The following is a 53,692-nucleotide window of genomic DNA, read 5'->3' as shown; positions in this document are numbered from 1 at the left end:
TCCAGCGGCTGAAGGGTTTGAGCCGCTACGCTATTGGCGTGGGCCGACCTGGCCAATCATGAATTATCTTGTCGGCTCAGGGATGGAAGAGCGGGGCCACTACGACCTTGCCGAGCGGATCAAGTCCGATACTGCGCGCCTGATGGAGCAGAACGGCTTTGCCGAATACTACAACCCTGTTGATGGAGCCCCGGCGGGCGGCGCGACCTTCACCTGGACGGCTGCGGTCTGGCTCGGCTGGGCCGGCAATTACTCCCAAACACACAAAGGAGCAGCCTGATGTCCTCGATCACGTTGAAGGCCGTCGAGAAATGGTACGGCGCAGTTCAGGTTATCAAAGGTGTGGATCTGGAGATCGAAGAAGGCGAGTTTGTGATTTTCGTCGGCCCGTCAGGCTGCGGAAAGTCTACCCTTCTGCGTATGATCGCCGGACTGGAAGAGACCTCGCGCGGTCAGATCATGATTGGTCAGCGTGATGCAACCGCCGAGCCACCCAGCAAGCGCGGACTGGCCATGGTGTTCCAATCCTATGCGCTCTATCCCCACATGTCAGTCCGGGATAACGTCGGGTTTCCACTGAAATCCGCCGGGCTGCCGAAGGCGGAAATTGATGCGAAGGTCGAAGAGGCGGCACAGGTCCTGAAGCTGGGTGAATACCTGGATCGTCGTCCGAAAGACCTTTCGGGGGGGCAACGACAGCGGGTCGCGATCGGGCGGTCGATTGTCCGTGATCCCACGGCATTCCTGTTTGACGAGCCACTTTCAAACCTCGACGCGGCATTACGGGTCGAGATGCGCTACGAAATCGCAAAGCTGCACCAGACGCTCAAATCGACGATGATTTACGTCACCCACGACCAGGTTGAGGCCATGACACTGGCCGACCGGATTGTCGTCCTCGAGTTTGGCAAGATCGCACAGGTCGGAACGCCACGCGAGCTCTATGAGCGCCCCGCAAACTTGTTTGTTGCGCAGTTCATCGGATCACCGCGTATGAACGTTGTCCCTTTTGGAACGGTCAAACTCGACAAAGCACCCAGCGGTGTCGTCTCAGCAGGGATGCGGCCAGAGCACATTGATGTGGTGGAAAGCGGCGGTGGGCACCTACAAGGTACCGTCGACGTTCTCGAGTATCTTGGCGCAGATACCTATTTGATCCTGTCCTGCGGAGATGCAGGACAGGTGACTGTGCGTGTAAACGGCACAACCGAGCTGGTGCCGGGCGACACCGTCGGGCTTCAAGTGCAAGACGGGATGTTCCACTTTTTCAATGGAAACGGGTTGGCGATTTCGGATTGATTGGTGGTTGACAACTGTGCCGAAGGTTCGTGAGCCGGCAGTCATTGGCGGTGCAGCCGTTCAAATGATTTGATAGTTTTTGGGAATCCGGTGGAATGGTTGTTTGGGGCTTTTTCGGATGGCTATCGACCAGGATGAAGATAGGCCGCACCATCCTTCAATCGCGGTCGTCTCCATCCCCCAGCATGTCTTTTTTGAGAAGGCGCAGTGCAAGTGTCTGCTCCGCAACGACCTCTTTGAGGTCCGTTGCTTCACGGCGCAGCTCTTTGACACGCAGGAGCTGCGCTCGCAACCGGCGCCTGTTCTTGCTTAGCTCGGGCTGGATTGAACACGATGACATTACTTCGCGCAGATGAAGATGCACCCTAGTCCCGTTGGTCATAAGCGGATCCCTTTTTGAGGCGGAATCGCGAGACCATGTCTGCCAGTTTTTGAGCATCCTGGTTCAACGCGTGGCTACCGGCCGTGGCTTCTTCGACCATTGCCGCGTTTTGCTGGGTCACCTGGTCAAGCTGGCTCATCCCAATATTGATCTCACCGAGGCCGGTCGATTGTTCTTGGGCACCCGCGGCGATACCGGACATCAGGCTGGAAATCTGCGAGATACGATCAACGATTTTTGTCAGCACTTCTCCGGCATGCCCAACCAGGCTGACGCCGTTCTGTACCCGTTCGGAACTGCCGCCGATCAGGCCCTTGATCTGCTTGGCCGCATCCGATGACCGTTGCGCCAGGGCGCGAACCTCTGACGCCACAACAGCAAAACCTCTGCCAGCTTCGCCGGCTCTCGCGGCCTCTACGCCAGCATTCAGGGCCAAGAGATTGGTCTGGAAGGCAATATCGTCGATCACGCCGATAATCTTTTTGATCTCGTCTAATGATTTTTCGATCTCGTTTATGGCAGAGACGGCATTTCGGACAACCGGACCGCTTTCATCGGCTTCTCCTTGTGCGATGACGACAATCCCTTCGATTTCCTTAGCGCTTGATGCAGCCGATTTCACACTCGCGGTCAACTCGCCAAGCGCGGCTGCGGTCTGTTCCAGTGTTGCAGCCTGAATTTCGGTGCGGCGTGACAGATCATCAGACGAACTGCTCATATCTTTCAGCCCGTCAAGGATCTGCCCAGTATTGAATGCGACCGCGCCAATCGTCGTGTTTAGGTTGTCGAGTGTTCAGTTGTGGTCCTGCCGCAGCTGATCATAGTCGGCGTGAAAAGTGGTCGTGATCTTGCTCGTCAGGTCGCCGTCGGCCAGTTTCGTCTGGGCTGTACTCAATCGCTCCACCACGCGCTGTTGTTCGGTCTGTAGTGCTCTTTGTGCCTGTTCGGTTTGCTCGGCCACAAGTAGTTTGTCGCGAAATGCAACAAGAGTGTTCGCCAGTTCACCAATCTCGTCACCGCGTTCGGTATCTTCGATCTCATGGTCAAAGTTCTGTGCCGATACAGTCTGCATTCCACTACCAAGCCGCGCCAGCGGCTTTGTGACGGTATTGGCCGTCAGCCATCCCAGAAAGATGGAAATTACGCTGGCAATACCGGCAACCACAGCCATCTGATTGCGGACGGCGACCATAGGCTTCATGATTTCGCCAACATCAAATTCACCGACCAGCACCCATGAATGGCGAAGAACGTCAACTTGGACAGATTTCGCAACCACGGTATGGCCGTTGATACCTGTCGTCTCGGGAAAGAAATCCTGCCCGCCCGAGAGTGCGGCACCAACTTGATCCAACCGATCAATGGGATCCAGGGTCAAAAAGCCCCCTTCAAATCGTGAACTGTTTCGCAACTGATAATCCGGACCAATGGCGTAAAGCTCTCCGGTCTCGGCCATTCGCAACGGATTGTTGAGAATTTCATAGATTTTGTCTGAAGGCACCTGAATGGCAAACACACCGAGCAGCGTCGCCGCGTCGTCATAGATCGGCGTTGCTACGAATGCGGCCGGCGCGCCGTTGCTCGGCGCGTAGGGCTGGTAATCAACGGAATGAATCGTCTTTGGGGCTGCCTATATCGCAGCAGCAAACGCCTGACCCAGGCCAGAACCGCTGTACCGCCCCGTTCGCAGATTTGTGGCATAGTCAGCTTCCTTGTAAACCGAGTAAACAAGATCGCCCTCGGGATTGAATAGGAAGATATCATAATAGCCTTCGCCATCCTTGATCTGACGAAAGAACGGGTGATAATTTGCATGTTGAAAATTATAATGTACGTTTTCCTGCGCCCGATCCAACCTGTCCCGTTCACCAACCGGGTTGGGATTGTCGGAGATATAGGCCCGCTGATGCTGACGTTCCGGATCATCTGTCAACAACGCGAATGACGTATTGAAGGCATTTGCAGCGGCGATCACAGTTGGATTCGCCCCGAAGTTAGCAACGTCTCCAGAAAGGTTCTCAGACCAGTTTTGCTGCGCGCGCCGCCGCTCATCGGTCAGAATGGTGAGCGATTTTTGCGACTCCTGCAGGATATTCTGCTTGAAGGCAAAGTAGCCCAGACCGCCAATTGATGCGGCGACAATCAAGCACAGCGATACGATAATTGTTGGCAGTTTCACTGAAATCCTGATGGAATTGAGAATGTGCGTCCTGGCCTCGCTGAAAAATATTGTGACCTGCTTATAAGGCGGCAAAATTAAAATCAGCTTAAGCAAGATCCGGACCGATCTCACTCTGGTCGAAAATATTTATACCTGCCAAAAACACACAGACCAACGATCATCGAATGGAAGCTGATGCTTGGCATAGGGTCGACCGGAGCCGGAAAAAATGCAATGGCGGAGAGACAGTCCGGGAAAGTGGCCCCCACGGTCTTTCTTTTTGCCTCACCAAAGGTCAGGACGGATCAGATTAAATATTGCGTTTTCAGAGGGCTACGCCTAGCTGGCGGGTAAGCCGTTGGTTTTGTTCGAATGATGGTTTTTCGACCTAATGGCGAGAAAAGTGGCCCTCAAAATGGCCCTCACAGTGCTGCGGACGAACACGGAAACGAACAAAATGATCACCAAAGACCTCCAATTGAAAGCCCTGCCGAAAGGCGTTCACAAGATCAGCATCGGGCTGCGTTACAAATCGAACGGCGATGGGACTGGCAGCTTTCAAGGGCGCTACAAGATCGGCGGCAAGCTGATCCAGATGTCGCTGGGCGTGTATCCAACCGTCAGACTGTCAGAGGCCAATCAGGCGCATGCGGAGAACCGCAACAATGCGAAAATGGGCATCAACCCAAAACAGCAGAAAGAGGAAACCATCGCAGCCAACCTATCCAGCGGGACGACCTTCGCGGATATCCTGCCCTTGGCCTATGCCGATATTCAGCGCGGATGGAAGAATGGCGGCAAGGGGTACGGGTTCATGACCAAGATGGACGCAATCGTCATCCCGGCCATCGGGACAATGGAGATATCCGAAATCCGCCCCAAGCACCTCGCAGACATGGCGCGACCGCTTTGGCATGACAAATACCCGACCATCGACAAGGCGCTGTTGTTCACTGGTCAGGTGCTGCAATGGGCCGAACAGAATGACTATGAGGCGGATGGCGGTGCAGCGCAGCGCGCGCGTAAGATTTTGAAGAAATCGACCTATGAACAGGAAAACCAACGGTCGATCCCGTTTGCGGATTTGCCAGCCTTCTACGCGACCCTTGGGGATAACCCTTCTGACCTCGCGTTCCGGTTTCTGATCCTGACAGTCGTGCGCCCCGGCAACGCTGCTATGGCGCGCTATGACCAGTTAGAGGGCGATATCTGGCATCTGCGCCCTGATGACATGAAACGGCGGGCCGACCATTGGGTGCCGCTGTCAGACGCCGCACTGGACGTTCTGGCCAAGGCCGATGCTCACGCGACCCGACACGCCGAAATCACGGGCAAGGAAAAGCACTTTCTGTTCCCAAGCGCCGATAGCTGGCAGACGGGCCATGTCTCGATGAACAACTGGACCCAATCCATGCGGCGGGCCAATATTTTCGGATCGGCGCACGGGATGCGGGCAACGTTCAAGATGTGGGCCGAACTGACGACCGGATACGACAATCTATTGATTGAGGAGGTTTTGCATCACGCGGTCAGGGGCGCGGTCGAACAGGCTTACATTCGCGGCCATTTGGCCGAACTGCGCCGCCCTCTGATGCAGGATTGGGCCGATTTCGTGACCGGAAAAACCGACGCCAAGGTGCTGTCACCAGAGGATTTGAAGCGCCTGCGCTGATCACATCCGTGTAACATTTGAAAATTTTGTCTGCACCAATCGCGCTCGTCTGAGTTCAACCTTTTCCAAACGTGTTTTTGACCAATTGGGCCGCCCTTGCGCGGCCTTTTTTCATGGCGTTTTTCGGAGTCACACCAACCCGAAAGGACGCGCAAAATGTCAGAACAGTATCTCAACGTGGAACAATTGCGGGCGAAGCTGGGCAACCGTTCCTTGAGTTCAATCAACCGCGATATTGCCAACGGAACGCTGCCCGCTCCGATCATTCTGGGCCGCAAGCGGTACTGGCCTCTGAGCGCCGTTGACGCGCGCATGGCTGAGAAATTCGAAATGGCCCAATCCGACGCTGAATAAGAAAAAGCCCCGGCGCGTCACATTCGCCGGGGCCTTCAATTGTGTTCGAGGTCCAACCCGAACCGCGTTTCCCCACCCGTTAAATGAGAAAAGCATGTCACCCTCGGCTACAGAAAACCACGTCAACAGACAAGTGTTCACGGACCCGCCCGTGGCCATGATGAACCGCCTCGACCGTGCCGGGTTTCAACTTCTGGCAGTGGGTCGCCCGGATGATCCCAAAGCAGCGGCCTATCCCTTCAAGGATAAGTCACTGACCCTGAAACGGGCGATTTCCGTCTGTCACAAAAACAGGTCCGGCGCATATGGCGTCCGCTTGGACAAGCATGTTGTCATCGACCTCGATGAATATGACCCAGATCAGATCGGGTTTGTCGCCGAACGCTTTGGCCAGCCAAGCGTGCAGGTCGCTACAGGGCGCGGCGTTCATGCCTATTATCGCAGGCCCTATGCCTTTGATGCTACCGGCACCAAGAACGTTCTCAATGACGCCGGGGTGCGGGCTGACGTAAAGTCGGGACGCAATCAATATGTGATCGGCCCCCAAAGCTGTCGAATGGATGGCGTCAACTACCATCCCTTGTCTGGTGATCTCGCAAACGACAACGCGCTGCCGCTGATCGCAGATGAGGGTCACGACACTGAAAAAATCCAGAAGGGTGATCGTCATCAAGCCATGGTTCGGTGCGCCGTGCAGGAAGTCGGGTGTTGTTCATCGTACCCAGAATTGGCGGACAACCTGATCATGCGCGCAAAATTGGAGTTTGAAGACCCTCAGTCATTTGCCAGTGGGGAGATTGAGCAGATCGCATTGTGGGCTTGGGGGAAGCATTGCCGGGGCGAGATAAGCCTTGGCACCAAAGGCCATTTCAACGTGCAGCGCTGCAACTTCATCAAGATCGGGTGTGACCCGGATGCGGTGCAGCTTTATTGCACCCTGCTATCCGCACACGCCAACCGGGGCACGTTCCTGTTGAATTACGACGCCATGCGGAAGGCTGGCCTTATCACGTTCAGTCGTCAGAGGTTCAGGACCGCGCGCGACCGCCTGCAAAATCTGGGCCTTCTTTACCGATATTCATGGCCAAATCCCGCAATGAAAATCGCTGCAAACTGGTCCCTTTACCCCCGGGGAGGGGCGCTAACAGACTTATATTAGGGGACCGATTTGGACACTATCTTGAAAACAAAGGAAAAAAGGGCGCATTTCATGACCGATGACCACTCAAATCTACCGGACGTTCTGCTACCCGATGCATTGCGCCTGGTCACGCTGAAATGCGGACGCGGCGAATGCGCGGTTATTTTGGTTGATGCCACGCGGTCCAATCAAGATTGGCTGAATATGGCAGTGGTGATTGACGATGAAACCTGATCCGCTCGAAACCCTTTTCCGGGAAATGGAACGCACGGGCGAGGTCCGAATAAGCCCGGACGGGACACGGACGCTCGTTTCGCGCCAGACCCCCAAAAAAACGGCCCCTGAGCGCGTCCAAGGGGTTTCTCGGGCTAACACGCCACCCGCACGGGAATGGCTCTGAAAACGCAGGAAAACAGCCTGAATGATTTGGGGAATGATCCTCGCCAACACGAAAGGAAAGAACAATGAACTTTGATAAGACCGACCTGACCCGCCTGTCACCGCCAGTGGGTGCTTATCGCGCACGTCCCTTCCAGAGCATCGAACTGGAACAGCACCCTGACGGGGATCGCATCTGGGCAACAGCTATGTCGATCAAACAGGAAATTCTGGGTGATTTCGACTACCAGCCGGAAGACCTGAGCAATGAGAGTTAAGATTGGCGCGCATGATTTGTCGCAAGCATTGCGCCGGATCGGCACTGTCAGTGATCACGTTTTGATTGATGCCGGTCAGTCTGTTCTTTTGAAGGCCAGCGATGATTTTGTGGAAGCCCATGTCCGGGCTTATGGCGACGTTCGGGCTACTGGTTGCGCATATGTAAATCGTGATCGCCTATGCCGCATCATCGCTGGTTGCCATGGTACAGTCATAATGGGAATGACTGATGACCGGCTAAGCATTTCGGCGTCTTCGGTTTCCGCCGCGCTGCCAGTGAGGGACCGTCTTCTGTATCACAGCTATGGCGTTGCAGGCGAAAAGACTGATACTGGTCTAACCTTCAAGCAAATCCGAGACTTGCACCGGTTCGCACCGCATATTGAAGGTTGGGATAATGTGTCTGTGCGTGACGGCGCAGCCTACATCCGATTTAGCGGCGGACTGTTCGCGGATTGTCAGGGCGGTTTTGCTGGTGGTGGTGCAATCCCCTTAACGGCTGTAAGGCGACTGACTGACTTCGACCCGAATGCAACCCTGTCCATTAGCGAAAGTGCATGGCAGTTCACAGGTCCGGATTGCGCGGCATCGGGCATGACCATCCTTGGAAAAGTTGAGGACTGGCGGCGCATCCACGTTGCTGGCAATTGGGTGATGGAATTTGAACAAGCGAGGTTCTTGCGGGCCTTGAAGGTCGTTTCTGGTGCAGGTGGCGAGCGATGCGCGCTCATTTCGCGTGATGGTCGATTGTTCTTGACCGCACTGGCAGAGCCGGGCGTAGAGTACACTGCGGAAACCGAAATCGACGCTCATGTTCGGCGCGGTGGGTTTCAGGTTTTTTCGCCGGGTGCGTTGGCCAAAGCGATGAACTTCTTAGGTGATTGCGTAATCCACATTCGAGACACTGTGGGAGGTCTACAGTGCAACGCTGTGGGCACTAAGCGTGTCGCCTTTCTTACAAATCAGCGGCACCATCAACACAGCGTGGAGGTTGCAGCGTAGGGCACGCGGCGGCCCACAACAACGAAGTCACTTCGCATTTGGGTGAGAAATTCCAACAAATTTCGCCAAGGACCGCGAAGGATGCGTAAAATCCGATAATCGGCCTTTTGACGGGTCGGGATTTATCTGACCAGTGGGTGAGCCAAGCAACAATCTTGGCCACTCATGCCCACCACTAAAACCGAAATCGCCCTGACATGGACCGCCCTTGGCGCGGGTCCGATGGCCATTGCCTGCAATCGCGGGCGAACGTGGTTCTGGCAAGGGGATGAGGCCCCGACCGATCAGCGGTGTGGATATCTGCTATCGGCGCAGGGCCAGCAACGGATCGTCTCATTTTCCCAGCCCGATCTGGTCTGGGCGCGGGCGTCGGATCATCCGGTTTCGGCCATCGTCATCACCGGGACGCTATCCCCCGCCGCCACGCCATCGACGCAGGTTTATTCCCGCTATTCCGACTTGCCCGATCCGACCACGCTACAGGCTGGCACCTTCGCGTTGGTCACCGCCGATCCGATTGACAGCCTCAACGGGATGCACGTGGCCCTTGGCGCTGCGCCGGGGCAGCCCGCAACCTTCTGGGCGGCGGCGTCATGATGCGCAAGGAAACCATCCCCATGGGCGTCTGGACCAACCTCGCCACGGGCCCGCACAGTATTTTCTGGGCGCTGGGGCGGTTGCGGATCAATATCGGGGATGCGCAGCCAAGCGATGATCACACAAGCCTTCTGATCACCGCCAACGGGCAGCCCCGATCCTTCACCTATTCAGGGTCGGAGGCGATTTGGGTCATGCCGATTGAGCGCCCGGTGGAGGTTCACGCGGTCCAAATCGCGGCGTCGGATTTGTTCTTGGTCGATGCCGCAGGGAACGTGCTGATCGACGGGGGTGAGACCTCATGATCTGGCCGTTCAGTCGCAAAGTTGCACCGGAAAAAAAGGACTTTGCCAAAGGCGTTTTTGACATGCTTTGGCCGTCTGCCCAAACCGTCACGGGCGAGGTGATCACGCCGGAGCGGGCCTTGCGGCAGCCAACCGCGTTGGCTTGCACCCGGATCATCACCGAAACCGTCGCGCAACTGCCCTTGCATGTCTACACGCGGACCACCTCAGGGGCCGTTGAGCGCGACCGCACGTCGCCGCTGCACCGCATGTTTGCCAAGCGTCCAAATGACTGGACCACGGCTTACGATTTCAAGCTGCACATGCAGGCCGATGTGATCCTGCACGGTAGCGCCTATGCGCTGATCATGCGGGACGGGACGCAATCGCCACGCTATCTGCGCCAAATCCCGGCGCGGGCGATGACGGTCACCTATGACCCGATGACCGACGAACCATCCTATCGCGTGGCCCTCAACGGCGGCGGATCAAAGGTCTACGGCTACCGCGATATCCTGCACCTCAAGGCCCTGCACGGCCTGTCCGTGATCAGCCAATGCCGCGAGGCCATTGCGATGGCCTTGGCGCAGGAAAAGGAACTCAACACCGCGCTTGCCAAGGGTCAGCGTCCGTCCGGTGTTCTCGCCTTTGAGAACGCGATGACCGACGCGGCCATTGAGCGCGCAGCCGCGCAGTGGAAAACGCTCGGGGCGGAAAAAGGGACAGCCATCATCGACGGTGCGGCTCGATATTTGCCGGTCGCCGTAACCAATGTCGATGCGCAGTTTCTCGAACAGCGCCGCCACCAGATCGCCGAGATTGCCCGTGCATTCCGGGTGCCGCTGCACATGCTGCAGGAACTCGAACGGGTCACGCACCAGAACGCCGAACAACTGGGGCGGCAATTCCTGCAATTTACCATGCTGCCACACCTCACCATGTGGACGCACGAAATCAATCTCAAGCTGATGCCTGCAGACGGGTCAGCATATGCCGAGTTCCTGACCGACGATCTGGCCCGCGCCGATCTTGCCGCCAGGATGGAGGCGTTCGCCAAGGCCGTCACGACCGGCATTCTTTCACCAAACGAGGTTCGCCAGATGGAAAACCGCGCCCCGTATGCGGGCGGGGACACCTTCTTGCGGCCTTTGAACATGGAGGGCGCAGACAGTGAAACGCGCTGACTTTGAGGTCAAATTCACCAACGCAGATACGGGCCTGATCAAAGGGTTCGCATCGACATATGGCGGTGAGCCTGACGCGGCGGGCGATGTGATCGCGCCGGGGGCCCTCACCAACTCATTGGCCCAGATCAAAACCGAAGGCCGCACCCTGAAAATCCTGCGCGCCCATGATCCGAACAAGCCCATCGGGCGATGGCTGACGCTGACCGACACGCCCACCGGGCTGATGGTGGAGGGCAAACTGACCCTCGATAACACCGATGGGGCCGACGCCTACGCGCTGATCAAGGACGGCACGCTTGATGCCCTGTCGATTGGCTACGCGGTCAAGGATTTCGATCCCCGTCCCGGCGGTGGCCGCACCCTGACCGAAATCGAACTTGTCGAAATTTCCGTGGTGACTTTCGGCGCGAATGCCCGCGCCAAGATCACTGACGTTAAGGGGGTCGATCCTGATCCCGCAACCGAGGCCCCCAAGGCCGCAAAAGAGGAGGCCGACAAAATGGCTGACGAAGCAGCGACCGAACTGGCCGCACAACTGAAAAAGGCAGAGGATCGTATCGGCGATCTGGAAGCGAAGGCCGCGAATATCAACGCCGCCCCGAAAGTCGCCAACACCAACCGTCCGATTGAAAGCAAGGCGTTTGAAACCGTCCTGCGCCACGGACCAAACAACATGCCCGCCGACGAGTTCAAGGCGCTGCAAAACGCCAATGACACGGCTGGCGGTTTTCTGGTGCCGGAGGATTTCCGCGCCGAACTGGTCAAGACGGTGACGGAGTTTTCCCCGATGCGGACCCTTGCCCGGATCACCGGCACCGGGCGCGATGAACTGACCATGCCAAAGCGCACCGGGAAGGTTGCGGGCGGGTGGACGGCGGAACTGGCCGATCAGCCCGAAAGCGAACCGACCTATGGCCAGATCAAAATCCCGGTTCATGAAATGGGCGTGTTCTGCACCATCTCGAACGCCAATCTTGAGGACAGCGCCTTTGATATGCAGGCGGAACTGACCTTGGAATTTGGCGAGGCGTTCGGCACGCTCGAAAGCGATGCCTTCATTCGTGGCGATGGCGCTGGCAAACCCCGGGGCATCCTTGATAGCGCGGATATCCAGACCGACACGACCGCCGCTGCCGGGGTGATTGATGCGGATGATCTGATCACCACCTTCTACCGCCTCAAATCGCCCTATCGGCGCGTCAGTGCTTGGATGATGAACGCCGCCACGCTGGCAGAGGTGCGCAAGCTGAAAACCGCATCTGGCGATTACATCTGGCGCGAAAGCATCGCCGATGGCCAGCCGCCAACCATCCTTGGCCGTCCGGTTTATGAGGCGGTCGATTGCCCCGATCCGGTGTCAAACAGCAAGGCCATCATCTTTGGGGATTTCGGCACCGCTTATCGGATCGTGTCGCGCCTGGATATCGCGGTGCTGCGTGATCCGTATTCGCTGGCCGGGAAGTCCGCCGTGAAGTTCCATGCACGCCAACGCGTCGGTGGTGATGTGGTCCAGCCAGAGGCCGCACGCACAATCCAAGTCGCCTAAGCGCCCGTCTGATCAGTCAAACGAGGGGACGGGTTAACGCCTGTCCCTTTACTGCACTCTAGACAGAATACTGCATGACCGGAAATTGACCGTGGCGTTCGAGACTACAACTCGCCGCTGGCATTGAAATCACCCAGATAGAGGGTCAGTAGAGAGCGAACTCTCAATGTAGCACGCACCATCGTCAGCAATGCGCAGGAAGCGGGCTTTGCAAAGCTGCAATGCTTGTGGCGGTCTTGCCTGGGCGCGGCCCATTGCCGACCTTGAGCGCACGTCTCGTTTGCTGCGGTCGCAACCCGCTCTTCGGACATTCGCCCCAAGTACACTTGTTTGTGACCTAGGCGGGCAGTTAGTCTTCCCAGTCCTCATCAAGATTCATGCCGCCAATATCTCCGGCACCATAGAACGCCTGCCGGTGAAGATGGATGTTAACCCTCGCCGCGACGTTTTTTTGCGGCGTGTCGATTCCTAGTTCTTCGTTGATGGCGGTGGACTCAATCATCTCCTCGCCCCAAATGCCAAGATTGCCCTGCCAATGAGGACTTGCAATGATCGCGGCAGCAGCCTGCTGGAAGTCCCATTCATCTTCCTTGTTGCGCGCGATGTACCATGCTTGTTCGGTGGGGTAGTCTATTCGATCAATCGGACGCATACCAAACCCACCCGGCTCGCGTGGGCGGGTACTACCCCAATCCCCATAAACGATACTCGCCCTGTTTGAATTGCGCTGAATCTGTTGAACCAGTTGGTGGTTGGTGAACTCCACGGGCGATATCCCATTGTCAAAGGGGGTGAACATCTTCGGCATAGAAGTGCATGACAAGACTGTCGGCACCGCTGCATCAATCGCTGCAAGGTGACCGCTAATGACCCCGTCAAACCAAACAGCAAGACTTAGCGGGTCCCGTGTCCATCCGCCCTCAAGGATGATGGCGTAATCAGCCGCGCCCGAAGCCGCAAATGCTGCCACAATCTCCTCAACATTTGGGGGAAAGCGGTTCATATAGAGCCTGAGGCAGTAACTCCGACTGGCTTCTTGAAAGCGGTCAATTTGAGTTCGAATTTCTCGTTCGCTCTGCCCCCGCGTCTGCACACAGGGCATGACGTGTTCGTGGCCACTGACGAAGTCGCACCACTTCTCATAAGCGTTTGCAGGATTGAGTAGCTCGACCAGCGTTTGCTGCGGGGCACTCTCTAGATTTGTGAACTCATAGTCGCGATCAATGTCCAGAAAGAAGCTTTGGCCACGAAATGCTTTCTCAACACGCTCGACTGCCTTATCGAGTGAAGCGGAATTGGCCCATGGCGCAAGCAGAATGCAAGGGGTCATATTTTCCTTGGTAGCCCGAGGAAGAAACTGAAGCCCATTCATCTCGCTTGCGCGGATGGCCAAGGTCGGAACGTAGCGTTTGTTCTCTAGGACCATTTTCCTGTCTACGCGGCCACGAAATTCGAAAGTCTGATTTCCATTGCGGCTTTAGATACCTCGAAACGGTTGGCAAGTGCCTCAATAGATGCCTCAGTGATACGTCCGCCAAAGCCCTCCTGCAGCTCACGTTCTACCAGTTCCATAGGCATCACGATGTCTGCCGCAAGACGGTTCGCCTCGAATTCGATCCGCTCAGGTTCGCCGGAACGATAAAGCACTGTGTCAGTGATACCATTCGGTGAGGCGTCGATAACATCCCGATGAAGTAGGAAGTGGGCCAATTCATGTCCGATTGTAAAACGCTGACGCTCCCGCGCCTCATTGCGGTTAACCCGAATTACATATCCGCCGTCTTCGCGGGATATCTGTCCAGAAACGCCAGCCCCTAAACTCGAAACCTTGATTCTTACCCCCAATGCAGTTGCCAGTTGGCCAAGCTTAACAGGGTGTTCCGTCAGAAATCTATTGAGGGCGTCGCGGTGCTCTGGCGCCACTCGGTTCATTTCATTCGATGCCATTTCTCATCCTCCTATCGGTCTCCTGAATCATCAGGGTCAAACTGTTCTTCAAGTTCCGCTACCGTCGGGCCTTGCTTGCTACGGACAAAGCTTGCGACCCGATCATTTAAGGCTTCCTCTGAGAGAGCCTGATCTACGGCTCCATTCACGAGCGATAGAGCTTCTGACTTTGCAGTCTCTGCCTGCTGCTTGGCAGCCTCGACCGTGCTTTCAGCTCGCTCTCGTATTTCCTGTATGGTGTAGGCTGCGACCACACCGATACCGATAGCCACGGCAGCAAGAACGACTGTAACTGCGGTCAACATTACGCCGATGAACGAAAGGTAAGTAGGAAGCGTGAAGGTTGGCTCCTGTTGCACTCCTGGAACGCCATCAGCGAAGTCCATGACCCCAAGGTGGAACAGCAAGAAAACTACTATGGCTCCACCGAAAAGACCGCCGATCCCGAATACCCACTTCACGCGAATGTCCGCCCGTTTTCGACCGCGTTTGTTGCTGTCATGTATGTTCTTCTTATGTTCTCGTCAAGCCTGTAGGGGCACATTGGCAGAGAATAGGGTGATTTGCCTACCCCCCAAACTTTAACTCACTCTGTAATCGCTAACCGTAGCCGGGTTGCACATTTATCTCGGTCAGAAGACTCGGGCGTTTCATTTGCCGCTCGCTCAACTGGAAGGTCCGCTTATCCCCTCGTCTCGACAACTCGTAGGCAGCGCAGCGAATGCCTGTTTCTGCCGGGGGTGCCGTGCGTCAAAGGCTGGGACCCTTCAAAATCAATGTCCGGTTCGGGCTGGCACCAGTCATCCGACCAAAACCGTCAGATGTCGGCAGCGAGCCCAGATTTACCGATGCTGCAAGACATACCAAGGTCAGCTTTTCCGTTCCAAAGGGATGGTCAATGTAAACACGGTGCGATCATCAGTCGATGTCACGGTGAGTTCACCGGAATGCGCCCTCGCGATCTGATCCGCGATATAGAGCCCTAGCCCCAGACCTTGGAGAGAAGCACCCTCTTCGGTGCGTTCAAAAGGCTCGAAAAGTTTTGGGATAGCGTGGTCGGGGATTTTCTTTCCAGAATTTCCGACCGAAAGCACAAAGGAGGCATCCGCCCTATCGGTGATTACAGTGATAGGTTCATCCTGCGACCCGTGCGTGACGGCATTGGCAACCAGGTTCGACAACAGTTGATCGAGGCGAGCCGCATCACACAACAAAGCGCCCTCAAACTCAAAGTTTGTCTTAAATTTTCGGTCGGGATGCGCGATCCTGATCTCATCGACCACGCGTTCAAAACCCTCGCGCAGATCAGCAGTCGGTTTCAAGTCGACGGGGATGCCCGCACCCAGGCGGGCTCTCGCAAAGTCCATGATGCTGTCGATCAGTTTTGCCATCCGCTCGGCACTGCCATCTATGGCTGAGAACATCGCAGCTATTTTTTCGTCATGAGGTTGGCGCGAAGCGATACGGACGGCCGACCCGATGGAAGCGAGGGGATTACGCAAATCATGTCCCAGAATGGCGATGAATTGTTCGCGCAACTTGGCTTCATCTTCAGAAGATTGCAGCGCGCGGACGTTCGCCTTGTCCCCCGTTACGTCACGCGCACTACAAACAAAAATATCGCCCTCTGGAACCGCAACCCAGGAAAGCCACCGATAGGAGCCATCCTTGCATCGGTATCTGTTCTCAAAGTGCAGAGCGGGCTCGCCTGCCTTCATGGTAGTGAACAGCGCAAGCGTGCGGTCCATATCGTCGGGGTGAAGGAAGTCAGTAAAGACCATGCTTCTGATTTCGGGTTCAGTCCACCCGAGAACAGTTTCCCAAGCGGGGTTCGTCTCAATAAAAATACCAGCCTGATTAACGATGCCGAGCAGGTCAGGCGAAACCTGCCAGGTCAAGCTGTGCGTGTGAATCGTACTTGTCATTACGTCATTTTATCAAAGCCTCAGTGATTGTCATGTGACATGGTCTCGGTATTTTTTGGTCAAATCGGCTACTTCCAAGACCGGACGTTCAGGACCTTGAGCCTGAGTGTCTGTAATGTCCGCTGATCGGCCAGTCCCGCCCGGAGATGGAATGTCTCCTTCGAGCTGCGACCGGTCATTGCTCACCGCAAACCGAACGGTGGCAAAGTCCCGCTCTAGTCTAACGGTCAGCTATGCTCCCAAAGCATCTAGGCTTTGAATGCCTGAGGCTATCATGCAGAGCGGTCCTTTATGCCAAGCGTTATCTCGCCATTGTAGGTGCAAGCAGTCAAACCAGTTGACGGGCGGGCCAGCCAATCGCCAAGTCCCGTCTCTTACCTCAAGCCATTCGAGGAAATTTCGACGAAAAACAATGGTTTGGGCAGACGAGCTACTTCGCCCAACTCGCGTTGGCTCGCGGCTGTCGCCCAGAACCGTGTCAGTGATTCTGATTTCTCGAATCCGACGATCAAAAAACTGGTGGAGACCGGGAGTATCGATATCAAAGAGATTAGGCGGCGTCGTACTTCCCGGCCCTAGCGGGTCAGGATGGTCCGGTGTTGTCGCTGGCTGGCTATAAACAAGCGAGAAATCATCTCGAGACGGATTAGCGGAATTGCTCTGCCAGACACGCTCCGCGCATTGGCGGCGAAACCTGTAATGGAGATCGTTGCGGGATGCCCGGTAATGAATCTCTATCCCGTTTGAAAGTCTGGTCTCTGTCGCAGGTCCGAGCGATGTCTGCATACCGTCATCCATGCGGGTCGAAATCCCGTTGGTACGGACATGTACGAGCTTTGCATAAGACATATTAGGAACCAATGAACATATTCTTGGTTCATCGTATCCCAATTTGCAACAAGGTCCTAGGGCTCCTGATCGCCTTCCACGGTAGCACAGACTGCCCTGTCGTGCGCAAGGATGTAATGGGCAGTTCGCGTCGTCTAGTCTCCAAGGTAAGGAATGCCGATTAGTACAGTGGACTGGTTTAGCAAAAAAAACTACGTTGCACCCGTTAAATATCGCCCTTAGCGCTATGAAAAATAGTATTATTTTGATAATAACTAATGTAATTCCAAACGGGGAAAACCATGCTCACAATGGCGCAGGCAACCGATATCCTGGCGGACGTTTTCGGGGCTGATCGTGGCCGTTTACGGGGCGTGGCAAAGCGCCTGCGCGGGGCCGGTATGCTGCCTGTTGCCAAGGGTCGTGATATCCCCCAAGCCAATCCCGGACGCATGGCCCTGATGGTGATCGGACTGGGGATCAGCGACCCCGAACGGATCGGCGAACTGGCAGACATGCGAGTTTTTGATCAGGTCCCCGGTGATAGTGATCAGACGATCACTTTGCAGCAAACACTCGGGTTCATGATGTCGGGATTGCTCGACCATCCGGGCCAAGGGATCGACGCCAGCCTGACTCTGACCGTTGACGGGCCGAGCTTGGGGTTCATCCAACGCAAGGGCGAGACTTGGATGCAATTCTGTGCGGGTGATCTGGCCAAGGGCTACATCAACACCACTACACATATCGCCCTGCAACCACTGACCGATTTCTGCACCCGCGCCCGTGTCACGCAACCGCCCTACAAGGTCACATGAATGATTGCCCCACGCTTGCATGAGATGCCTGCCAAGATCGACGTATTGCGCGGGGCGAAAGAGATAGCCGACTTTCTGGGGACAACGCCCGGTCGCGTGTATCGCCTGCACCAATCACGCCAGCTACGGACCTTCACTGAGGGCGCGACCATTTGCGCGCGCAAGACGACGCTGATTGCCTATATCGAAAATCAAGAGAACCAAAAAAGAGACCCGAAGACATGAAGGCGGGACTTTGCACTGACACGCCTCCATGTTTCGGTGATCATGCTGCCACATCCATGTCGGGCGTAAGGGCTTGGTTGACCGCAACGGCCAATGCAAACGCATCCCATCGTGCGTCCGATTCAACAAACTCTAGCCGAAGCCTATCGGCTATTTCAGCCAATCCATCGTCATCATGTTGGATCAGATGTGGCAAAGTTTCTCGGACGAGCTGCGCACCATCAACCCATTCTTTTTCGATAGAAACGCCAAATTGCAGGCAAAGCATCGTCAATTCTCGCTTGGTCCGCTGGTCAAAGAAGACCAGTGCCTCACTGTCCTGAACAGCCGTCATAAGCCATTCGACGGTAAGAAAACGAACCCCAAATCCGCTAGGCGTGTGGTTGATTGTGTGCATTTCTTCGCCATTCATGTTCACCACGCCGACCTCTGAGATTATCCCATCTTGTCCGTCGGTCCGAATAGCTACGCAGGAGAGTGTCTTGTCATTCAGGTTTTTCATTTTCGTATCCTTTTGTTAAACAACAGCACCGCGCTGCTGTTGACAGAAGAACTACAAATACCGCCACATTTTGTCGCGCGAATAAGCGTTTTTTGAGGACGTGTTTGAGAGATTTAAATTAACAAAATCAGACATTTACATCGTATTCTCCGAGTTTCGCTCCGCATTACGTTAGGTCAACAAAGGGAGGGGGGATTAAGAATTCTGTCAGATGAGTCGCGCGGACCGGCCCGGGACCATTCCGCAAAATTCCGTCAAAAACCGATAATTGACATGTCCTAAAAACGACACTCCGATGTCGTATTTTGACTATGTGTCGGTTTTGTGCTTATCTGCGAATGGCTGATCGCCTACGGGCCGAAGACGCTGAAACGGGCCGGTTTCTCTGTCCGAAGCTGGTCCGTTTCTGCAATTATTTCGGGCGGCAATCCGTCAACTTCTCGAATGATCCGTTAGCGGTAATAGTCGCCCCGGCGCAGCCTGTCGCCCGGGCTGAGGGGCCTCACTCTCTGATCTGCTGGAAGGGCCAGGATAGCGGCTTTGACGGCCTCTAGGGCAGCGTCCAGCGTGTCGGTGACGCCTTTGTCATGGGGATCGGTCCACGTCATCCATGACCACCTCTTAGGGATCGTGCGCTGGTCCAGAATCACCCGCGCCAAAGGTCTGCCACCGCGATATCGGATCAGCCAATCATCGCCACTGCGGGCAAGGTGGTGGGGGTACTTGTACCGGGTGAAATCACTCTGGCCCATCCACAAGCACCAACTGATCGTCAGGGAGGGGCCTTTGCAGGGTCAGGGCGTCCGCGACCGGGGCTGTCAGCCATTGCTGGACCTGATCGGGATCGGTCAGGATCACCGGCATCGCCTTGGGATGGATCGGCGCAACCACCGCGTTGGGATCGGTCGTCAGAAATCCGAATAGATTGGCGGTCACTTCACCTTCTTTGACTTTCCGGGTTGAGGTCCATTTGGTGTGGATACCGGCAAAGAACGCCAACGGCTTGTCGGGGGTGAGCGCGAACCATCTGGGGCCGCGACCCTTCTGGAACTCCGAGAATGCATTGAACGGCACCACGCAGCGATTGTCAGGGCCAAGCCAGCGCCGCCAGTGGGGCGATTTGGTATTGCGGACGTTGGTCACCCCACGATCCACCTTCTTGCCCTTGAGCGCGAACTGAGGCGACGGCATCCCCCAGCGCATCATCGACATGGTGAGGCCGGTCGCGGTGTGATGGATGACGGGTGCGGGATAATCGGGATAGATGCCGGGAAGGCTGGCAAGGTTGCCGGTGTCGTCTTTGAGGTCGTCAAACAGCGCGCGGATGGCGGACTGGGCACTGGTCATCGAATACAAATTACACATCATCAACCTTTCACCGAACAAGCCCATATCCTGCCATATGTTCTCAATCCGTTCTAGTCCGTTTGTGATTACGGATTGTTAACCGTTCGCCCAGAAACTGACTCCATGAGCGCGCATCCTTGGAAAATTGTCATCCGCCCTGATCCCGAACTGCCAGATCGGCGGCAGGGCTGGTGCTTGGCCGAAACAGAGGCGGACGCTTTGCGGATTGCAGATCACCCCGACGCGCTGGCCTTCCCATATCCCGAAAAGTACATGCCGGGTCTCACGGGGATGATTGGTCCAACTGATCCGGGTATGAAAGGCGCACCTTCCAAAAGAAAGTCAGACCCTGTTCATTAAGCCACGCCCGAAAGGGAAAGATGGGCGGGGTCGCGTATCCGCGCTGTGGGTGCGGCTAATCAGGAGCACCGGTTTTTTGCAAATCGGCCTCACCAAATGTTTCATCGGTAAGCGTTACGCGACGTCATTAAGTGTCAGTCGCAATCATCCAAAAAAGTGGCCCTACAGTGGCCCTTGCATTTGGGGCATCTCATCAAACCACTTATTTTATTAGCTTTTGTGAAATTTGTGGCGGAGAGACAGGGATTCGAACCCTGGGTGGGCTTGCACCCACAACGGTTTTCGAGACCGCCCCGTTCGACCACTCCGGCACCTCTCCGCAGGGTGGTGGCGTCGTAATGCCCGCAGGACACGTGTGCAAGGCCAAATCGACGCTGACTGACAATTCCGTCAGTCCCCTTGGAAACTGCCCGGCGGAGACATATCAACAAACCAACGCCGTTCTTGGAAGGATGATCCGATGCCCAATCTTGCTGGCCCCGTTTTGGCTGCAACCCTTGCCTTGGCTGGGTTGCCATCCTTTGCACAGGACACGGCAACCGAAAAGACGGGTGTACTTTTCGAGGCGCTTGGCCTGCCGCAGATGCTGGAGGTTATGCGCGCCGAAGGTTTGGAATACGGGGATACGATCGCGCAGGACATGCTGCCCGGCGGACAAAGCGCGCGTTGGGATGCGCTGGTGTCCGACATCTATGATGTGGAGATGATGCAAGAGGAAGTGCGCGCCATTTTCGGTGAAGAACTGGAAGGCGATGATCTTGATGCCATGCTCGCCTTTTACACGACGGAGCCGGGACAGACGGTCATCAATCTTGAGGTCAGCGCGCGCGAGGCTTTGCTGGACGACGCGGTCGAAGAGGCAAGCAAGGACAGCGCCGCCATAGCCGCTATGGACGAAACACCGCGTTTCCAGATGATCGAAGCCTTCGTGGACGCCAATGACCTGATCGAAACCAACGTGGTGGGTGCGCTGAATTCGAACTACGCCTTCTATATGGGGCTGATCGACGGCGGGGCCATGCCAGAGGGGGTGACAGCGGAACTCGCCCTGCAGGATGTCTGGGCGCAAGAGGACGAGATCCGCAGCGATACCGCCGAATGGGTCTATTCCTTTTTGCTGATGGCCTACCAGCCGCTGTCGGACGAGGAGCTGCAGGCCTATATCGCCTTTTCAGAGACCGAGGCGGGGCAGGACTTGAATGCAGCCCTGTTCACAGCGTTCAACGGCATGTTCGATGATATCTCACGCGCGCTCGGGCTGGGCGTGTCGCGGTTCATGATCAGTCAGGAGCTTTAGGCGGACGCCGCCTAGTTGGCATAGACCATCAGCGCGACAACTAGCGCACCGGGGTTCTGGGCATAAAGCCCCAGATCGCCCTGCATTTGCAGAATGCGGGCAGGGCGGTCACCCGGCGGAATACCGGCGGCATCCATCGCCTCGGTCAGGGCAGGTCCGCCGCCTGCCTGAATTTCGTCGATGATGCCGGGAAAGTTGGATTTGACGATAAGTTCCACCTGACCGCGCCGCCGGTTATAGGCTGCGTTTTCAGCCGCCGTGCTCAGTCCGGATATGGGCAGCAGCAGCGGATTGCCCAGATGGTTGGCCTCTCCACTGCAGGCAGCGATGAGTGTCAGGGGGATCAGTGCGCGATACATGGGCTTTTTCGCCTTCTTTGTGCTTGACTTACAGGGGTATTGGTCACATAAGCCGCCATCTCAGCAAGGCATTTGCTGGGGCTTATGCGAAAACACGCCCACGGGCGCGCAGTCCACAGGCACCAAACGCCGGTTTGATCCGGGGCCTCAGAGACGCGGAAAACGAAGGAATAACAGATGTTTGCGGTTCTCAAAACCGGCGGCAAGCAGTACAAGGTCACATCCGGTGACGTTCTGCGCGTCGAAAAGCTGGCAGCACAGGCTGGCGACAAAATCCAATTCAACGAGATTCTGATGGTTGGCTCCACCGTGGGCACACCGCTGGTCGCGGGCGCAGGCGTCCAGGCCGAGGTGATCGACCAGATCAAGGGTGAAAAGACGATCAACTTCGTCAAGCGTCGTCGTAAGCACGGCAGCCAGCGCAAGAAAGGCCATCGTCAGCAACTGACACTGGTCCGGATCGCTGATATCCTTGAAAAAGGCGCTGACAAGTCCGGCGTGATGGCCGCTGTATCGGGTGCCGGCATGGTGGCGACACCTGCGGCCAAACCTGCCGCAAAGAAAGCCGCGCCGAAGAAAGAAGCCAAGGCAGAGGCCCCTAAGGCTGAAAAGCCAAAGGCCGAAAAGCCAAAGGCAGAAAAGAAAGCCGCGCCTACGAAATCCGAAGGCGCTGACGATCTGAAGAAACTGTCCGGTGTCGGCCCCGCGCTTGAGAAAAAGCTGCATGAAGCTGGTGTCACGACATTCGCGCAGATCGCCGCATGGACGGATGCAGACGTAGCTGCTATGGACGAGAAACTGTCGTTCAAAGGCCGGATCGAGCGTGAAGGCTGGATCGACCAGGCCAAAGAACTGGCAAAAGGCTAAGGAAGAAAACCAATGGCACATAAAAAAGCAGGCGGTTCATCCCGTAACGGGCGCGACTCAGCCGGTCGTCGCCTTGGCGTGAAAAAGTTCGGTGGCGAAGCTGTCGTCCCCGGCAACATCATCATGCGCCAGCGCGGCACCAAAATGTGGCCGGGCAATGGCGTCGGCATGGGCAAGGATCATACGATTTTTGCAACCGCCGAAGGTGCAGTCAAATTTCATAAAGGCCTGAAAGGCCGTACCTTTATTTCGGTTCTCCCAGTGGCGGAGGCCGCTGAATAAGCCGAAAATCTCAGGTAACGCATTTGAGGGGATCGGTGAACACCGGTCCCCTTTTTCATTCATAGTTTTGCCACCATGTTGGAATAGACAGGCATTATAGATCGGTTCGGTTTTTGAGGAGGAAAACGATGTTACACGAGGAAATCACAGTGCAGGACACAATCCAGGCGGACCGGTTCATTTTGCGCCCTTGCCGCAAATCTGACGCCGGGTTGATTGCCATGTATGCTGCTGATGATCGTGTGGCCCGTGGCACCCGTGCAATGCCGCATCCGCTCCCTCCCGGTACGGTCGAGGCGATGATCGAACGCGCCAGCCAACCTGACCGGACCGAAGATGTCTGGGTCATCGATGGCTCTGCCCATGGTCATGCGGAAGCCTTGGGGCTGATTAGCCTTGAGCGGATGGATCGTGACCAATCCGAGATTTTCTACTGGATCGCGCCTGCATTCTGGAACACCGGCTTTGCCACCGAAGCGGTGCGCACGCTGATCGCGACAAACCCGCACAAATCAGACCGCATCTTTGCCGAGGTGTTTCAGGACAATCCGGGGTCGGCCCGTGTACTGACCAATTGCGGCTTTGATTATCTGGGCGATGCGGAGGCATTTTCCGTCGCGCGGGGCGCGACTGTGCCGACCTGGACATATACCCTCAAGACTGAGGGATGACCGCCAGCACGTTGCGGACGGAACGCCTGCTGCTACGTCCGCCAGAGCCGCGGGATGCGCGGGTGATCACCAAGGCGCTGAATGACTTTGCCATCAGCCGCTGGCTGGCGGTTGTACCATTCCCTTACGGCATCACCGACGCCGAATGGTTCATCAATGAAAACGCGGCTGGCAGGTTCAACGCCCGCCTGATCTGGGCGGGCGACGATTTCGTCGGCACCATCGGTCTCGATACCGAACTGGGTTACTGGCTGGCACAGGATCAGTGGGGCAAGGGTTACGCGACCGAGGCGGGGATGGCTGTTCTGTCTGATCACTTTGCCGACAGCGACAACGATCTGGTCAAATCAAGCCACTTCGTGGACAACACTTCATCCCGGAACGTATTGCAAAAACTGGGTTTTGTTGATGTGGGCCCACACGAGCACTTTTCGAAGGCGCGGGGATCTACCGTGCGAGGCCGCAGCATGGAACTGACCCGTGCACGCTGGGAGGACACAAACCCGCGCTAGTCGCGTGATTTCAACCTCACGGCGACCCACGGTATTGTGTCCGGGCGTACGGTTGTTAAACGCGACAAAAATTGGCCAGATTGTCCCATCACGATGTTAACTCAATAGGACCACAAGCGGGATGATCCATTCGGTCATGGCAAAACCAGAAGACCATGCACATGTCGGAACAGCATTGGACGGTATCAGCTACCGGACCTTGCGCCCCGAAGACGCTGACGCGCTGCACGAGATCGTCAGCGATTGGGAAGTCGTGCGCCAGCTTGGTAGCTGGCCCTGGCCGCCTGATCGTGACTTTACCGCAAGCCGCAGCAAGCCTTATGAAGGCGACGGATTTGTCTGGGGCATCTTCGACGGTGACATGTTGATTGGGACAATGGGGGTCACCGACGGCGACCTTGGCTATTGCCTGAAAAAATCGCATTGGGGCAGGGGGATCGCCACCTATGTGGGCAAGGCGGCCGTAGACGAGGCCTTTCGCAACCCCGCACTGACCCGGATCACTGCCAGCGCGTGGCACGACAACGGCGCGTCCGACCGCGTGCTTGAAAAACTCAGCTTTTCGCAACTCAGCACCAAGGTGCAGCACGCCAAGGCCCGGGACGAAGCAACAGCCTGCCACAAGTATCTGTTGACCCGCACCCACTGGGACGGCTTGAGAAGCCGTGGAGAATGGACTATCGCAGCGGCTGAATAGTCCAGAAAGCCCATGCGCCATGAAATTCCTCGACCTTGCCAAGGTTTACATCCGGTCCGGTGCCGGTGGTGCGGGTTGTATCTCGTTCCGGCGCGAAAAGTTCATTGAATATGGTGGGCCCGATGGGGGCGATGGCGGCGACGGCGGTGATGTCATCGTCGAGGCGGTGGATGGCCTGAACACCCTGATCGACTTCCGCTATCAGCAGCATTTCTTTGCCGGCAACGGCCAGCACGGCATGGGCAGCCAGCGCACCGGTAAGGATGGCGACGACAAGATCCTGCGCGTCCCCGTCGGCACCGAAATCCTTGACGAAGATCAGGAAACCCTGATCGCCGATCTGACAGAGGTCGGTCAGCGCGTGGTCATCGCCAAGGGCGGCAATGGCGGCTGGGGCAACCTGCGGTTCAAGACAGCCACAAATCAGGCGCCGCGCCGCGCCAATCCGGGGCAAGAGGCGATTGAACGCACGATCTGGCTGCGGCTGAAGCTGATCGCGGATGTGGGTTTGCTGGGCATGCCTAACGCAGGCAAATCCACCTTTCTGGCCGCCACATCCAACGCCCGTCCGAAGGTCGCCGACTATCCCTTCACGACCCTCATCCCCAATCTCGGCGTTGTCGGCATCGACGATGTGGAATTTGTCGTGGCCGACATCCCCGGCCTGATCGCGGGCGCCTCCGAAGGCCGGGGGCTGGGCGATACTTTTCTTGGCCATGTGGAACGTTGCGCGGTCCTGCTGCACCTGATCGACGGCACATCCGGCGATCCGGCGCGCGACCTGACCACGATCATCACAGAGCTCGAGGCCTATGGCGGCGCACTCGCCGAAAAGCCGCGCATCACGGTGCTGAACAAAATCGACGCTCTGGATGAAGAGGAACGCGCCTTTCTCACCGATGAAATCGCGGCTGTTGCGCAAGGCCCCGTGATGCAGATGTCCGGCGTCAGCCGGGAAGGGATCCCCGATGTGCTGCGCGCGCTCAGGGTCGAAATCGACGACAACCGCCTGCGCCACCGCAAAGAGGCGGAGGAGGAAGCCGGGGAAGACACCACATGGCAGCCCTGACCGACGCCAAACGACTGGTGGTCAAGATCGGCTCGGCGCTTCTGGTCGACGCAGAGACGGGCCAGTTGCGCCAGAATTGGCTGACGTCGCTCGCCAGTGATGTGGCCCGGATCAGGGCCCGTGGGACGGACGTGATCCTTGTCTCGTCCGGCTCCATCGCCCTGGGGCGCGGTGTGCTTGGGCTGCCGCTGACATCTCTGGCGCTGGAACAATCCCAAGCCGCTGCCGCGGTCGGGCAAATCAAACTGGCGCGTGCCTATGAAGAAGCACTGGCACCCCACGGGATCATCGCAGGCCAAGTGCTTGTCACGCTTGAAGATTCCGAAGACCGGCGGCGCTATCTCAACAGCCGCGCGACCATGGAAACCATGCTTGGCCTGGGCGTCACACCCATCGTGAACGAAAACGACACCATCGCCACCGATGAAATCCGTTACGGCGATAATGATCGGTTGGCTGCACAGGTCGCCGTCACCATCGGCGCCGATCAGTTGATCCTGCTGTCGGATGTGGACGGCCTTTATACCGCCAATCCCAAGATCAACAGCGCCGCGAAACACATTGATCACGTTGAAAAAATCACGCCTGAGATCGAATCTATGGCAGGTGACGCAGGCAATGGGCTATCCAAAGGCGGCATGATCACCAAGATCATGGCCGGGCGCATCGCGACAGAGGCAGGGTGCAGCATGGCCATCGCCCTTGGCACATCGCTCTATCCGCTGGGCAAGCTAGAAAACGGGGCGCCCGCGACCTGGTTCGCCGCGCAAACAGACCCGCAAACCGCGCGCAAGCGCTGGATCTCCGCGATGAAGCCGCGCGGCACGATTACCATCGACGCTGGCGCGCAGGACGCACTGAGCCGCGGCAAAAGCCTGCTGCCCGCCGGTGTGACCCATGTGAACGGCAGTTTCGGGCGCGGTGACATGGTAACCATTGTCGCGGCGGACGGTCCGGAACTGGGGCGCGGGCTGATCCGCTATACCAGCGCCGAAGCCCGGCAAATCATGGGTCGCCGCAGCGCTGACATCGTCACCGTTTTGGGGTATGACGGGCGCGCAGCACTGGTACATCGCGACGACATGGTGCTTTAGGGGATACCGCTATGAACGATCACGACGCAATTGGACCTATGATCACCCAAATCGGGACAGAGGCCCGGGCGGCTGCGGCGACACTCGCGACCGCCTCGGCCGAGGCCAAGGAAAACGCGCTGAATGCGGCGGCGGATGCCCTCTGGGACCAGCGCGCGACTATCATTGCCGCAAACAAACAGGACATGGCCTTCGGCGCCGAAAAGGGCCTGTCACCTGCGATGATGGACCGGTTGATGCTGGACGAGGACAGGATCAAGGGCATGGTTGACGGCTTGCGCGCGGTCGCCGGTCAAACCGACCCGGTCGGTGAGGTGGCCGAGGAATGGACACAGCCCAACGGCCTGCATATCCAGCGGGTGCGCACACCCATCGGGGTGATCGGCGTGATCTATGAAAGCCGCCCGAACGTGACCGCCGATGCCGGTGCGCTCTGCCTGAAATCCGGCAACGCGGTTATCCTGCGCGGCGGCTCGGAAAGCTTTCATTCCAGTCAGGCGATCCATGCCTGCCTTGTTGCTGGGCTTGCTTCTGCCGGGCTGCCAGAAACCTCTATCCAACTCATCCCGACGCGCGACCGGGCGGCGGTGACGGCCATGCTGCAGGCCACCGACCATATCGACGTCATCGTCCCACGCGGCGGCAAGGGCCTTGTTGGTCTGGTACAGCGCGAGGCGCGCGTGCCGGTCTTTGCCCATCTGGAAGGCATCTGTCATGTCTATGTCGACGGCGACGCCGATCTGGAAAAAGCCAAGGCGGTCGTGCTGAACGCCAAGACGCGGCGCACGGGTATCTGTGGGTCGGCTGAGACGCTGCTGGTCGATCAGGCCTTCCATGACACGCATGGTGACGTGCTCACCGAAGCACTGATGGATGCAGGCGTCGAGGTCCGGGCGGATGCCAGTCTGAAAGGGAGCGTGGCCGCACAGCCGGACGATTTCGGCAAAGAGTTCCTCGATATGATCATCGCGGCAAAGGTTGTGGATGGGGTGGATGGCGCGATTGCACATATCCGCCAATTTGGCTCAAACCATACTGACGCGATCATCACCGAAAATGATGCCATCGCTGAACAGTTCTTTCATCAACTCGACAGTGCGATCCTGATGCGCAATGCCTCGACCCAGTTTGCCGATGGGGGCGAATTCGGCATGGGGGCCGAGATCGGGATCGCCACAGGCAAGCTGCATGCACGCGGGCCCGTTGGGGCGGTGCAGCTGACCAGCTTCAAATATCTTGTCACGGGTGACGGAACAGTGCGGCCCTAGAACCGCGCGACGATACGCTCCTCGTGCAGATCAAGCCGCAGCGCGCGGCCTGCTTCTGCCAATACGTCCGGCAACAGGGCGAACTGCACCTGTGCCGCCTTGTGATCCACCTGATGATGACGATTTGTCAGGCTATCCCACAGTGCGGCATCGACCTTCATGCGTTGACCCTGAGCGCGCAGCGTCCACGTGGCCCCTGACAGATCAATATGAATGTCACCCCCCATGGGCATAGCGGTTTCAAAGCATTGCAACATCAGGAAGGCGCAGCGTACATCGCGGCGCGGCTGATCATCCGCGATCTGCCAATCATAGATGAACCGTCCGCCCTGCGCGACGGCCGCCAGGATCGATTGCACCTCTGACGGCCCAACAACCTGATCTGCACCGGCCGCCCCGAATGCCATGCGAAAAAACCTGATCCGGGCATTGGCGTTTTGAACACTCTCGCTGATCAGGTCCATTTCGGCCCCGGCACCGCCATCGGTCAGGGCCAGCAGCTCAACCCCATTGCCGATTGCGCCAATAGGGCTGATAAGGTCATGGCAGATGCGCGAGCCGACCAGCGCTGCAAGATCAGTGGGCATGGGGCAAACTCCGTCCTGAGGGGAAAGACATGTCAGATATCAACGCATTGCTGACACCGGGCATGTTGGTGCAGCACCCGCAGCAACCCGGCTGGGGCGTCGGGCAGGTACAATCGAATATCGGCGGCAAGATCACCGTGAACTTCCGCGAGGAAGGCAAGGTTGTGATTGATGCGACGCAGGTCACGCTCATCTTGATCGGATCCACGTAAATCGGTTCAACCATGGGTAGCACGCAGGAGTTTTCTGTCAACGTTCGTAACTCCCAGCTAGCGAGGAATTGGTTGCCAAAAGGTTACCACACTCCTAGAAAAATCCCGCAGGCAAAAGGGTCCGCAGACAGATGAACCGGCACGGCCCTCTTTTCAAAACCTCCATCGCGCAAACCAAGGCAGAGATCGCAGCAGCCCAGCGATTGCGCTATCGCGTGTTTATCGAAGAACTGGGCGGCACCGGCCCCATGGTTGACCACGCGGCCCGACTGGAACGTGACCGGTTCGATGATCATGCGATCCACATCATCCTGCGCGATATGACCCGGCCGGCGGATGACCGGATTGTCGGGGTCTACCGGGTGATGACAGCAGCAGGTGCAGCAGCGGCTGGGCAGTATTATTGTGAAGATGAGTATGATCTGACCCCGCTCAAGGCGACCGGTCAGACACTTCTGGAACTCGGGCGGTCCTGCCTGCATCCGGCCTATCGGCGGGGTCCGGGACTCATGCATCTGTGGTCCGGGTTGGCAGATTTTGTGGCGGACAATGACATCGACATCCTCTTTGGCGTGGCCTCTTTCCATGGCACCGATGTCGCCGCATTGGCTGCACCGCTCAGCCTGCTGCATGACCGGCATCTGGCCCCGGAACACCTGCGGGTGACGGCGCGACCGCCGGGGGCGCGTGCCATGAACATCTGCGACATCGACCAGATCGACAAAGTGGCGGCCACGCGCGCCATTCCGGCCCTGATCAAGGCCTATCTGCGCCTTGGCGGCGTGGTGGGCGACGGCGCCTTTGTCGATCACGCATTCAACACAACCGATATCTGCCTGATCCTGCCGACCGACGCGGTGGGGGCGATGCAGCGGCGTGTCTATGAACGGGGCCAGGGGCTTGCCTGACGTCTGGTACAGCGATGACGACCCCACCTTGCCAACGGTCAGTCCCATGGGCTGGGTCAGGGTGGCGCGGCGCGGGATACCTTTGGGTCTGCTTGTCTTTGGCGGGCTTGTGATCCTGCTTATGGTTCGGCTGGTCGAATGGCCGCTTTTTGGGCAACGCCGCCCCATCACGCCGCATATCACCCAATTTGTCTGCCGCAACGCCTTTCGCATCCTCGGAATGCGATACCAGACCATCGGCGCGCCCATGCAAGGCCCCGGTGCCGTCGTGTCCAATCACGTCTCGTGGCTGGACATTCTGGCGCTGAACGCGCGCAAACGGATCTACTTCGTCGCCAAGGCAGAGGTCGCAGGCTGGCCCGGTATCGGCTGGCTGGCCCGTGCCACAGGTACGGTGTTCATCAAACGGGATCGGCGCGAGGTTGCCCAGCAAATCGACCTATTTCGCACCAGGCTTGCGGCGGGGCACAAACTTCTGTTCTTTCCCGAAGGCACATCAACCGACGGGCGGCGGGTGCTGCCGTTCAAACCCGCGCTGTTTGGGGCTTTCTTCGATCCGGCCCTCGCCGATCAGCTGCAACTGCAGCCCGTGACCCTGAATTATGAGGCGCCTGTCGGCGTTGATCCACGCTTTTACGGATGGTGGGGGGATATTGAACTGGCCCCGCATCTTCTTGGGGTGCTGTCAGCGCCACGGCAGGGTGGGGTGAGTGTCCATTACCATGATCCAATCAGTTTGGCGGTCTTCAGCGACCGCAAGACACTGGCCAAAACGCTCGAAGAACAGGTGCGCGCTGGCCTAACCGCCCATAGCGACACGCAAATCGTGCAGGGCTGACACAGGATCATCCTGCGACCAAACCTCATCACCAATCCCGAAGAAATCAGTGTGCGGGGCCAAGGCCCGGATCAGGTCGGCGTCAAGCGCCCCTTCGGCCACAACCGGCACCTCGATCATCAGCGACCACCATTCAAACAGCTCCAGTTCCGCCTGACGGCCATCACCCAAGGGCGTCACACCAACGGGGCCAAAGCTCACATAATCCGCGCCCAGTTCACCAGCGGTCATGCCGTCATGGCGGGAATTGCCGCAAAAGCTGCCGACAATGGCATCAGGGCCCAGATCCTTGCGCACTTTCTTGACCGACCGGGCACCATCGGGCAGATGCACCCCGTCAAGGCCCAGCCGTTCCACCATCAGGATATGGCTGTCGATCACTAGCGCCACGTCACGGGCATGGGTCACCTCGCGCAGGGCATCGGCAGCCTTGGAAATGCGCATGTCATCCTTGGTGGCCAGCGCCAGCCGCACGCAGGCGACCTCGGTCGCGTCAAGACAAGCGGCCAGTTGATCGGGATAGGTGGAAAGGTCAAACTCTGACGGGGTGATCAGATAGATTTGCGGTGCATCTTGGGCGTCCGACATCGGGGCGTTCCGGAATTATTCTTGCGTTGCGGGCGTTTGTAACCGGGATTGGCAGGCTTGGCTATGCCTTGGGTGGCAGTGATGACGCATAGGCCAGTGCCATTTTCACGATCTGCGTGCGGCGGGCATCATCAGCGATGAGATCTTCCGAGATATCGACCATCCCACCCATCTTGCGCCCGGTAAAGGACAGCTCTGCCACTCCATCAATCTGTAGCGCCTCGGCCTCAGCCGCCTTGCCGACCCGCGCCATGCCACCGCCACGATGCACGCCACAGATCATGTTGCCATGTTTCAGGAAACATAAGCCGCCAAACATCTTCTTCTCTGAAATCCCCACCTCATCAGCCAGTTCGGTACGCATCAGTTCCGCGTGCCCTTCATCATAGGCCATGACCCCCTCCTTGCCTTGCGATTTGGCGCAGCGTATCACGCCGCGACCACCAAAAGGAACCAGCATGCCAACCCCTCATCCACAACCTGCATTTGTCCTGATCCGGCCCCAGATGGGTGAAAATATCGGGGCAGCCGCGCGGGCGATGTGGAATTTTGGACTGGACCGGATGCGCATCGTCGATCCGCGCGATGGCTGGCCCAATCAAAAGGCCGTCGCGATGGCCAGCGGGGCCGGGCGGTTACTGGACGAGGCACAGCTGTTCGATGACACGGCCGGCGCCATCGCCGATTGTTCCTTCGTCTACGCCACGACCGCGCGGCCACGCGGTCTGACCAAACCCGTCTTCACGCCAGAGGCCGCGATGCAGGATGCGCGGGCGCGGATTGCAGCGGGCGAAAAGGTCGCCGTGATGTTCGGCCCAGAACGGGCGGGGATGGAAAACGATGACATCGCACGCGCCAACGCGATCATCTCGGTGCCGATCAATCCGGATTTCCCGTCGCTCAACCTTGCGCAATGTGTGTTGCTGACCGGGTATGAATGGCGGCGGGATACCGTCCCGACGGAGGCGACCCGTGTCGACGCACTTGGTGACTGGGCCGAACAGATCGAAATCGAAAAGCTGGCTGATCATTACGAGAAACGTCTGGATCAGGCCGGGTTCTTCTTTCCCGACCACAAGGCCGCGAACATGAAAATCAACATGCGCAATTTGTGGTCACGGATGCCGCTGACGCGGGCGGATGTGCAGATGCTGCACGGGATCATGCGGCAGATGGTCCGCTGGAAAGAACGCGATAAAGGTTAATATCCGGTCCGCCAAGCGCTCGTTGGGGTCCGACGTTTTGCCGACGCAAATCCGACGCGATGCCGACCGCCCATTTTGGCCTCGCGCGGCATCCTGACGCTTGCAGCCGCCCGGCGTCAGACATAGGTTCCGGCCAAGCAATTGCGGAGCAACCATGCCATCCAAGCGCAGCATCTTTGAAGAGGTCGGCGAAACCCCGAAACAGACCGCCACACCCGGCGGGATCGACAAGGCGGGGCAGGGCGCGCGGGGCGCGATCCGCATTTGGCTGATGGTGCTATTTGCATTGGTCGTGATCATGATCGCCGTAGGGGGTTTGACCCGTCTGACCGATAGCGGTCTGTCCATCACCGAATGGAAACCGGTCACCGGTGCAATGCCCCCGATGTCGGCAGAGGCCTGGACCGAAGAGTTCGACAAATACCGTGCCATTCCCGAATATCAGTTGCAAAACAAAGGGATGACTTTGGAAGAATTCAAGGTCATCTACTGGTGGGAATGGGGGCATCGGCAATTGGGCCGGGTCATTGGCGTGGTCTGGGCGGCAGGATTCCTGTTCTTTCTTGCAACGAAAAAGATCCCGCCCGGCTGGACCGGCAGGCTCCTTTTCATCGGCGCGCTTGGTGGATTGCAGGGCTTCATCGGCTGGTGGATGGTGTCATCCGGCCTGCGTGAAGGCATGCTTGATGTCGCCTCTTACCGGCTTGCCACGCATCTTGGTCTGGCCTTTGTCATCTTCGGTTTCATCGCATGGTACATCTACCGGCTGGGCCGCACACAGGCCGAACTGCTTCAGGCGCGCCGTAGTGCGGATGCAGGATTGTCGCGTCTTTACAATGTGTTAATCGGTTTCGCGTTCCTGCAAATTCTGATCGGCGCCCTTGTCGCCGGCATCGATGCAGGCCGCGCCTATCCTGACTGGCCCTTGATGGCCGGTGGCCTCCTGCCGCCACAGCCATTCGATCTGCAACCGGTCTGGCGCAACTTTTTCGAAGACGCGGGACTGGTGCAATTCATGCACAGAATGGCCGGTTACATTTTGTTTTTGTTCGGTATTTTCGTCTGGCTGCGGGCGCGAAAGTCCGCAAACCGGCGTACGCGGGCGGCTTTTAACATGGTCATCGCGATGATGTTCATCCAGATGGTACTGGGCATTGTGACCGTGATCTATTCCGCGCCGTGGCACATCGCGATCCTGCATCAGTTCGGCGCAGTCCTGCTTTGGGCGATGATCCTGCGTGGGCGTTTTCTGGCGCAATACCCCATTCCACAATCCGTCCGAGGATAAACCATGTCAGCATATCAAGACCTTATGGCGTTTCAGCGGGAAACTGAGGCGCTTAGCCAAATCGCCGGTCGGCTCGGGTGGGATCAGGAAACCGTCATGCCCGAAGGGGCCACGCCGCAACGATCCGAAGAACACGGCGCCATGGCCAACATTCTGCACGCCCGCCGGATCGACCCGCGCGTTGGCGAATGGCTGGAAAAGGCAGAGGCCGAGGATGATATCGCGGCGGCCAACCTGCGCGAGATCAGGCGCAGCTACGAACGTACCGCAAAGGTGCCTGCGCGGCTCGCAGCGGAACTGGCCAAGACAACATCGCTGGCGCATCGTATCTGGGCGCAGGCTAGAGCGGATGAAGATGTTGCCGCTTTTCTGCCTATTTTACAAAAGGTTGTGGACCTGAGGAAAGAAGAGGCATCAGCCGTTGCAGGCGACGCCGACCCTTATGATGCGCTGCTCGATGACTATGAACCCGGTGCCACAGGCGCCAGCCTTGCCGCCATGTTCGATGCATTGCGGCCCCGGCTCGTGGCGCTGCGCGCGGCCATCCTCGATCAGCCCGCCCCCGCATCGCTATCGGGTACCTTCGACGAGGCCGGGCAGTTGGAGATTTCCAGGAAGCTGGCACTCGCCTTCGGCTACAGCCTGGAAAACGGGCGAATCGACAAGGCAGTCCATCCGTTTTCCTCTGGCTCAGGCTTGGATGTGCGGATTACCACGCGGACGAGCGCGGAGGATCCCTTCAACTGCTTCTACTCGACCGTGCATGAGGTCGGCCATGCCACCTATGAGCAAGGTATTGATGATCAACACCTTCTGACCCCGCTTGGGCGTGGTGTATCAATGGGTGTGCATGAAAGCCAAAGCCGCATCTATGAAAACCAGCTGGGGCGTAGCCGCGCCTTTACCGGCTGGCTCTACGGCCAAATGCGCGACACCTTCGGTGATTTCGGTATTGCGGATGAAGAGGCATTCTATGCCACGGTGAACCGCGTGCATGACGGGTTTATCCGCACCGAAGCGGATGAGGTGCAATATAATCTGCATGTCCTGCTGCGTTTTGATCTGGAACGTGCGCTGATCGCCGGCGATCTGGCGGTGAACGATCTGGAAGCCGCCTGGAACGACCGGTTCAAGGCTGATTTTGGCTATGCGGTCGACAGACCCTCAAACGGTGTCTTGCAGGATGTGCACTGGTCGGAAGGGCTGTTCGGCTATTTCCCGACCTACACGCTGGGCAATGTCTATGCCGGGTGTTTGCACGACGCCATGCGCGCAGATGTACTTGGCCTGGATGATGATCTGGCCAATGGTGACACATCGCGGGCCACAGGGTGGCTGCGCAACAGCCTGCAGCAATTCGGCGGCTTGCGCAGCCCGGTGGAGACGATCGAGCACGCCGCCGGAAAGGCGCCGGATGAGGGTCCGCTTTTGGATTATCTTGAGGATAAATTCGGGGGCATCTACGGGCTCTAACTCCAGTCCGGGTCACGTTTTTCCAGAAAGGCATTGATCCCTTCGTCAGTGTCTTGATCCAGCATGTTGTGCACCATGACCTCCCCGGTGAAACGATAGGCATCTACGACAGGCATTTGAATTTGCTGGTAAAATGCCTCTTTCCCGATCTTGACGGCTGAGGGCAGTTTGGCTGCGATAGACTGAGCCAGTTCTTGTGTCTCTCGCTCCAGCGCATCCGAATGCACGGCGCGATTGATGAGTCCCAGATCCTGAGCTTCGCGCGCATTGACAAATCGGCCGGTGGTCAGCATCTCGAACGCGGCCTTGCGGGCGATGTTGCGGGTCAGCGCGACCATTGGGGTCGAACAGAACAGCCCGATATTCACCCCGTTCACACCAAAACGGGTTTCATCGTCCGATATCGCCATGTCGCAGGTCGCGACCAGCTGACAGCCGGCCGCCGTCGCGATGCCGTGGACCTGCGCGATGACAGGCTGGGGCAGGGATTGAACGCGTGCCATCAGTGCCGCACAGCGGTCGAACAGGTCCTTGAAATAGGCGGCACCACCATCCTCTGCCTGACGGCCCGCCTGCATTTCCTTCAGATCGTGGCCGGCACAGAATGCCTTGCCCATACCCCGTAGAATGACAACACGCACGTTCGAGTCATTAGCGATACCGTCCAACGCATGATGCAGCGCCGCGATCATCGCGTCAGACAGCGCGTTCAGGCGCGCCGGCGCGTTCATGGTCAGCGTTGCGACCGACGCCGCGTCACTGCGTTCAAGGATTGTCATCATCACCCTCCCGTGCTGATTTGACCCAAGGTTAAGTCAGCGGAGGCCGATATGGAACTGAAGATGGATATTCCGCAGTTGGAAGCGTTCGTTGCTGAGCAGTTTCCGCAACTTGGCGATGATTTTCTGATTGAAGAGCTGACACCGGACGGCGTGCGCGTGCGGCTGAAAGTGGCGGAACGCCATCTGCGGCCCGGTGGTACGGTGTCTGGTCCGTCCATGTTCGCACTGGCCGATGTGGGCATGTATCTGGCGATATTGGGTCGGATCGGGCCTGTCGCACTGGCTGTGACCACGAATTGTGCGATTGATTTCATGCGCAAACCGGCGGCCCATGCTGACATGATCTGCGAGACGCGGTTGCTGAAACTCGGTCGGGTGCTGGCCGTTGGTGATGCCGTTCTTTTCAGTGAAGGGCAGGTGGCCCCGGTCGCCCGCGCCTCGCTCACCTATTCCATACCGCCCGCACCTAAATGAACTGGGCCGCGCCCCAGACCCAACCAATCAGGATCGTGGCCGCTGAAACTGCTGCGGCATAACCGGCAAGTTTCAGGCGCGAAAACGGGCGTTCGCCAAAGGTGCGCCCGTGAATCCCGCAGACAACGATCTTCTTGGGTTTGTCGCCATAGTGATAATGCAGAATCCAGACCGGTAGCAGGATGCGCCGATAACGAATACCGGTTGTATCGGTCTTGTAGCTCAGATCGATGATCCGGTTTTTATTGATCCGCTTCTTGATCTGGTTGCGGATCAGCAGGTCCTTGTCGGCGGCATTGGCAGCCAGTCCTTCGCCCACGCTTTGATGATGCCGTTCGGCAGCAAAACCCGCCAGATAGGCCGGATCATAAGATCGCAGGCTGTCGGGGTGGAAATCATGCAAGATGCCGTCGCGGATCAGGGGCGTGATATGGTGCGATGCGGGCATCAGCAGATCATCAAAGACAACTGTCATATCGCCGCCGGTCGAACGGGTTTCCCAGTTCTTGCCACGCTTGACCCTGTATCGGGCGAGGTAATTGACGGCCTCGCGGCTATCAAAGGTCCAGAACGGGGCATATAGCCCCGCAACGCGCCCTTGCGATACGATACCCGGCAGATCATCAGGGGCTGCAAGCCGCGCCTTGACCCAAGCCAGTGCGCGCTCTTGTGCCTCGGCTTCGGTGATCCGGAACGGGATGACCCCCATGGTCTGATAGCTGGCTTCCTGAGCTTTAAGAACGACAGGTCCATCGCAATAGGCGCAGCGTTCGGACAGGGCAGGGCCGGTAAACACAACCTCACCCCCGCAGGTCCGGCATTGATGAGTTCTTGTGTTGGTCAGAATGGTTTGTTCGGTGTGGGCGGTGTCCGGGTGATAGTGGAATTCGCGCGCCGGATCGGTGCTGCTGTCATGTGCAATCGGGTGAACGGCACCGCAGCTTGTGCATTTCAGTGCTGCGTCAGAGGGAGAATAGCTGCACTGGCCGCCACAGGCTGCGCATTGCAAATCGGATTGGGCCGCGCGCAGCGCCATCAGTCATCACCCAATGCGACGGCGATCTCAAGCAGGATACGCAACCGCAACCAAGACCGATTGATCGCGCCTTCCAGATCGCCGCTGCTGGACCAGTCGCCAAGGATTGTTGCCAGAAACCATGTGGTCATGATCCAGAAGGCGATGATCGACCAGCCTGACACGGTTCTGAGCCAGCCGGCTGAGCCTTGTTTCAACTCGTGTTTGCCTTCATAGATCTGGATCAACTTTGTGACCGGAAAGATTCCTACAAGGGTTGCGACCACCAGTAAGATGAGCCCGAAAACATAGGGGAGAAGGAGATCAAGAAACATGGGTGCCGAATGCCTGTGGTCGCTGATCAAAACTTGTGGGCAGGTGGATCCGGTTTGGCAAGAGAACCGGCATAACTAACGTCGAGTGATTTATGGGGTAAAATAATACCTAATTTCTAATACATTGTTTTTACATCGATTATTCAAGCAAGCGCCGCTTGACTGCCAATCGCATCTCTCTATAACGGCGCAATCTGAATGACCTCCGTGGCCGATGCCACCCCAACGATATTGGTGAGATATGAAAACCTTTACCGCGACCCCGGCGGATATCGACAAGAAATGGATCCTGATCGACGCCGAAGGCGTTGTTCTGGGCCGTCTTGCGTCGATCGTCGCCATGCGCTTGCGCGGCAAGCACAAGCCATCCTTTACGCCGCACATGGATATGGGCGACAACGTGATCGTCATCAACGCTGAAAAAATCCAGATGACTGGCAATAAGCGTGATGAGCGTTATTATTGGCACACCGGCCATCCCGGCGGGATCAAATCCAAGACCAAGGCAGAGATCCTCGAAGGCGCCCACCCCGAGCGCGTTGTGATGAAGGCCATTCAGCGCATGCTGCCCGGTGGCAAGCTGAGCCGCAAGCAAATGACAAACCTGCGCGTTTTTGCAGGCGCTGAACATGGCATGGATGCCCAGAAGCCCGAAGTTCTGGATGTTGCTTCCATGAACAAAAAGAACACACGTACACAGCATAAAGCCGACACAACCGGCACACCGGGGAGTGCATAATGGCCGATCAAGTAAACTCGCTCGAAGAGCTGGGCCAAGTCGCCGAGGGCGTCGAAGCTGTTGATGCACCTGTGGTTGAAACTGCCGCCCCCCGTGAACCTGTTCGCGACGAACTGGGCCGGTCCTACGCCACCGGTAAGCGCAAGGATGCGGTTGCCCGTGTCTGGATCAAGCCGGGTTCAGGCAAGGTGACTGTCAACGGCAAGGACATGAATAGCTATTTCGCCCGTCCTGTGCTGCAAATGATCCTCGCCCAGCCGTTTTCGGTTGCTGGCGTGACAGGTCAGTTTGACGTGGTTGCCACCGTCAAAGGCGGCGGTTTGTCCGGTCAGGCTGGCGCGGTCAAGCACGGCGTGTCCAAGGCGCTGCAGCTTTATGACCCAAGCCTGCGTCCGGCGCTGAAAGCGGCCGGCTTCCTGACCCGCGACAGCCGCGTGGTTGAGCGGAAGAAATACGGTAAAGCGAAAGCGCGCAAGAGCTTCCAGTTCTCCAAGCGCTAATTGCTGGCGAGTTTTTTGGAAAGGGCGGTCCGTTTTGGCCGCCTTTTTCGTTAAAACGCCTTGAAAGTCAGGGTGGTCAGGGATCGCTCTATCCCTTTGATATCCAATAGGTTTTCGTTGATATATTTGCCTACATCCTCGCCCTCGGGGATGTAGAGCTTCATCAGCAGGTCGAAATCGCCGCTGGTGGAATAGAGTTCCGAATGGATTTCGCGCAGGGCGATGGCGTCGGCCACATCATAGGTGGTGCCGGGTTTGCAGCGGATCTGGACAAAGACGCAGGTCATCAGGTTTTCCTAAGATCGGGGTTTGGAATGACCATAGCTGTTGCGGCGCATGATGCAAATTCTGTGTCTTGATCTTTTCGTCGCGCCGGGAAAGCATCAGCGGATGTGGCGCAGATTGACAGCGACGGAAGGCGGGCAGGGGTTGCTGATGGTCAGCCCGCCCTTGATCTATGCGCTGGCGCTGCTCGCAGTGCCGTTGGGGGCGATCCTGTTGTTCAGTTTCTGGACGCAGGATTTCATGACAGTGGATACGACTTTTACCCTTAACAACTACCGCGAGATTGCTGAAAAACCGATCTATGGTGCCTTGCTGCAGCGGTCGTTATTCGTGGCCGGTTGCGTGACCATTGTGACGGTTATCCTAGCCTTTCCAGTGGCTTATTTCGTGTCCTTCCATGTCAGACCAGAACGTAAGTCGCTGTGGCTGTTTCTGATCACGATCCCCTTTTGGACATCCTATCTGATCCGGGTTTTCCTATGGAAAGTGATCCTGGGCTATAACGGCGTGATCAATACCGGACTGATCAATTTGGGCCTGATCGAGGAACCGCTTACCTTTATCCTGTATAATGTAAACGCAGTGATCATCACGCTGGCCCATGCCTTTGCCCCTTTTGCGATCCTGCCGATTTTCGTGGCGCTCGAAAAAATAGATCGCTCGCTGTTGGAGGCGAGCCAGGATCTAGGCGAAAGCAAATTCATGACCTTTCTGCGGGTCACTTTACCGCTGTCGATGCCGGGTGTTGTGGCGGCTGTTCTGATCGTCTTTATCCCGACGATCGGGGATTATGTCACGCCTGAGCTGATGGGCGGGGCGGGTGGCAAGCTGATTGCGAACATGATCCAGACGCAGTTTCTGGCGCTCAATAACGCGCCATTGGGTGCGGCGCTGGCCATTGTCGCGATGCTGAGCGTATCGGCGATTTCGCTTGTCTTTGTTCTGCTGAACCGTCGATGGTTGAAGGGGCGATCATGAGCCTGCGTGTCTATGCCATTGCTTATCTGATTTTTCTTTATGCCCCAATCGCTTTACTGCCGATCTTCGCGTTTAATGACGCGACGATTATTGCCTTTCCGCTGAGCGGGGGCACGACGAAGTGGTTTGGTGAACTGATGACCAACAGCGCATTGCATACGGCTGTTGGCAATTCGCTTTTCATTGCGGTGATGACATCGATTCTGTCCACTTTGCTGGGTGTCTGTGCGGCGCGCGCGGGTGCGATGTACCGCTTTCCCATGAAGGCCGGGATCATGGGGTTTATCATGTTACCCCTTGTTTTGCCTGAGATTATTGTGGCGGTGTCGCTCTTGGTGGTGGTTGTGCAGATCCTTGATCTGGGGCTGTCCAATTGGACGATCATCGCGGCACATGTGCTTATCTGCACACCGTTTTCTATCGCAATCCTTAATGGAGCGTTTCAGAACCTGGATCCGTCGATGGAAGAGGCGGCGATGGATTTGGGAGAGAGCCGGTTTTCAGCCTTTCGCCTTGTCACTTTGCCACTGGTGATGCCTGGGATTATCGCATCAATGCTGATTGCGTTCACGATTAGCTTGGATGAATTCATCATCGCGTTTTTTCTATCGGGGTCGAGCCCGACAATGCCGGTCTATATCTGGGGGTTGCTGCGCTTTCCACAATCTTTGCCGGTTGTCATGGCACTTGGCACGATCCTGGTTGCGCTGTCTATCCTGTTGTTAACAATCGCAGAAATCCTGCGTCGCCGTGGCATGGCGCGTGTCGGGGTGAAGGACAAGGGAGGGTTTCTGTGACCCCATTGATCACTTTGAAGGGTGTTAACAAGCACTATGGCGACTATCACGCCTTGCGCGATATTGATCTTGAGATTCGCGAGGGCGAGTTCTTTTCCCTGCTTGGCCCATCTGGCTGCGGGAAGACGACCCTGCTGCGCACAATTGCGGGATTTGAAAGTGTTTCCAAAGGGTTAGTGACCATTGGCGGCAAGGATATGGCTGGCGTGCCGGCCAATCTGCGCCCGACGAACATGGTATTTCAGTCTTATGCGATTTTTCCGCATTTGAGCGTTGCTGAGAACGTCGCATTTGGCCTGCGCAAACGGTCCGATCTGAATGCCAAGGCGAAACAGACGCTGGTTGAGGATGCGCTGGATATGGTGGGTCTGGATGGCTATGGCAAGCGCGCCGCACATGCCTTGTCTGGCGGGCAGCGGCAGCGCGTTGCATTGGCCAGGGCATTGATTTTGAAGCCAAAAGTGCTCCTGCTGGATGAACCCCTTTCGGCGCTGGACAAGAAGATGCGCGAACAGATGCAGGTGGAGCTGATGCGCCTGCAACGCCATGTGGGGATCACGTTCATCCTGGTCACACACGATCAGGAGGAGGCGCTGGTGATGTCCGACCGAATTGCGGTGATGTTTGAAGGGCGGATCGGACAACTTGCGGATGCCGAGACCCTTTATCGTCGTCCGCGTAATCAGCAGGTCGCTGATTTTATTGGAAAAATGAACTTTCTGGACGTAGTGGTCCGATCATCAAACGACCCCGTTGATCTGGAAATATCGGGTCTGGGACGGGTGACGATTTCGCCGGATCAGGTGCCGGAGCCGGTGAATACTGGCAAGGCGATTGTTGGCATCCGGCCTGAAACGCTCAGCCTGCTTTTTGATGGCGAAACGACCGATCTGCGGTTGATCGACGGGGTAGTGGATGAGGTCGTTTATTATGGCGACATGACCTATTACGATGTGCGGGTTCAAGGTGTTGAAAAACCACTGAATATCGCGATGAAAAATGTGATCGGACGCCCGGTTCTGGATGTTGGTGCCGCGACGCGGGTGGTGTGGGATGAGCGGTCTTTGGTATTGCTTAACTAGGCGTACGCGCAACGGGTTTGTTGGTGTCGCCGCGGAATTTCAAAAAAGACCCGTTAACGCCTGCAAAATATGGAAAATGCGGTGTCGGCAAAGCGTCGGACTTGCGTCGGCCATGCGTATGGCAACTTGGCGGTGCGTGGACAGTAACGGACCGTGCGGTGGTCATTCGTTAACAGAGTGTTGCGTTTGACGCCGCTTAGAGCGTCGTCCGTAAAATCTGCAACGCAGATTTTCTCGGCGACAAGACAGGAGCAACGGTTGCATCTGTCTTGAAATCAAAAATCTGATTCAGATTTTTGGGATTTCGCTCTAGTTCAGCCTGACCGCATATCGCACCGAGAGTGTTTCCAGACCTGGATTAAGATCCTGGATATCCCCGTTGGAGCGGTGGTCGTAGCTGACCGTCAGCGTCGCACCATTGTCGAAGATGTAGCCTGCGCCGAAAGCCGAGCGGAAATGCAGGACCCCACCAAGGTCGGGGCCGTCGCCCTGGGCATATAGTCCGGGCATGAAGGAGGTTTCGATGAAGAATGGCCCATCTGAGAAATTGCGTGTGGTCCATGTGGCCCCGGCACCGACCCATCCAGCCCCTTCATCGGTGATTGAGGCACCGTAGGTGATTTGGAACGGCCCGTAGCGGCGTGGCGCGTCATAGCCGACATAAATTTCTTCGCCGATCTCTTCCTCCTGAAAAATCACCTGTCCGCCCTGCACCCAGAGGCGAGACGGGGCGTCCCGTTGGGCAACGCAGCCAGAGGCACATTCGTTCAATCCCATATCGGCGAGGCTGGTGATCAGCCAGATGACGGCGAGGGTTCCATCCATGGGTCAGCGATCCGGTTCAATGAGGCCGAGGCCCCGCAGGTAGATACCGATACCGGATTCCAGTAGGTCCTCGGGCGGGAAGGGGCTTTTGGTGCCGGGGTTGGAGCGGGCAAAAAGTTCGACAACCCCGTGGGACATGGCCCAGATGTGGGCGCTGAACATCTGCGGCGGTGGCCGCTTTTCAGCCGGAATATGCTGGCTGAGTTCCTCTGCGGCTTTTTCCAGTACGCCCATGGCGCGGGTCGCGACGGCGTGCAGTTCTGGCGTGCGGTTGATTGATATCCCGGATTCGAACATGGCGATGTAGTGGCCGGGGTTTTTACGTGCGAAGGCCAGATAGGCGCGCCCGGTCGCCTCGAACGCGGCGAGGGCGGATGGTTGGCCTTCGCCATAGGCGTATTCCATCAGGTCGCCGAACATCTCGTACCCTTGATGTGCGGCGGCGGCGATGAGGTCTTCGCGGCCTTCGAAATGCCGGTAAACGGCGGCGGGGGTGACCCCTGCCTCGCGCGCCGCTTCGGAGAGCGTGAAACCCGTTGGCCCGCGCTTTTCGATCAGCCGCAGACAGCCGTCGATCAGCGCCTCGCGCAGATTGCCGTGATGATAACCGCGTTTAGGCATGCCAGAGGTCTGGGCCTCCTGCGATTTGGGGGTCGATTTTGCCCAGCGCTTTGGGGTCTTTGCGGGCATAGTCAAGCTGGGTCAGGATACTGCGGATTGCCTGGATGCGCGCGCGGCGCTTATCGTCAGAACGGATAATGGTCCATGGTCCTTCCTCAGAATGGGTCTTGTCCAGTGTTTCCTGGATGGCGTCTGTGTATTCATCCCATTTGGACAGCCCTTTGACATCGATCCAGCTGAGTTTCCACTGTTTCAGCAGATCGCTTTCCCGGTCGAGGAACCGTTTCAACTGTGTGGCCCGGCCGACATTGAGCCAGATTTTGAAGAGTTTGATCCCCTCCTGTGCCAGCATATGTTCGAATTCGGGAACCTGTTTGAACCAGAGCGCACGTTGCGCCGGCGTGCAGAAGTCAAACACATGTTCGACCACGCCGCGGTTGTACCAGCTACGGTCGAAGATAGTGATCTCACCCTTTGCGGGCAAATGGGCGATGTAGCGTTGGAAATACCATTGCGCGGCTTCGGTTTCGGTCGGTTTGGACAGTGCCACAAGGCGTGCGCCGCGCGGGTTCAGATTTTCGCGGAAGCGTTTGATCGTACCGCCTTTGCCAGCGGCGTCTCGCCCTTCGAAAACAATGGCGATGCGCTGGCCGGTGTCGCGCACCCAGGCTTGCATGCGCACGAGTTCGATTTGCAGCAACTCAAGAGCGGCCTCATACTCGCCGCGCTTCCAGCGTTTGTTATAAGGATAGCTGTCGTTGAGAATTTTGGAATTGCCAGCGCCTTCTATGATGGCACGGACGTCGGCGGGCGCGTCCTCTTGGTAATAGCGGCTGATGCCGCCATCAAAGGGTAAATCCATGAAAACTCTCCCGATCTTCTGGATTACATATATGGGGCTTCCAGAGGCGGAGCGCAATTCGGGTCTGATTTGCGCCCCGGGCCCCGATCAGAAGCCGGCCCTTTCCGCGGCCCGGTTAATGGCGGCGACGGTTTCGACCGGGTTTGTTTGCTGGGGCATATGCCCGATCCCATCGAGCCGCGTCAGTCTAGCGGTGGGCGCCACCTTGATCACCTCTTCGGCATGCACATGGATCGGCACGGTGGTGTCCGCTGTGCCATGCAGAATTTCGATGGGGAGTGTCAATTCGGGATAGCGCGCTGACATCTCGACCACTTTGGGCCGGAGCGTGTTGACCTGCCTGACATTGGCCCGGAAACTATCCACCCGCAGGGTAAGCGGCGCACCAATGTATTCGGCGTAACCCTCAGGCGAGGATTGCGGTGCAAAGATATCCTCGATCCCGGCACGCACCCGGCTTTCCGGGGCAAGCGCCGAGATCAGTGGTATGGTGACCGCGCCGCCAAATGCGCTGCCGTTTACGGTGTAGTAGTTCCCCAGATCGCCGGGCCAGGGCATGGTCACGCCGGCAAGTGATACGATGGCTGCGGCATTGACGAGGCTGTCCTCATCCAGACCCTCAACCGCCCAAGCATAGCTGATAATCCCGCCCATGCTATGCCCGACGACAATGGGGCTTTCGATGCCGATCATGCTGGCGGCCTCGCGTAGCATGCGCGCCTGGGCACGCGGTGGGTCCCCTTCGGTGGCCAATGCCCCGGTTGCGATACCGGGGACACGGTCGGTATATCCCAGCCCTGGCCGGTCAAAGGCGGTGACCGTATAACGATCCGTCAGCCGGTCCATCAGATCGAAGGTGAATTCCCGCAGGTTGCCGCCAGCCCCATGCAGCAGGATCACATGTGGGCCGCTGCCCTCTTGTACGTAATGCACGCGCCCGCCGGTCACATCGACAAATTCGCCGATCGGGGGAAAGGCCTCTTCCGCCTTGGCGGTGCGATAGCCCGCGCTGAATGTCGTGAGTATTGCGCCCAGCCCCAATGTGGCTGTCGTGAATGCAAGGGTTTTACGTGCCAATTTTGTCCACCTCGAAATGGGTCGTCTGGTAAATCTCGTTTATCCAGTTGCCATATAGAAGGTGTGCGTGGCTTCGCCACCTGTTTTGCGGTTCTGCCGTTGGGTCATCGTCCGGATAATAGTTCATTGGCACGTTGATCGGCGTGCCATTGGCGATATCGCGGTCATATTCCTGCTTGAGCGTGCCGCTGTCATATTCGAAATGGTTGAAGATATAGAGCGCGCGGTGGCCCGGGTCTTCGACCAGGCAGGGCCCGGCTTCGTCGCTGGTGATCAGTGTGTTCAGGCCTTTGGCCGCGTCAATCTCGTCTTGGCGCATTTCGGTCCAGCGGCTGACGGGGATCACGCAATCATCCGAGAAGCCCCGCAGATAGGGTGACGCGGGTGCTGTGTTTCTGTGCCGGAAGCAGCCGAAGGCCTTGTGATCCAGAATGTGTTTTTGCACGCCGTGGAAATAGTTGATCATCGCCATGCCCCCCCAGCAGACCCCGAAGGTGGAATGTACATGGGTTTGGGTCCAGTCGAAGACCTGGGTGAGTTCATCCCAATATGTAACATCTTCGAAGGGCAGGTGTTCGATGGGGGCACCGGTGATAATCAGCCCGTCGAATTTCTGATCCTGCACCTCGCTGAAGGGGTGGTAGAATTCCTCCATATGGGCCGCGGCGGTGTTTTTGGTCTGGTGTTCAGACATCCGGATCAGCGAGAATTCGATCTGCAGCGGTGTGGCCCCGATCAGCCGGGCGAACTGGTTTTCGGTCTGGATCTTTTTGGGCATCAGGTTCAGAAGCGCAATCCGTAGAGGCCGGATATCCTGGCGGGCGGCGGTGTCTTCATCAAGCACCATGACGCCTTCCTTGGACAGGACGTCATAGGCGGGCAGGGCGGCAGGCAGTTTGATGGGCATGGGACAAATCCTGATCAGGGGGAAGAGATAGGCGGCTTAGCTGCGCATCTCAAGGGCGTCAGCGATCATGCTGACAAAGCCCTCCGAATCGTGAACTTGTGTGACTGCCTGCATGGGCACAGTGATCCCCCAGCGGTCTGCCATCGCCTGATATCGTGGTTGCCGGTGGGCGAGTGCCTTGGCAAAGGCCCAGCGGATGAAATCATCAGGGTCGACCTTGTCCGGAGCAACGTCGAATTTAGACAGGTAGGCGTTCCACGTGGCCAGCAGAAAGTCCGGGTCATAGGACATCGGCTTGGGTTCGCGATCAAACCGCCGGATCAGTTCGGCGGTGTGCTCATCGGTTCCTTTGATCCAGACCATCAGCGTTTTGGAGGCCAGATCGGTCATGATCGAGTCGTCGGGGTTGTTTACATCCACCCATTCGCAGATTGATCCGCCCGTATCGCAAACGAAATGCGGATATTGATAAAGGTCAACGGCCCGGTCAATGAAGTACCCCGTGTCATGCAGGGCTGCGACCTCGGCCTGTTGAAACTGGTCTTGCCGATGGGTGTATTCATCCCATGCCAATCCGCCTTTGGCCGGATCACCCGGTTTGCCGAGGTAAGACGACATCGGCTTGAGGTCATCAAACGAGATGTTGGAGCCGATATAGATAGAATTGGATCGCAACAGATCGCGCAGAAACGGCACCTTCATCGCTTCGCGCTTGGCATTGTCGGCGATTTTTTCGCCCATGTACCGGGTGCCGATGCGGTAATCGATGGAATAGTGGAACCAGTCCCCGGTGCTGCGCAACATATTGGACAGATAAGTCTTGCCCAGACCTGACATGGCAAAAAGCAGGACACGTTTCTGCGGGGCGTTGCGCCATTCTGATGCGGATGCGTAGATCATGACGCCTTGGGTAACCGGCGGATCAGGAATGATCTAGGGGATTTTTTGAGCCTTGGCTTTGTCGCTCTGGACGGCGTGCGACTTTGCGACAGCAACAATATCGCTTTGTGCTCGCTTAGTTTGCCGAGGCGTTCTTGCTGCGCTTTTGTTCGGCATAGCGTTCGCGAGTTCGCTTGAAAGCCTTGAGCAATCGCGGGTCGGTCGCTCCCATCAGCCTCAGTTGTTCCTCGAATTTCAGTTCACTTTGTCCGTAGAATGCCTCGGCTGCGTCATATGGCGCGGCTTTCTGCGTCTGTCTGGTCATCATGTCACGTCCTTCATTAACGTCCCCTCGATCAGATTGATTTCGGGCATTTATGGGGCGAATTGACGAAACTGAACAAAAGAACAGGTTAAACCGGCCAAAAAAGTTGATCAAATTCTATTAAAGTTACCACAGTACAGCCGGAGGTTTAATACCTCCGGTGCAGTTCATTCCATCCAAATCGCTGTTTTTATTGATTACCGGTGCCGATCTGGGCGTCAGGCACCGCGCCAGATCCATCCCCCACCCAGCACGCGGGTGCTGTCGGGATCGTAAAAGACGCAAGCCTGTCCCGGTGAGACGCCTTGTTCGGCGACCATCAATTCGACCTCTGCCTCTGTTTCTGAGATCGGGCGCAGAATCGCGTCTGTCGGTGGCCGGGTGGACCGCACACGCACGGCGATCTGTCGTTCGGCAAGGTCGGTCAGCTTTCCGCCACCGATCCAGTTGATTTCGCGAATGGGGACCCGCCGGGTGGCAAGCATGTCTTTGGGCCCGACGATGACCTGCTTTTTGTCCACGTCGAGTTTCACCACATAAAGCGGATCAGACAGGCCGCCGATGCCAAGACCCCGCCGCTGGCCGACGGTGTAGTGGATCACGCCCTTGTGGGTCCCGCGTATGGTGCCATTTGTGTCAACGATATCGCCGGGTTCTGCCGCACCCGGCCGCAGCTTTTCGATGACGGCGGCATAATCGCCGTTGGGCACAAAGCAGATATCCTGACTGTCGGGTTTACCCGCAACGCTGAGCCCGTATTTGGCGGCAAGCGCCCGGGTTTCTTCCTTGGATTTCAGGTGGCCCAGCGGAAAGCGCAAATAATCAAGCTGTTCCTGCGTCGTGGAGAACAGAAAATAGCTTTGGTCTTTGCTGGCATCAGCCGCGGAATGCAGTTCGGCCCCCTGCGCCCCCATCTTGCGCTGGATGTAATGACCGGTCGCCATGCAATCGGCCTCCAGGTCTTTGGCCGTTTCCAGCAAGTCCTTGAATTTCACCCGTTCATTGCAACGAATGCAGGGTACGGGTGTAGCCCCGCCCAGATAGCTGTCAGCGAATTCGTCCATCACCGCTTCACGGAAGGTGTTTTCGTAATCCAGCACATAATGGGGAAATCCCATTTCTTCGGCCACGCGGCGGGCGTCGTGAATATCGCGCCCGGCACAACAGGCGCCTTTTTTGGCCAGTGCTGCGCCGTGGTCATAAAGCTGCAGGGTGACGCCGACCACATCATAGCCTTCTTCGGCCAGTTGTGCCGCCACAACAGAACTATCCACGCCACCGGACATTGCCACGACAACACGTGTCTGCGCGGGCGGCTTTGCAAAGCCGAGGGAGTTGAGCGGCGAATCAAGGGGCATGGTTTGTCCAGATAGGATCGTTTCGCAATGAAATATAGGAAAATGCGACATACTCTCAAGGGGCAGTTATACCTCTCATTAAGCCATTAACCCCGATAACGCCTCCGGGAGTTACTGAAAGGGGTGCACCATGTATCTAAGGAAAATCGAAGGGCCGCGTTCTGTGACGCTGTCGGATGGAACCATTATGACCCGGGCTGACCTGCCATGCAGTGATACGCGCCGCTGGGTTGCGTCGCGCAAAGCGGCCGTTGTCAGGGCGGTGACCGCCGGACTGATTCAGCGCAAAGAGGCGTTGGAACGCTATAAACTGTCCGATGAAGAGTTTGGTGAATGGGAAAATGCGGTCGCTGCACATGGCGAAGCGGCTTTAAAAGCAACGGCTTTGCAACGTTATCGACAACCATAGGTGGAAATGTAAAGATATTCTGGTATGGTAACGGGTGATTAACCTTTAGCCGTTTAGGTTAACGACACCGAAGAGAGAGCGGAGAACTCGGATGCGTGTCTTGCTGGTTGAAGATGACCCAACAACGTCGAAAAGCATTGAACTGATGCTGACCCATGCGAACCTGAACGTCTATGCGACGGATCTGGGTGAGGAGGGGATCGATCTTGCAAAGCTTTACGATTACGACCTGATCCTGTTGGATTTGAACCTGCCGGACATGAATGGCCATGAGGTGCTGCGCCAGCTGCGCCTGAGCCGTATTGATACGCCTATATTGATCCTCTCAGGGGACGATGGGACAGAAAGCAAGCTAAAAGGCTTTGGTTTCGGTGCAGATGACTATCTGACCAAACCCTTCCACCGCGAAGAACTCGTGGCGCGTATCCATGCAATCATCCGCCGCTCCAAAGGGCACGCGCAGTCGATCATCAAAACCGGGCGCATTGCCGTCAATCTTGACGCCAAGACGGTCGAGGTGGGCGGCAGTACCGTGCACCTGACCGGCAAGGAATATCAGATGCTGGAGCTTCTGAGCCTGCGCAAGGGCACCACGCTGACCAAGGAAATGTTCCTGAACCATCTTTACGGCGGCATGGATGAGCCCGAATTGAAGATCATCGACGTGTTTATTTGCAAGCTGCGCAAGAAGCTAAGCGAAGCAACCGATGGTGAAAACTACATCGAAACGGTCTGGGGGCGCGGTTATGTGCTGCGTGATCCAGAGCCTGTCACGACAGCAGAAAAAATCGCGGTTGGCGCCTGACGCGACCGCGAGCCAAAGGCCACTCACAAGACGGGGCGGTGCTTCACGACTGGACGTTGTGAAGATGCCTGCCTAAGAATTGAACCCATCGTCATTGCGGCGGTGGGTTCATTTTTTTGAGGGCGCAGAAGTGAATAATAGCACCAGCGTTGGACATCCCGAAACAGGCCATCTGGATGTGGATGCATTGTCGGTTGATCAGGCAACGGTCGAGTTGGCATGGCTGGCGGCACAGTTGCAGGCAGCCAACACTGCCTATCACCGCGATGATGCGCCCGAGATCAGTGATGCCGCCTATGACGCGCTGAAACGGCGCAATCTGACGATCGAAGAGGCCTTTCCTGACCTCAAGCGTGCCGATAGCCCCAGCGAACAAGTGGGCGGGGCCATTGCCGAAGGGTTTGGCAAGGTGCGGCATGCTGTGCGGATGCTGTCGCTGGGCAATGCGTTTGATGACGACGATGTCACGGATTTTGACGCCCGTATTCGTAAGTATCTGGGGTTGGACGCGGATGCCCCCCTGATTTACACGGCCGAGCCAAAGATCGACGGGCTGTCGTTGTCGCTGCGTTATGAAGCTGGGGTGCTGGTGCAGGCGGCCACGCGCGGCGACGGAACTGTAGGTGAGAACGTGACTGCTAATGCCCGCACGATTGATGACATTCCCGAGCGGATTGAAGGCGCGCCGGAGGTGCTGGAGGTGCGGGGCGAGGTTTACATGAGCCACGCTGATTTCGCAGCACTGAATCAGCGGCAAGAGGCAGCGGGGGGCAAGACCTTTGCCAATCCGCGCAACGCCGCCGCCGGATCATTGCGGCAGCTGGATGCGAGCATCACCAAATCGCGCCCGCTCCGGTTCTTTGCTTATGCGTGGGGCGAATTGTCGGCACCTCTGGCTGACACGCAATCGGGGGCCATTGCACGCCTATCTGCGCTTGGTTTTGCGACCAATGATCTCACGGTGACCTGTGATGGCCCCACTGCCATGATTTCGCACTATCACATGATCGAGGAACGCCGGGCGACGCTGGGCTATGACATTGATGGCGTCGTCTACAAGGTGGATGATCTGGATTTGCAGCGGCGGCTGGGGTTCCGGTCAACCACGCCGCGATGGGCTGTGGCGCATAAGTTTCCGGCAGAACTGGCCTGGACCACGCTTGAGGCGATTGACATTCAGGTCGGGCGCACTGGCGCGCTGTCGCCAGTTGCGCGGTTAAAGCCGGTAACGGTCGGCGGCGTGGTGGTGTCAAATGCGACGCTGCATAATGAAGACTATATCGCCGGCATCGGTGGTGACGGACAGCCTATACGCGATGGGCGCGATCTGCGCGTTGGTGACTGGGTGCAGGTCTATCGCGCGGGCGATGTGATCCCCAAGATCAAGGATGTCGATCTGGCGCGCAGGCCTGATGCGGCCGTGCCTTATACGTTTCCGGAGATCTGCCCCGAATGCGGGTCAGAGGCGATCCGCGAGGAGGGCGATGCGGTTCGCCGCTGCACGGGTGGTATGATCTGCCCGGCGCAAGCGGTTGAAAAGTTGAAGCATTTTGTGTCGCGCGCCGCGTTTGATATCGAAGGGCTTGGAGCCAAACAGGTAGAGCAGTTCTATGGCGATGGCTGGATCAAGACGCCTGCCGATATCTTTACCTTGCGGGATCGGTATGGAGCCGGAATGCAGCAACTTAAGAACCGGGAAGGCTGGGGCGACAAAAGCGCGGCTAATCTTTTCGATGCGATTGATGATAAAAGGCAAATCCCGCTGCATCGGCTGATTTTCTCGCTCGGTATCCGGCATGTGGGCGACTCTGCGGCGACGACGCTGGCCAATCACTACATGTCCTGGGATGCCTTTGAGGCGGCCATGACCAACGCAACAGTCGGTGAAGGCGAGATCTGGGATGATTTGATCGGCATCGACGGTGTCGGCGCGGTCATGGCGACGTCGGTCATAACGGCGATGCAGCAGGAGGCCGAGCGCGCATCGATTGACGCTTTGGTTGCACATTTGAACGTGGAGGATGCAGAGGCCGTTGCGACCGACAGCCCGGTCGCAGGCAAGACGGTGGTGTTCACCGGATCGTTGGAGAAGATGACGCGCGCGGAAGCCAAGGCACGGGCCGAGGCGTTGGGCGCGAAGGTCTCGGGCTCGGTCAGTGCCAAGACTGATTTGTTGGTGGCAGGTCCAGGGGCCGGATCGAAGGCTTCCAAGGCGGAGGCATTGGGTGTCGAGACCATCGACGAAGATGCATGGCTGGCCCTGATTGGCGACGCATGAGCGGCCGCCCGGAGATTCTGTTTCCACTATTTGGTGCGCTGAATAATCTGGACGGCGTGGGGCCAAAGACAGCACAGATCCTGGAACAGACAGGGATCGAAAAACCACGCGATATGCTGATGACCTTGCCGCATGGCGGGGTGGATCGGCACCGGCGGGCCAGCATTCGCGATGTCGTGCCGCCAGCCACAGCGACAGTTGAGGTGACGGTGGGCGATCATTACCCGCCGCGGTCGCGGGGCCGCCCATATCGGGTGCAGGTCACAGACGCGCAGACCGCGTTTCAGCTCGTGTTCTTTCACGCCAAGGGCGATTATCTGCAGCGCCTCTTGCCGACGGGGCAGAAACGCATCGTGTCAGGCAAGGTCGAGATTTTTGATGGAATTGCCCAGATCGTGCATCCTGATCATGTCCTGCCGGTGGCCGAGGCGGATGAGATTCCGACCTATGAGCCGGTTTATCCGCTGCATGCGGGTATCTCGCAAAAACTGATGTGGAAGGCGACGCGATCCGCGCTGGAGATGGCGCCGGACCTGGTCGAGTGGATTGATCCGGAATTGAAGAAGCGAGAAGGCTGGCCGGATTGGCGTGCCGCTTTCGCGAAGGTACATACGCCGGCCTCATCGACCGATCTGTCGCCACATGATCCTGCGCGCCAGCGGTTGGCTTATGACGAATTGTTCGCGCATCAGATCACGCTAGCCTTGGCGCGGGCGGTGGTGCGCCGGGGGAAGGGATTGTCTTCCGAAGGGTCAGGTGCCTTGCGCGCGAAGGTTCTGGCGGAGCTACCCTATCAGCCGACGGCTGCGCAGATCCGCGCCATCGGTGAGATTGAGGCGGACCTGGCCACTGCGCTGCGGATGAACCGGCTGCTGCAGGGGGATGTGGGATCGGGCAAGACGCTGGTGGC

General features: G+C 57.4%; 67 protein-coding genes and 1 tRNA gene (2 of these 68 only partly in view). 40 read left to right on the top strand and 28 right to left on the bottom strand.

Annotated elements, in window-relative coordinates; translation table 11 throughout:
- Both ACFWW4_RS16990 and ACFWW4_RS16985 read left to right on the top strand, forming a co-directional pair.
- Positions 1-280, top strand: the final stretch of a protein-coding gene (locus ACFWW4_RS16990) for an MGH1-like glycoside hydrolase domain-containing protein (RefSeq protein ID WP_411891951.1). 974 nt of this gene lie to the left of the window's left edge; 280 of the gene's 1,254 nt are visible here — the last part of the coding sequence; its start codon lies off the left edge, out of view; its stop codon occupies positions 278-280.
- The gene (locus ACFWW4_RS16985; protein ID WP_411891950.1) at positions 280-1,299 is read left to right on the top strand and encodes an ABC transporter ATP-binding protein; all 1,020 of its coding nucleotides are present in this window, start codon (positions 280-282) and stop codon (positions 1,297-1,299) included. Before ACFWW4_RS16990 ends, ACFWW4_RS16985 begins: the two co-directional genes overlap by 1 nt.
- Before the next feature lie 157 nt (positions 1,300-1,456).
- On the opposite strand, the gene ACFWW4_RS16980 is transcribed toward ACFWW4_RS16985, so the two are convergent.
- The 4 genes from ACFWW4_RS16980 to ACFWW4_RS16965 all read right to left on the bottom strand — a co-directional run bounded on the left by ACFWW4_RS16980 (position 1,457) and on the right by ACFWW4_RS16965 (position 3,956).
- Complete coding sequence (locus tag ACFWW4_RS16980) at positions 1,457-1,681, bottom strand: hypothetical protein (protein WP_411891969.1); 225 nt, start codon at positions 1,679-1,681, stop codon at positions 1,457-1,459.
- Positions 1,665-2,303, bottom strand: coding sequence for a methyl-accepting chemotaxis protein (locus tag ACFWW4_RS16975; RefSeq protein ID WP_411891949.1), 639 nt, complete (start codon positions 2,301-2,303; stop codon positions 1,665-1,667). Before ACFWW4_RS16975 ends, ACFWW4_RS16980 begins: the two co-directional genes overlap by 17 nt.
- Positions 2,304-2,474: 171 nt before the next feature.
- Positions 2,475-3,197: a HAMP domain-containing protein gene (locus ACFWW4_RS16970; RefSeq protein WP_411891948.1), complete on the bottom strand. Its 723-nt coding sequence runs from the start codon at positions 3,195-3,197 to the stop codon at positions 2,475-2,477.
- A gap of 114 nt (positions 3,198-3,311) precedes the next feature.
- On the bottom strand, positions 3,312-3,956 hold the full coding sequence (locus ACFWW4_RS16965; RefSeq protein WP_411891947.1) for a hypothetical protein: 645 nt from the start codon (positions 3,954-3,956) through the stop codon (positions 3,312-3,314).
- 343 nt (positions 3,957-4,299) lie between these two features.
- Here ACFWW4_RS16965 and ACFWW4_RS16960 point away from each other — a divergent pair, with 343 nt between their 5' ends.
- From ACFWW4_RS16960 to ACFWW4_RS16915, 10 genes are all read left to right on the top strand, one after another.
- Positions 4,300-5,514: a tyrosine-type recombinase/integrase gene (locus ACFWW4_RS16960; RefSeq protein ID WP_411891946.1), complete on the top strand. Its 1,215-nt coding sequence runs from the start codon at positions 4,300-4,302 to the stop codon at positions 5,512-5,514.
- A gap of 156 nt (positions 5,515-5,670) precedes the next feature.
- The gene (locus ACFWW4_RS16955; protein WP_411891945.1) at positions 5,671-5,868 is read left to right on the top strand and encodes a helix-turn-helix transcriptional regulator; all 198 of its coding nucleotides are present in this window, start codon (positions 5,671-5,673) and stop codon (positions 5,866-5,868) included.
- A 94-nt stretch (positions 5,869-5,962) separates the two neighbouring features.
- Positions 5,963-7,027, top strand: coding sequence for a bifunctional DNA primase/polymerase (locus tag ACFWW4_RS16950; RefSeq protein ID WP_411891944.1), 1,065 nt, complete (start codon positions 5,963-5,965; stop codon positions 7,025-7,027).
- Between the two features lie 51 nt (positions 7,028-7,078).
- Positions 7,079-7,243: a hypothetical protein gene (locus ACFWW4_RS16945; RefSeq protein WP_411891943.1), complete on the top strand. Its 165-nt coding sequence runs from the start codon at positions 7,079-7,081 to the stop codon at positions 7,241-7,243.
- Positions 7,244-7,473: 230 nt separating this feature from the next.
- Positions 7,474-7,665: a hypothetical protein gene (locus ACFWW4_RS16940; protein WP_411891942.1), complete on the top strand. Its 192-nt coding sequence runs from the start codon at positions 7,474-7,476 to the stop codon at positions 7,663-7,665.
- Positions 7,655-8,668, top strand: coding sequence for a hypothetical protein (locus ACFWW4_RS16935; RefSeq protein ID WP_411891941.1), 1,014 nt, complete (start codon positions 7,655-7,657; stop codon positions 8,666-8,668). Before ACFWW4_RS16940 ends, ACFWW4_RS16935 begins: the two co-directional genes overlap by 11 nt.
- Positions 8,669-8,833: 165 nt before the next feature.
- A complete protein-coding gene (locus tag ACFWW4_RS16930) occupies positions 8,834-9,265 on the top strand; it encodes a hypothetical protein (protein ID WP_411891940.1) in 432 nt (143 codons plus the stop codon).
- The gene (locus ACFWW4_RS16925) at positions 9,262-9,570 is read left to right on the top strand and encodes a hypothetical protein (protein ID WP_411891939.1); all 309 of its coding nucleotides are present in this window, start codon (positions 9,262-9,264) and stop codon (positions 9,568-9,570) included. Before ACFWW4_RS16930 ends, ACFWW4_RS16925 begins: the two co-directional genes overlap by 4 nt.
- 62 nt (positions 9,571-9,632) lie before the next feature.
- Positions 9,633-10,733 (top strand): phage portal protein, encoded by a 1,101-nt coding sequence (locus ACFWW4_RS16920; protein WP_411891938.1) that lies wholly within the window; start codon positions 9,633-9,635, stop codon positions 10,731-10,733.
- Positions 10,720-12,282 carry a phage major capsid protein gene (locus tag ACFWW4_RS16915; protein WP_411891937.1) on the top strand — a complete coding sequence of 521 codons (1,563 nt, stop codon included), beginning with the start codon at positions 10,720-10,722 and terminating at the stop codon, positions 12,280-12,282. The genes ACFWW4_RS16920 and ACFWW4_RS16915 overlap by 14 nt, the downstream gene beginning before the upstream one ends.
- A 349-nt stretch (positions 12,283-12,631) precedes the next feature.
- Here ACFWW4_RS16915 and ACFWW4_RS16910 read toward each other — a convergent pair whose 3' ends face one another.
- The 4 genes from ACFWW4_RS16910 to ACFWW4_RS16895 all read right to left on the bottom strand — a co-directional run bounded on the left by ACFWW4_RS16910 (position 12,632) and on the right by ACFWW4_RS16895 (position 16,154).
- Positions 12,632-13,708 (bottom strand): beta family protein, encoded by a 1,077-nt coding sequence (locus ACFWW4_RS16910; RefSeq protein WP_411891936.1) that lies wholly within the window; start codon positions 13,706-13,708, stop codon positions 12,632-12,634.
- 8 nt (positions 13,709-13,716) lie between these two features.
- Complete coding sequence (locus tag ACFWW4_RS16905; RefSeq protein WP_411891935.1) at positions 13,717-14,229, bottom strand: ImmA/IrrE family metallo-endopeptidase; 513 nt, start codon at positions 14,227-14,229, stop codon at positions 13,717-13,719.
- A gap of 11 nt (positions 14,230-14,240) precedes the next feature.
- Positions 14,241-14,690, bottom strand: coding sequence for a hypothetical protein (locus ACFWW4_RS16900; protein WP_411891934.1), 450 nt, complete (start codon positions 14,688-14,690; stop codon positions 14,241-14,243).
- Between the two features lie 408 nt (positions 14,691-15,098).
- The gene (locus ACFWW4_RS16895; protein WP_411891933.1) at positions 15,099-16,154 is read right to left on the bottom strand and encodes an ATP-binding protein; all 1,056 of its coding nucleotides are present in this window, start codon (positions 16,152-16,154) and stop codon (positions 15,099-15,101) included.
- Between the two features lie 1,130 nt (positions 16,155-17,284).
- Between ACFWW4_RS16895 and ACFWW4_RS16890 the strand changes: the two genes are divergently transcribed.
- The gene (locus tag ACFWW4_RS16890) at positions 17,285-17,800 is read left to right on the top strand and encodes a hypothetical protein (protein WP_411891932.1); all 516 of its coding nucleotides are present in this window, start codon (positions 17,285-17,287) and stop codon (positions 17,798-17,800) included.
- Positions 17,801-18,025, top strand: coding sequence for a hypothetical protein (locus tag ACFWW4_RS16885; RefSeq protein WP_411891931.1), 225 nt, complete (start codon positions 17,801-17,803; stop codon positions 18,023-18,025).
- A 40-nt stretch (positions 18,026-18,065) separates the two neighbouring features.
- Here ACFWW4_RS16885 and ACFWW4_RS16880 read toward each other — a convergent pair whose 3' ends face one another.
- The 3 genes from ACFWW4_RS16880 to ACFWW4_RS16870 all read right to left on the bottom strand — a co-directional run bounded on the left by ACFWW4_RS16880 (position 18,066) and on the right by ACFWW4_RS16870 (position 19,895).
- Positions 18,066-18,527, bottom strand: a complete 462-nt coding sequence (locus tag ACFWW4_RS16880) for a hypothetical protein (RefSeq protein ID WP_411891930.1) — start codon at positions 18,525-18,527, stop codon at positions 18,066-18,068.
- Between the two features lie 452 nt (positions 18,528-18,979).
- Positions 18,980-19,279 (bottom strand): hypothetical protein, encoded by a 300-nt coding sequence (locus ACFWW4_RS16875; protein WP_411891929.1) that lies wholly within the window; start codon positions 19,277-19,279, stop codon positions 18,980-18,982.
- Positions 19,266-19,895 carry an SOS response-associated peptidase gene (locus ACFWW4_RS16870; RefSeq protein ID WP_411891928.1) on the bottom strand — a complete coding sequence of 210 codons (630 nt, stop codon included), beginning with the start codon at positions 19,893-19,895 and terminating at the stop codon, positions 19,266-19,268. Before ACFWW4_RS16870 ends, ACFWW4_RS16875 begins: the two co-directional genes overlap by 14 nt.
- A gap of 102 nt (positions 19,896-19,997) precedes the next feature.
- Here ACFWW4_RS16870 and ACFWW4_RS16865 point away from each other — a divergent pair, with 102 nt between their 5' ends.
- Complete coding sequence (locus ACFWW4_RS16865; RefSeq protein WP_411891927.1) at positions 19,998-20,234, top strand: hypothetical protein; 237 nt, start codon at positions 19,998-20,000, stop codon at positions 20,232-20,234.
- A gap of 229 nt (positions 20,235-20,463) precedes the next feature.
- Here ACFWW4_RS16865 and ACFWW4_RS16860 read toward each other — a convergent pair.
- Positions 20,464-20,553, bottom strand: a tRNA-Ser gene (locus tag ACFWW4_RS16860).
- Positions 20,554-20,694: 141 nt separating this feature from the next.
- Here ACFWW4_RS16860 and ACFWW4_RS16855 point away from each other — a divergent pair.
- The gene (locus ACFWW4_RS16855) at positions 20,695-21,531 is read left to right on the top strand and encodes a DUF2059 domain-containing protein (RefSeq protein ID WP_411891926.1); all 837 of its coding nucleotides are present in this window, start codon (positions 20,695-20,697) and stop codon (positions 21,529-21,531) included.
- Between the two features lie 11 nt (positions 21,532-21,542).
- On the opposite strand, the gene ACFWW4_RS16850 is transcribed toward ACFWW4_RS16855, so the two are convergent.
- The gene (locus ACFWW4_RS16850) at positions 21,543-21,890 is read right to left on the bottom strand and encodes a hypothetical protein (protein ID WP_411891925.1); all 348 of its coding nucleotides are present in this window, start codon (positions 21,888-21,890) and stop codon (positions 21,543-21,545) included.
- A 177-nt stretch (positions 21,891-22,067) separates the two neighbouring features.
- Between ACFWW4_RS16850 and ACFWW4_RS16845 the strand changes: the two genes are divergently transcribed.
- From ACFWW4_RS16845 to ACFWW4_RS16810, 8 genes are all read left to right on the top strand, one after another.
- Complete coding sequence (locus tag ACFWW4_RS16845) at positions 22,068-22,757, top strand: 50S ribosomal protein L21 (RefSeq protein ID WP_411891924.1); 690 nt, start codon at positions 22,068-22,070, stop codon at positions 22,755-22,757.
- A gap of 12 nt (positions 22,758-22,769) precedes the next feature.
- Entirely contained in the window at positions 22,770-23,039 is a 270-nt protein-coding gene (gene rpmA / locus ACFWW4_RS16840; RefSeq protein WP_393928471.1) for a 50S ribosomal protein L27, read from the top strand.
- A 128-nt stretch (positions 23,040-23,167) separates the two neighbouring features.
- Positions 23,168-23,710 carry a GNAT family N-acetyltransferase gene (locus tag ACFWW4_RS16835; RefSeq protein WP_393928470.1) on the top strand — a complete coding sequence of 181 codons (543 nt, stop codon included), beginning with the start codon at positions 23,168-23,170 and terminating at the stop codon, positions 23,708-23,710.
- On the top strand, positions 23,707-24,222 hold the full coding sequence (locus tag ACFWW4_RS16830) for a GNAT family N-acetyltransferase (protein WP_411891923.1): 516 nt from the start codon (positions 23,707-23,709) through the stop codon (positions 24,220-24,222). The genes ACFWW4_RS16835 and ACFWW4_RS16830 overlap by 4 nt, the downstream gene beginning before the upstream one ends.
- 136 nt (positions 24,223-24,358) lie before the next feature.
- The gene (locus tag ACFWW4_RS16825; protein WP_411891922.1) at positions 24,359-24,919 is read left to right on the top strand and encodes a GNAT family N-acetyltransferase; all 561 of its coding nucleotides are present in this window, start codon (positions 24,359-24,361) and stop codon (positions 24,917-24,919) included.
- A gap of 19 nt (positions 24,920-24,938) precedes the next feature.
- Complete coding sequence (gene obgE, locus ACFWW4_RS16820) at positions 24,939-25,988, top strand: GTPase ObgE (RefSeq protein ID WP_411891921.1); 1,050 nt, start codon at positions 24,939-24,941, stop codon at positions 25,986-25,988.
- Positions 25,976-27,082, top strand: a complete 1,107-nt coding sequence (proB, locus tag ACFWW4_RS16815) for a glutamate 5-kinase (RefSeq protein ID WP_411891920.1) — start codon at positions 25,976-25,978, stop codon at positions 27,080-27,082. Before obgE ends, proB begins: the two co-directional genes overlap by 13 nt.
- Before the next feature lie 11 nt (positions 27,083-27,093).
- Positions 27,094-28,350: a glutamate-5-semialdehyde dehydrogenase gene (locus ACFWW4_RS16810; protein ID WP_411891919.1), complete on the top strand. Its 1,257-nt coding sequence runs from the start codon at positions 27,094-27,096 to the stop codon at positions 28,348-28,350.
- Here the strand turns inward: ACFWW4_RS16810 and ACFWW4_RS16805 are convergent.
- Positions 28,347-28,937: a histidine phosphotransferase family protein gene (locus ACFWW4_RS16805; protein WP_411891918.1), complete on the bottom strand. Its 591-nt coding sequence runs from the start codon at positions 28,935-28,937 to the stop codon at positions 28,347-28,349. The genes ACFWW4_RS16810 and ACFWW4_RS16805 overlap by 4 nt on opposite strands.
- Before the next feature lie 29 nt (positions 28,938-28,966).
- On the opposite strand from ACFWW4_RS16805, the gene ACFWW4_RS16800 reads away from it, so the two are divergent.
- The 3 genes from ACFWW4_RS16800 (at position 28,967) to ACFWW4_RS16790 (ending at position 30,895) form a co-directional block, all read left to right on the top strand.
- On the top strand, positions 28,967-29,149 hold the full coding sequence (locus tag ACFWW4_RS16800) for a DUF3553 domain-containing protein (protein WP_411891917.1): 183 nt from the start codon (positions 28,967-28,969) through the stop codon (positions 29,147-29,149).
- 131 nt (positions 29,150-29,280) lie between these two features.
- Complete coding sequence (locus tag ACFWW4_RS16795) at positions 29,281-30,057, top strand: GNAT family N-acetyltransferase (protein WP_411891916.1); 777 nt, start codon at positions 29,281-29,283, stop codon at positions 30,055-30,057.
- A 46-nt stretch (positions 30,058-30,103) separates the two neighbouring features.
- Entirely contained in the window at positions 30,104-30,895 is a 792-nt protein-coding gene (locus tag ACFWW4_RS16790; protein ID WP_411891968.1) for a lysophospholipid acyltransferase family protein, read from the top strand.
- Here ACFWW4_RS16790 and ACFWW4_RS16785 read toward each other — a convergent pair.
- Together ACFWW4_RS16785 and ACFWW4_RS16780 are read right to left on the bottom strand one after the other, a co-directional pair.
- Positions 30,857-31,483, bottom strand: a complete 627-nt coding sequence (locus tag ACFWW4_RS16785; RefSeq protein WP_411891915.1) for a thiamine phosphate synthase — start codon at positions 31,481-31,483, stop codon at positions 30,857-30,859. The genes ACFWW4_RS16790 and ACFWW4_RS16785 overlap by 39 nt on opposite strands.
- Positions 31,484-31,544: 61 nt before the next feature.
- A complete protein-coding gene (locus ACFWW4_RS16780) occupies positions 31,545-31,943 on the bottom strand; it encodes a TfoX/Sxy family protein (RefSeq protein WP_411891914.1) in 399 nt (132 codons plus the stop codon).
- Here ACFWW4_RS16780 and ACFWW4_RS16775 point away from each other — a divergent pair.
- The 3 genes from ACFWW4_RS16775 to ACFWW4_RS16765 all read left to right on the top strand — a co-directional run bounded on the left by ACFWW4_RS16775 (position 31,942) and on the right by ACFWW4_RS16765 (position 35,449).
- Entirely contained in the window at positions 31,942-32,688 is a 747-nt protein-coding gene (locus ACFWW4_RS16775; RefSeq protein ID WP_411891913.1) for an RNA methyltransferase, read from the top strand. The two genes, ACFWW4_RS16780 and ACFWW4_RS16775, sit on opposite strands and share 2 nt — an antisense overlap.
- Before the next feature lie 154 nt (positions 32,689-32,842).
- Positions 32,843-33,976, top strand: a complete 1,134-nt coding sequence (gene ctaA / locus ACFWW4_RS16770; RefSeq protein WP_411891912.1) for a heme A synthase — start codon at positions 32,843-32,845, stop codon at positions 33,974-33,976.
- A gap of 3 nt (positions 33,977-33,979) precedes the next feature.
- Positions 33,980-35,449 carry a carboxypeptidase M32 gene (locus ACFWW4_RS16765; protein WP_411891911.1) on the top strand — a complete coding sequence of 490 codons (1,470 nt, stop codon included), beginning with the start codon at positions 33,980-33,982 and terminating at the stop codon, positions 35,447-35,449.
- Here the strand turns inward: ACFWW4_RS16765 and ACFWW4_RS16760 are convergent.
- Entirely contained in the window at positions 35,446-36,228 is a 783-nt protein-coding gene (locus ACFWW4_RS16760) for an enoyl-CoA hydratase (RefSeq protein ID WP_411891910.1), read from the bottom strand. The two genes, ACFWW4_RS16765 and ACFWW4_RS16760, sit on opposite strands and share 4 nt — an antisense overlap.
- A 51-nt stretch (positions 36,229-36,279) precedes the next feature.
- Between ACFWW4_RS16760 and ACFWW4_RS16755 the strand changes: the two genes are divergently transcribed.
- Positions 36,280-36,705 carry a PaaI family thioesterase gene (locus ACFWW4_RS16755; RefSeq protein WP_411891909.1) on the top strand — a complete coding sequence of 142 codons (426 nt, stop codon included), beginning with the start codon at positions 36,280-36,282 and terminating at the stop codon, positions 36,703-36,705.
- Here the strand turns inward: ACFWW4_RS16755 and ACFWW4_RS16750 are convergent.
- Positions 36,698-37,741 carry a hypothetical protein gene (locus ACFWW4_RS16750; RefSeq protein ID WP_411891908.1) on the bottom strand — a complete coding sequence of 348 codons (1,044 nt, stop codon included), beginning with the start codon at positions 37,739-37,741 and terminating at the stop codon, positions 36,698-36,700. The two genes, ACFWW4_RS16755 and ACFWW4_RS16750, sit on opposite strands and share 8 nt — an antisense overlap.
- The gene (locus tag ACFWW4_RS16745) at positions 37,741-38,055 is read right to left on the bottom strand and encodes a hypothetical protein (RefSeq protein WP_411891907.1); all 315 of its coding nucleotides are present in this window, start codon (positions 38,053-38,055) and stop codon (positions 37,741-37,743) included. Before ACFWW4_RS16745 ends, ACFWW4_RS16750 begins: the two co-directional genes overlap by 1 nt.
- 241 nt (positions 38,056-38,296) lie before the next feature.
- Here ACFWW4_RS16745 and rplM point away from each other — a divergent pair, with 241 nt between their 5' ends.
- Both rplM and rpsI read left to right on the top strand, forming a co-directional pair.
- Complete coding sequence (gene rplM / locus ACFWW4_RS16740; RefSeq protein WP_393928452.1) at positions 38,297-38,794, top strand: 50S ribosomal protein L13; 498 nt, start codon at positions 38,297-38,299, stop codon at positions 38,792-38,794.
- Positions 38,794-39,294 (top strand): 30S ribosomal protein S9, encoded by a 501-nt coding sequence (gene rpsI, locus ACFWW4_RS16735; RefSeq protein ID WP_393928451.1) that lies wholly within the window; start codon positions 38,794-38,796, stop codon positions 39,292-39,294. Before rplM ends, rpsI begins: the two co-directional genes overlap by 1 nt.
- A gap of 50 nt (positions 39,295-39,344) precedes the next feature.
- Here rpsI and ACFWW4_RS16730 read toward each other — a convergent pair whose 3' ends face one another.
- Positions 39,345-39,584: an Lrp/AsnC ligand binding domain-containing protein gene (locus ACFWW4_RS16730; protein WP_411891967.1), complete on the bottom strand. Its 240-nt coding sequence runs from the start codon at positions 39,582-39,584 to the stop codon at positions 39,345-39,347.
- 100 nt (positions 39,585-39,684) lie between these two features.
- On the opposite strand from ACFWW4_RS16730, the gene ACFWW4_RS16725 reads away from it, so the two are divergent.
- The 3 genes from ACFWW4_RS16725 to ACFWW4_RS16715 are packed head-to-tail and all read left to right on the top strand — an operon-like array spanning position 39,685 to position 42,436.
- The gene (locus ACFWW4_RS16725) at positions 39,685-40,557 is read left to right on the top strand and encodes an ABC transporter permease (RefSeq protein WP_411891906.1); all 873 of its coding nucleotides are present in this window, start codon (positions 39,685-39,687) and stop codon (positions 40,555-40,557) included.
- Entirely contained in the window at positions 40,554-41,354 is an 801-nt protein-coding gene (locus ACFWW4_RS16720) for an ABC transporter permease (RefSeq protein ID WP_393928449.1), read from the top strand. The genes ACFWW4_RS16725 and ACFWW4_RS16720 overlap by 4 nt, the downstream gene beginning before the upstream one ends.
- Positions 41,351-42,436: an ABC transporter ATP-binding protein gene (locus ACFWW4_RS16715; protein WP_411891905.1), complete on the top strand. Its 1,086-nt coding sequence runs from the start codon at positions 41,351-41,353 to the stop codon at positions 42,434-42,436. The genes ACFWW4_RS16720 and ACFWW4_RS16715 overlap by 4 nt, the downstream gene beginning before the upstream one ends.
- A gap of 309 nt (positions 42,437-42,745) precedes the next feature.
- Here ACFWW4_RS16715 and ACFWW4_RS16710 read toward each other — a convergent pair whose 3' ends face one another.
- The 8 genes from ACFWW4_RS16710 to mnmA all read right to left on the bottom strand — a co-directional run bounded on the left by ACFWW4_RS16710 (position 42,746) and on the right by mnmA (position 49,290).
- Positions 42,746-43,261 (bottom strand): acyloxyacyl hydrolase, encoded by a 516-nt coding sequence (locus ACFWW4_RS16710; RefSeq protein ID WP_411891904.1) that lies wholly within the window; start codon positions 43,259-43,261, stop codon positions 42,746-42,748.
- Positions 43,262-43,264: 3 nt separating this feature from the next.
- Complete coding sequence (locus ACFWW4_RS16705; protein WP_393928446.1) at positions 43,265-43,882, bottom strand: TetR/AcrR family transcriptional regulator; 618 nt, start codon at positions 43,880-43,882, stop codon at positions 43,265-43,267.
- Entirely contained in the window at positions 43,875-44,744 is an 870-nt protein-coding gene (gene ppk2 / locus ACFWW4_RS16700; RefSeq protein WP_411891903.1) for a polyphosphate kinase 2, read from the bottom strand. Before ppk2 ends, ACFWW4_RS16705 begins: the two co-directional genes overlap by 8 nt.
- An 87-nt stretch (positions 44,745-44,831) precedes the next feature.
- Complete coding sequence (locus ACFWW4_RS16695) at positions 44,832-45,821, bottom strand: alpha/beta fold hydrolase (protein ID WP_411891902.1); 990 nt, start codon at positions 45,819-45,821, stop codon at positions 44,832-44,834.
- Positions 45,811-46,728 (bottom strand): homoserine O-acetyltransferase MetA, encoded by a 918-nt coding sequence (gene metA, locus ACFWW4_RS16690; protein WP_411891901.1) that lies wholly within the window; start codon positions 46,726-46,728, stop codon positions 45,811-45,813. The genes ACFWW4_RS16695 and metA overlap by 11 nt, the downstream gene beginning before the upstream one ends.
- 36 nt (positions 46,729-46,764) lie before the next feature.
- Complete coding sequence (locus ACFWW4_RS16685) at positions 46,765-47,628, bottom strand: ATPase (RefSeq protein WP_411891900.1); 864 nt, start codon at positions 47,626-47,628, stop codon at positions 46,765-46,767.
- A 115-nt stretch (positions 47,629-47,743) separates the two neighbouring features.
- The gene (locus tag ACFWW4_RS16680; protein WP_411891899.1) at positions 47,744-47,932 is read right to left on the bottom strand and encodes a hypothetical protein; all 189 of its coding nucleotides are present in this window, start codon (positions 47,930-47,932) and stop codon (positions 47,744-47,746) included.
- 218 nt (positions 47,933-48,150) lie between these two features.
- The gene (mnmA, locus tag ACFWW4_RS16675; RefSeq protein ID WP_411891898.1) at positions 48,151-49,290 is read right to left on the bottom strand and encodes a tRNA 2-thiouridine(34) synthase MnmA; all 1,140 of its coding nucleotides are present in this window, start codon (positions 49,288-49,290) and stop codon (positions 48,151-48,153) included.
- A gap of 130 nt (positions 49,291-49,420) precedes the next feature.
- On the opposite strand from mnmA, the gene ACFWW4_RS16670 reads away from it, so the two are divergent.
- The 4 genes from ACFWW4_RS16670 to recG all read left to right on the top strand — a co-directional run.
- Positions 49,421-49,699: a DUF1153 domain-containing protein gene (locus ACFWW4_RS16670; RefSeq protein WP_411891897.1), complete on the top strand. Its 279-nt coding sequence runs from the start codon at positions 49,421-49,423 to the stop codon at positions 49,697-49,699.
- 91 nt (positions 49,700-49,790) lie between these two features.
- Positions 49,791-50,504 carry a response regulator transcription factor CtrA gene (ctrA, locus tag ACFWW4_RS16665; protein ID WP_393928437.1) on the top strand — a complete coding sequence of 238 codons (714 nt, stop codon included), beginning with the start codon at positions 49,791-49,793 and terminating at the stop codon, positions 50,502-50,504.
- 178 nt (positions 50,505-50,682) lie between these two features.
- Positions 50,683-52,782, top strand: a complete 2,100-nt coding sequence (ligA, locus tag ACFWW4_RS16660) for an NAD-dependent DNA ligase LigA (RefSeq protein ID WP_411891966.1) — start codon at positions 50,683-50,685, stop codon at positions 52,780-52,782.
- Positions 52,779-53,692 carry the beginning of an ATP-dependent DNA helicase RecG gene (recG, locus tag ACFWW4_RS16655; RefSeq protein WP_411891896.1) on the top strand. The gene runs 1,177 nt beyond the window's last position, so the window shows 914 of its 2,091 coding nt (coding positions 1-914); it begins with the start codon at positions 52,779-52,781; its stop codon lies off the right edge, out of view. The genes ligA and recG overlap by 4 nt, the downstream gene beginning before the upstream one ends.

Origin of the sequence: Yoonia sp. SDW83-1 (assembly GCF_046762885.1) — a bacterium.
Classification (GTDB): domain Bacteria; phylum Pseudomonadota; class Alphaproteobacteria; order Rhodobacterales; family Rhodobacteraceae; genus Yoonia.
Note: the sequence above shows the minus strand (reverse complement) of the source record. Positions and strands in the feature narration are given on the sequence as shown.

Coding starts and splice junctions, on each gene's coding strand:
- obgE (WP_411891921.1), top strand. CDS start 24,939: ATGAAATTCCTCGACCTTGCCAAGGTTTACATCCGGTCCGGTGCCGGT.
- ACFWW4_RS16745 (WP_411891907.1), bottom strand. CDS start 38,055: ATGTTTCTTGATCTCCTTCTCCCCTATGTTTTCGGGCTCATCTTACTG.
- ACFWW4_RS16765 (WP_411891911.1), top strand. CDS start 33,980: ATGTCAGCATATCAAGACCTTATGGCGTTTCAGCGGGAAACTGAGGCG.
- ACFWW4_RS16930 (WP_411891940.1), top strand. CDS start 8,834: ATGCCCACCACTAAAACCGAAATCGCCCTGACATGGACCGCCCTTGGC.
- ACFWW4_RS16710 (WP_411891904.1), bottom strand. CDS start 43,261: ATGGATGGAACCCTCGCCGTCATCTGGCTGATCACCAGCCTCGCCGAT.
- ACFWW4_RS16850 (WP_411891925.1), bottom strand. CDS start 21,890: ATGTATCGCGCACTGATCCCCCTGACACTCATCGCTGCCTGCAGTGGA.
- ctaA (WP_411891912.1), top strand. CDS start 32,843: ATGCCATCCAAGCGCAGCATCTTTGAAGAGGTCGGCGAAACCCCGAAA.
- ACFWW4_RS16830 (WP_411891923.1), top strand. CDS start 23,707: ATGACCGCCAGCACGTTGCGGACGGAACGCCTGCTGCTACGTCCGCCA.
- ACFWW4_RS16845 (WP_411891924.1), top strand. CDS start 22,068: ATGTTTGCGGTTCTCAAAACCGGCGGCAAGCAGTACAAGGTCACATCC.
- ACFWW4_RS16670 (WP_411891897.1), top strand. CDS start 49,421: ATGTATCTAAGGAAAATCGAAGGGCCGCGTTCTGTGACGCTGTCGGAT.
- ACFWW4_RS16790 (WP_411891968.1), top strand. CDS start 30,104: ATGGGCTGGGTCAGGGTGGCGCGGCGCGGGATACCTTTGGGTCTGCTT.
- ACFWW4_RS16870 (WP_411891928.1), bottom strand. CDS start 19,895: ATGATGTGTAATTTGTATTCGATGACCAGTGCCCAGTCCGCCATCCGC.
- ACFWW4_RS16750 (WP_411891908.1), bottom strand. CDS start 37,741: ATGGCGCTGCGCGCGGCCCAATCCGATTTGCAATGCGCAGCCTGTGGC.
- ppk2 (WP_411891903.1), bottom strand. CDS start 44,744: ATGGATTTACCCTTTGATGGCGGCATCAGCCGCTATTACCAAGAGGAC.
- ACFWW4_RS16800 (WP_411891917.1), top strand. CDS start 28,967: ATGTCAGATATCAACGCATTGCTGACACCGGGCATGTTGGTGCAGCAC.
- ACFWW4_RS16825 (WP_411891922.1), top strand. CDS start 24,359: ATGGCAAAACCAGAAGACCATGCACATGTCGGAACAGCATTGGACGGT.
- rpmA (WP_393928471.1), top strand. CDS start 22,770: ATGGCACATAAAAAAGCAGGCGGTTCATCCCGTAACGGGCGCGACTCA.
- ACFWW4_RS16880 (WP_411891930.1), bottom strand. CDS start 18,527: ATGAAAAACCTGAATGACAAGACACTCTCCTGCGTAGCTATTCGGACC.
- ACFWW4_RS16985 (WP_411891950.1), top strand. CDS start 280: ATGTCCTCGATCACGTTGAAGGCCGTCGAGAAATGGTACGGCGCAGTT.
- ACFWW4_RS16945 (WP_411891943.1), top strand. CDS start 7,079: ATGACCGATGACCACTCAAATCTACCGGACGTTCTGCTACCCGATGCA.
- ACFWW4_RS16805 (WP_411891918.1), bottom strand. CDS start 28,937: ATGCCCACTGATCTTGCAGCGCTGGTCGGCTCGCGCATCTGCCATGAC.
- ACFWW4_RS16980 (WP_411891969.1), bottom strand. CDS start 1,681: ATGACCAACGGGACTAGGGTGCATCTTCATCTGCGCGAAGTAATGTCA.
- ACFWW4_RS16720 (WP_393928449.1), top strand. CDS start 40,554: ATGAGCCTGCGTGTCTATGCCATTGCTTATCTGATTTTTCTTTATGCC.
- ACFWW4_RS16925 (WP_411891939.1), top strand. CDS start 9,262: ATGATGCGCAAGGAAACCATCCCCATGGGCGTCTGGACCAACCTCGCC.
- ACFWW4_RS16885 (WP_411891931.1), top strand. CDS start 17,801: ATGATTGCCCCACGCTTGCATGAGATGCCTGCCAAGATCGACGTATTG.
- rpsI (WP_393928451.1), top strand. CDS start 38,794: ATGGCCGATCAAGTAAACTCGCTCGAAGAGCTGGGCCAAGTCGCCGAG.
- ACFWW4_RS16755 (WP_411891909.1), top strand. CDS start 36,280: ATGGAACTGAAGATGGATATTCCGCAGTTGGAAGCGTTCGTTGCTGAG.
- ACFWW4_RS16955 (WP_411891945.1), top strand. CDS start 5,671: ATGTCAGAACAGTATCTCAACGTGGAACAATTGCGGGCGAAGCTGGGC.
- metA (WP_411891901.1), bottom strand. CDS start 46,728: ATGCCCATCAAACTGCCTGCCGCCCTGCCCGCCTATGACGTCCTGTCC.
- ACFWW4_RS16680 (WP_411891899.1), bottom strand. CDS start 47,932: ATGACCAGACAGACGCAGAAAGCCGCGCCATATGACGCAGCCGAGGCA.
- ACFWW4_RS16685 (WP_411891900.1), bottom strand. CDS start 47,628: ATGATCTACGCATCCGCATCAGAATGGCGCAACGCCCCGCAGAAACGT.
- ACFWW4_RS16795 (WP_411891916.1), top strand. CDS start 29,281: ATGAACCGGCACGGCCCTCTTTTCAAAACCTCCATCGCGCAAACCAAG.
- ACFWW4_RS16895 (WP_411891933.1), bottom strand. CDS start 16,154: ATGACAAGTACGATTCACACGCACAGCTTGACCTGGCAGGTTTCGCCT.
- ACFWW4_RS16920 (WP_411891938.1), top strand. CDS start 9,633: ATGCTTTGGCCGTCTGCCCAAACCGTCACGGGCGAGGTGATCACGCCG.
- mnmA (WP_411891898.1), bottom strand. CDS start 49,290: ATGCCCCTTGATTCGCCGCTCAACTCCCTCGGCTTTGCAAAGCCGCCC.
- ACFWW4_RS16940 (WP_411891942.1), top strand. CDS start 7,474: ATGAACTTTGATAAGACCGACCTGACCCGCCTGTCACCGCCAGTGGGT.
- rplM (WP_393928452.1), top strand. CDS start 38,297: ATGAAAACCTTTACCGCGACCCCGGCGGATATCGACAAGAAATGGATC.
- ctrA (WP_393928437.1), top strand. CDS start 49,791: ATGCGTGTCTTGCTGGTTGAAGATGACCCAACAACGTCGAAAAGCATT.
- ACFWW4_RS16910 (WP_411891936.1), bottom strand. CDS start 13,708: ATGGTCCTAGAGAACAAACGCTACGTTCCGACCTTGGCCATCCGCGCA.
- ACFWW4_RS16865 (WP_411891927.1), top strand. CDS start 19,998: ATGAGCGCGCATCCTTGGAAAATTGTCATCCGCCCTGATCCCGAACTG.
- ACFWW4_RS16785 (WP_411891915.1), bottom strand. CDS start 31,483: ATGTCGGACGCCCAAGATGCACCGCAAATCTATCTGATCACCCCGTCA.
- ACFWW4_RS16725 (WP_411891906.1), top strand. CDS start 39,685: ATGTGGCGCAGATTGACAGCGACGGAAGGCGGGCAGGGGTTGCTGATG.
- ACFWW4_RS16780 (WP_411891914.1), bottom strand. CDS start 31,943: ATGCTGGTTCCTTTTGGTGGTCGCGGCGTGATACGCTGCGCCAAATCG.
- ACFWW4_RS16775 (WP_411891913.1), top strand. CDS start 31,942: ATGCCAACCCCTCATCCACAACCTGCATTTGTCCTGATCCGGCCCCAG.
- ACFWW4_RS16760 (WP_411891910.1), bottom strand. CDS start 36,228: ATGACAATCCTTGAACGCAGTGACGCGGCGTCGGTCGCAACGCTGACC.
- ACFWW4_RS16935 (WP_411891941.1), top strand. CDS start 7,655: ATGAGAGTTAAGATTGGCGCGCATGATTTGTCGCAAGCATTGCGCCGG.
- ACFWW4_RS16855 (WP_411891926.1), top strand. CDS start 20,695: ATGCCCAATCTTGCTGGCCCCGTTTTGGCTGCAACCCTTGCCTTGGCT.
- ACFWW4_RS16905 (WP_411891935.1), bottom strand. CDS start 14,229: ATGGCATCGAATGAAATGAACCGAGTGGCGCCAGAGCACCGCGACGCC.
- proB (WP_411891920.1), top strand. CDS start 25,976: ATGGCAGCCCTGACCGACGCCAAACGACTGGTGGTCAAGATCGGCTCG.
- ACFWW4_RS16875 (WP_411891929.1), bottom strand. CDS start 19,279: ATGGGCCAGAGTGATTTCACCCGGTACAAGTACCCCCACCACCTTGCC.
- ACFWW4_RS16890 (WP_411891932.1), top strand. CDS start 17,285: ATGCTCACAATGGCGCAGGCAACCGATATCCTGGCGGACGTTTTCGGG.
- ACFWW4_RS16835 (WP_393928470.1), top strand. CDS start 23,168: ATGTTACACGAGGAAATCACAGTGCAGGACACAATCCAGGCGGACCGG.
- ACFWW4_RS16960 (WP_411891946.1), top strand. CDS start 4,300: ATGATCACCAAAGACCTCCAATTGAAAGCCCTGCCGAAAGGCGTTCAC.
- ACFWW4_RS16705 (WP_393928446.1), bottom strand. CDS start 43,882: ATGCCTAAACGCGGTTATCATCACGGCAATCTGCGCGAGGCGCTGATC.
- ACFWW4_RS16950 (WP_411891944.1), top strand. CDS start 5,963: ATGTCACCCTCGGCTACAGAAAACCACGTCAACAGACAAGTGTTCACG.
- ACFWW4_RS16810 (WP_411891919.1), top strand. CDS start 27,094: ATGAACGATCACGACGCAATTGGACCTATGATCACCCAAATCGGGACA.